Raw genomic sequence first — 55,444 nt, 5'->3', positions numbered from 1 at the left:
GGCCCGGGCCCTCGCCGGGCTGGGGCTGGCCTCCTACCGCTTCGCCTTCCGCAATGGCGGACCGGAGGCCGGGGACACCACCCGCATGTCCGTCATGACCGAGGTCGCCGATCTCGAAGCCGTTCTGACCGCCGCCCGATCCGCCGCCGACGGCTGGGACGTCGTCGATCCTCAGCGGATCGTCCTGCAGGGCGTCAGCCAGGGCGGAACGGTCAGCACCATCACCGCCGCCCGCCACCCGGAGGAGGTCGCGGGTCTGGCTCTGTGGTACCCGGCCTTCTCCATCACCGATGATCTCCATAGCATCTTCGGCTCCCTGGACAACGTCCCCGAGACCCTCACTCTCGGGGGGTACGGCCTGGGCCGCATCTACGCCGAGGACATGTGGGACTACGACGTGTACGCCGATATGCCCCGTTACTCCTCACCGGTTCTCATCGTCCACGGCACCGCCGATGCCACCGCGCCCATCAGCTACTCCGAGCGGGCCGAGGGAACCTTCCCCGACGCCGGTCTCCTGTCCATCGACGGCGCGGGCCACGGCTTCTCCGGGCAGGCCTGGGACCGGGCCATGGGGGGCACGGCCGCGTACCTGCAGCGCATCGGCGTGCTCGGCGGCTGAGTGCCGGGCCCGCCGCCCGGCCCGCCTTGCGCGACGGCGGCGAACCCGTCACTCCTCGCGCTGGAAGGACATGGTGGCGGCGTAGGTCTTCTCCGAGGGCCAGCGACTGGTGACCGCCTTGGCCCGGGTGTAGAACTTCACGCCCTCGGGGCCGTGGATGTGGGTGTCGCCCAGGAGCGACTCCTTCCAGCCGCCGAAGGAGTAGTAGGCCACCGGCGTCGGGATCGGCACGTTGATGCCGACCATGCCGGCCTCGACGTCGAGGGTGAAGCGGCGGGCCACGCCGCCATCGTTGGTGAAGATGGCCGCACCGTTGCCGAAGGGCGAGGAGTTGACCTGCTTGATGGCCTCCTCGTAGGTGTCGGCGTGGACGATCGCCAGGACCGGCCCGAAGACCTCCTCGGTGTAGAGCGAGGACTCCAGGGGGACGTTGTCCACAATGGTCGGGCCGAGGAAGTGGCCCTTCTCGTGACCGGGGATCACCAACGGGCGGCCGTCGAGGACGATCTCGGCGCCGCGGGACTCGGCGTCGTCGATGAGACCGGTGATGAACTCCTTGGACTTGGCGTCGATGACCGGGCCCATCTCGACGCCCTCGTCCATGCCGTAGCCGACCTTGATCCTCTCGGCGTGGGCCTTGACGCGGCGGGCCAGGTCCGGTCCGCAGCCGCCCACGGCCACGACGACGGGCAGGGCCATGCAGCGCTCGCCGGCGGCCCCGAAGGCGGCGGCGGAGATGTGCTGGGCGGCGAAGTCCAGGTCGGAGTCGGGCATGACGATGGCGTGGTTGTTCGCCCCGCCGAGCGCCTGGACGCGCTTGCCGTGGGTGATGCCGGTGTTCTGCACGATGTGGGCCACCGGGGTGGAGCCCACGAAGGAGATCGCGTCGATGCCGGGGTGCTCGAGGACCTTGGAGACCATGGTGCGGTTGCCGGCCACGACGTTGAAGACGCCGTCGGGCAGGCCGGCCTCCTTGTAGAGCTCGGCCGTCAGCAGCGCCGCCGAGGGCGTGGCCGAGGCCGGCTTGAGGACGAACGCGTTGCCGGTGGCGATGGCGATGGGGTGCATCCACATGGGCACCATCGCCGGGAAGTTGAAGGGGCAGATGCCGGCGACGACGCCGACCGGCTGGCGCAGGGTGTGAATGTCCACGCCGGTGGAGACGCCGGAGGAGAACTCTCCCTTGAGCGCCACGTTGATGGCGGTGGCGAAGTCGAGGGTCTCGCGGCCGCGCTGGATCTCGCCGACGGCGTCGGAGTAGTTCTTGCCGTGCTCGGCCACGATCAGCCTGGCCATCTCGTCCTGGTGGTCCAGGACCAGCTGGCGCATGCGGAACATGATCTCCGTGCGCTTGGCCAGGGAGACCTTGGCCCACTTCTTCTGGGCGCGGCGGGCGACCTCGACGGCGTGGTCGAGGTCGGCGTCGGAGGCCTGGAGAAGCTCCCCCTCGATCTCGCCCGTGCCCGGATTCTCCACCGGGAGGCGCCCGATGGGGCCGCCCTCGTAGTACCGGCCGTCGACCCAGTGCGGAATCGTCTTCATTCGCCCTCTCCTCACACCATGTGGGTGTCTCTGCGTGTCGTCATCGACCGCCGCGCGCGAGGACGCGCCCGCGGCCCATGCAGAGCATATGATGTTTCTGTCAATTTGTCATTACATAACGATCATCTTCCGGCAGACGGCCGCGTGCCGGCACGACGCCGGCTGCGGGCCCGAACGATCAGGACCGACGCCGATCCGGTGCCCGCCCCGGGCCCGACCGCATCGCATCCGAGATGCCTCAGGAGCCGGCGTCATCGTCCGGATCGAGCTCGCCGTCGTCCGGATCGAGCTCATCGGCGATGCGCGAATCGAGCTCGTCGGGCCGCAGCACCGGGTTGTCCCCGGCCGACAGGAAGATCCCCACCCAGCGCGAGCGGCTGTCGGAGTCGATGAGCACGCACTTGACGAAGAGCGTGAGCGGCACGGCGAGGATGGTGCCCAGCGCCCCGATGACCTGGCTCCAGAACAACAGGGACAGGAAGGTCGTCGTCGTGTTGAGGCCGACGGCGTCGCCGGTGAACTTCGGCTGAATGAGGCTCTGGATGACGAAGTTGAGCACCGAGTAGGCGACGACCACCCAGAGGGCCGTCCACGGCCCGGAATCCACCAGTGCCAGCAGAGCCGGCGGGATGACCCCGAGGAAGAAGCCGATGTTGGGGATGTAGTTCGTGATGAAGGACAGCACGCCCCAGGTCACCGCCATCGGCACCCCGAGGAACCCCAGGGCGATGACGTCGAAGACCGCCACGATCAGGCCGAAGACGGTCGACACCAGCCAGTAGGAGCGCACCGCACCGGCGAAGTCCGCGAGCGCCCCGGCGATCCCGGGCTTGAGAATCGTCAGCGCCTGAGCCCGCACCTCGATACGGGACATGTCGAACATGAGGAAGATGACCGTCAGGGCCATGACGCTCAGGATGGAGCCGAAGTTCGTGATCTGCGCGAGGAGCCCCTGGGCCACCATGACGATCCTGCCGGTGTCCATGGCCTGCGATATCTGGCCGAACAGGGCGGACTGGTCGACCCCGAACCGCGCCAGCATCTCCTGGATGCCGACCCAGATCGCCTGGAACTTGACCGCGTAGTCGGGCAGGGTGTCGACGAGCTGGGCGATGGCGACGCCCAGCGCCGCGAACATCATCAGCACGAAGGCGTAGATGAGGAGGATCGCCCCCACGGCGGACATGGATCGGGGCACGTGGTGGCGGCTGGCCCAGCTGACCAGCGGGCGCACGGTGATGACGAGTGTCAGGGCGAAGAACGCCGGGCCGATCAGGGCGCGCGCGAAGTAGATCCCGGCGCAGCTCACGGCCAGGCCGGCGACGATGATCACGATGGCCTCGCCTTGGAGCCGCTCGGCGGGTGCCTCCCGGCCTTCGGCGGCGGACGCAGGGGTGTCGCTCATGCGCGCATCCTCCCACGGTCGTCCCGCGCAGAACCGCAGGAGGCTGGCGAGCCGCGCGAGGACCGGGACCGGGAGCGCGGCGCTGGCCGCTCGGCCGGCGGGCGATCGGGAGGAGGTCGGGTAGCTCGGCGCCGTTGCCGAGCCGACTCGATCATAGCGGCTCCCTTCCCGGTGAATGGGACTTCCGACCCGGCGCTCCAGCCGCCCCCGGATCGCGTGGGTCTCGGCAACTTCCACGCCGCGACCGGAAGTGGCCCTCCCGCCGCCCCCGGGTTCGCGATCCGCTCCATGGCCCCCAGTCCCTCGGGCCCCGCGCGCCGCGCCAGGCACGGAGCCGACGGATCGCCCGCCCTCGCGCCCCCTCGGGCCCCGCACGCCGCGCCAAGACGATCCCGACCGATTCGGCTCCGCAGCGGGACGCCCGACGGCCGGGGAACTACTATCGGCCACGGCGGCTCGCTCTCATCGCGTGCGCCGGAAGGCGGCCGGCGCGCCGCTCGCACACCAGGAGGGGCCGATGGGCGAGGCACGGCTGACGCTGCGCGACATCGCGCGGGCGCTGGGGGTGTCGACGAGCACGGTCTCGCTCGCCCTGCGGGACAGCCCGCGGATCAGCACCCCCGTCCGCGAGCGGGTCAAGGCCGAGGCCGAGCGCATCGGCTACAGCACCGATCTGGCGGGCACGCTGCTGAGGACGTCGCGCCCCAGGATCATCGGGCTCCTGTGCCGCCTGGACCAGGATCTGCACTTCACCTACCACGAGCACATCCTCGCCACGGCCGCCGCCCGCGGCTACCGCACGGTGGTCGCGGGCATCTCCAGGAGTACCTCGGCCGCGGACGCCCTCGTCTCCCTGCGGCAGCTGCGCTGCCAGGCGCTCATCGTCATCGACCCGGGCTCCCTGGGGAGCCTCGGCCCGCAGACGGGCATGCCGACCGTCGTCATCGGCCAGGAACGCCCCTTCGCCTCCTGCGATCTGGTGACCAGCGACAATCTCGCCGGCACCGCCGAGGTCACCGATCACCTGGTCGCGGCCGGGCACCGGGCCGCGATCTACCTCGCGGGCCCCGCGGGAACCTCCGCCAGGACGAGACGGCTCACCCTGCTGGAGACGGCCCGGGGGACCCCGCTGTCGGTGCGGGTCGTACTCGGCGGGGCGACCGTCGATGCCGGCTTCGCCTCGACGCTGGCCCTCATCGAGCGCGGCGAGCTCATTCGCGCCGACGCGGCCGACGCAGCGCGAGACGGCCATCCACGGCGGGCGACGGCGCTCCTGTGCTACAACGACCAGTGCGCGCAGGGCGCGCTCGTGGCCCTGGCCCGTCGGGGCCTGTCCGTGCCCGACGACATCTCCGTGACGGGCTTCGACAACACCCGTGGGGCGGCCTCCCGGGCCTTCGACCTGACCTCAGTGGACCGCGAGCCCGCCGCGGTCGCGACGCTGGCGGTGGACATGGCGATCTCCCGGTGCGAGGGCCGGGACGGTCCTCCCCGCAGTGAGTCGGTGCGCACCCGGATGGTGGCGCGAGCCTCCTCCGGCCCCGCGCCGGGCGCACCGTGAGCGCGCGGCGGGCGGCGATCGCGACCGGGCTCCGTCGGCCTCGGACCGTTCGGGCGCCCGCGGCGGCTCCGCGGGCGCCCACGGCCGGGCGGCACCGGCATCGCGCCCTCAGCAGGGATCGGTCACCAGGCGGGCGAGCAGCTCCTTGTGAGCGAGCGGCGTGCCGACGAGGATCGAGCCCTTGTGACATGCATCGAGAGGCGTGCCGTCGAGCCTGGTGACCCTCGCACCGCACTCCCGGCAGATGACGGCGGCCGCCGCGACGTCCCAGGGAGAGACCCACAGGTGGACGAAGGCCCCCGCGCGCCCGGCGGCGATCTCCACGCACTCCAGCGCGGCGGAGCCGTAGCGGCGGTGCCCGCGCGACTCCTCCAGGCAGCGGGCCAGTCTGGGCAGGGCGAGGATCTCCTTGAGATCGGTGACGATAATGCCGTCCCGATACCCCTTGTCGGCCTCGACCACGGGAAGGGGCTCGCCGTTGAGGAAAGCCCCCCCGCCCCGGACAGCGCTGTAGAGGTCGCCGCGCGCGACATCCGCGACGACCCCCAGAACGGGCTCGCCGTCCTCGCACAGGGCCAGCGAGACCGCGTAATCGCGCCGGGTCTCGACGTAGTTCATGGTCCCGTCGATGGGATCGAGCACCCAGACCCTGCCGGAGTAGGAGTCGATCGCGTGCCCCTCCTCCCCCAGGAGAGGCAGCCCGGTCTCGTCGAGCAGACGGCGGGCCACGGCGTCCTCGATGGCGCGATCCACCTGGGTGACCAGGTCGTTGCGGTTCGCCTTGGTCCCGATCTCCAGCGCCTCGGGCCTCCGGTCGGCGGTCCGGGCGGCCTCCTCGACGACGTCGATGGCCAGCACGAGCAGCTGCTGGAGGCTCTCGTCGGCGGGTGCCGTCATGAAGCGCTCACCTCCTCCTTCACGGCGTCCTTCCGGGCGGCGCGGGCGCGCGCGTCCCAGCGCCTCCTGAGCACCAGGGCGAAGACGACGCCGAGCACGGCGTAGACGCCCAGGATCATGAAGACGATGTTATAGCCCCTCACGATATCGCCCGCGGCCTCGTTGCGGTCGATGATCGAGCCGAACCAGTACGTGCCGTACAGGGCGGGGGTGTAGCCGATCGTGGTCGCGGCCGACATGGCGGAGGCGCGCACACGGCTGGGGATCCCGGCCTCGCCGATCGGCGAGTAGTAGATGCCGCGGATCATGTAGCAGCAGAACGCGGCCGTGAAGATGACGACGAACGCGGGGACCAGCAGGCCGAAGTTGGTGGGCGTGGGCGCCTGCGGCTTCGGCAGGAGCACCTCGAGGAACAGCATGGCCGCCATGATGGCGAACAGGATCCAGAACAGGTGGGCGCTGGACCGGAAGCGGCGGTCGGCGAGCTGGCCCGCCGCGCCGGGGGCGACGATGCGGGCCGCGGAGATGATCAGTCCCATGGAGCCGGCCATGACGGCGGGCAGGCCGTAGACGTCGACGAGGTAGGTGTTCAGGAGCGTGGCGCACATGACGAACACGCCGTAGGCGCAGGAGGCCGACAGACCGGTGATCCACACATCGGGGATCCTCAGGGCACCCAGGAGGTCCTTGACGGTGAAGGCCTCCTGCTTGTCGCCGGTGGTGCGGGCCCTGATGCGGGCGGACCGGGGAAAGGCGAAGAAGACGAGCAGGGCGGACAGGAGGGTGATGCCGGCGGAGATGATCATGGTCCACCGCATGGCGGCGACCTCGTGCCCCGCGATCGCACCGCCCATCCACTGGAAGACGGCCAGGGACAGGGCGCCCTCGATGAAGGTGATGACACCGCGCCCCATTTCGAACAGTCCGAAGACGGCCGCCTGGTGGGTGTCGTCGGTGGTCATGGAGATGGCCTTGAAGTTGGTCGTCTTGTAGATCGCCTCGGTGAATACCAGCATGAGGCCGTACCCGCCGACGACGATCCAGAACCCGGACGGCGAGACCGGCACCATGAGGGCCAGGACGATGGCGACCGCCCCGGAGACCACCGAGCTGACGATCATGACGTGATGGGTCTTGAACCTGTCCCCGGCCCAGCCCAGGGGGATGGTGAGGAACAGCATGATGAAGCCCTGGAGGCCGGCGATGACGCCCAGTTGCGCCTTGTCGATGCCGAAGGCCGCCATGAGCGGCGTCGTCAGCGACGTTCGCAGGTTCCAGAACATGTAGATGAGTTCGGCGTTCGCGGTGATGAACACGAACCGCAGCAGGGAGGCACGGGTGAACCCGTACCGATTCATGAATGCGCTCATGGGTGTCCTTCGAGATGTCATGCGTCCGGCCGCGGCCGGGCGCCGCCCCGCCCGCTCCTTTGCGGGAGGGTCGTCATTGATTGAGGGAGATGGTCCTGGCCGCCAGGTCGGCGGTGACGAAGTCGTAGATGAGAACGCCCGGGATCGGCCGTTCGGCGCGCGCGGCCCGGGAGTCGAGCGCGTCGGCCACCCTCGGGTTGACGATGCGCGCCCACCGGAGCGGGTTCCCCGGCTCGCCGTTGGTCGCGCTGGCATGGTTGAGCCTGAGCCGGTGGTCGGACCCATCGACGGGCCGGATGAGCGCCGTGATCGCCGCGATCTTGTCCTCCACCGCCGGGCCGTCCCACAGGTCCTGCAGCTCGATCGCCGGGTTGTCGTGCCAGCGGTAGGCCCACCTGGTGCCGTCCACCACGCTCGCGTCGAACTCCGCCGGGTTGCACTCCAGGGCCACGATCCCGCCCCGGGCCCTCCCGAGGCTCGGCCAGCGGACGGGGCTGTCGGGAAGGCGGAAGAGGCCGAGGTGCTCGCGGACCACGCCCGCGAGCGTCTCGCTGTACTCGGGGAGGTCGTCCTTGTCCTCGTTGGCGTTCTGAATCCTCATGAGGATCGTCTCGCCGGGGTGGGCCTTCAGGAAGTCGGCGACGGCGCCCAGGACGTCGTCGATGTCGTACCCGGTCGGGGAGTAGCGGTGAGCGATGCTCCCGTCCCGCCGCAGCCGGATATCGACGAAGCGCACGCCGCAGTCCAGCTGCTCGACCAGGGACAGGCTCTGGGTCGTGGTGTACCCGTCGCAGCGGTGGGTCATGGTGTCGTGCGTTCCGGGCACTGCGAGGCGATCGAGCGCGACATCGTCGTCGATGCGGGACATCCAGTCGGCCGGCGAGCGGCCCTTCGGAACCTCGGCGGTGCGCTGCGCGCAGTCGGCGTCCTTCATCTCAAAACGACCTCCTTGTCATGAGATTGAGACGACGGAGGTGGGGAGATCTCCGCCTGTGAACAAGATATTCATTGAATTCAATCGATTGCACAAGATGGAAGGTGCGCCGTTTGATATGACGTGTACCACATGTTGTGGCCTGCGGACGCCCGGTCCTCACCGGTGCGAAGCCGGGAGGACTCGTGCGGGGCGGGCGCCCGGACCATCGGGCGGTCGCCCCGGGACGCACCCGGGACCGGGGCGCGGGCGAGCAGGACCGCCCGGCCGGCGCCCGCCCCCGAGAGCGCTCTCAGGCGCCGTCGGCGGGGCCCTGCTCCGATTCCCGCGGGCGGAGCACGCCCGCCAGCCAAGGATCGACGACGTCGTAGAAGCCCCCGGGGCGGGTGCGCCGCACGTCATGGGCGGCTCCGGGAACGAGTGCCGTCGTCACCCCCGGGTTCGCGATCCGCCTCACGACCTCCAGCCCCTCGGGCCCCACGCGCGCCGCACCGGGCCGGTCGCCGGTGACCAGGAGCGCGGGGACCGCGAGCGCCGCCATCGCCTCCGCCCACTCGACCTCCGGTGCGACGACGCCGGTGCGCAGCAGCGCCGGGTCCATGCGCTGGCTCGCCCACACCCCCGCGACCGCCTCGGAGTCGGGGATCTCGACGTCGTCCAGGGCGCGCGCCACCGCGGCGGCCGGATCGGCGAGCTCGGCGGCACGGGCCCGCTCGCGCGCGGCACCGCGGGCGAGCAGCTCGGCGGGGCCGCGGGAGCCGTAGCGGGCCGGGTCGAGCAGGACGACGCCGGAGACCAGCTCGGGGCGGCGCCCGCCCACGACCATGGCGGTGGCCGCTCCCATGGAGTGGCCGACGACGACGGGCGGGGGAGCGGCGACCAGGTCCAGCGCGCGCCGACCGCGGGCCTGGACGAGAAGGTCCTCCAGGACCGCGACGGCGTCGTCGACGAGGACCTCGCCGGCGCGCTCCAGCTCCTGCGGCGTCCAGCGCGGCGACAGGCCGTGGCCACGGGCGTCCACGGCGACCACCCGGTAGCCCAGGGCGGCCCAGTGGTCGATGGCGTCGGTCTGGGAGACCGCCGACGCCGTGATCCCGTGGAGAAGCATCAGGGTGGGGGCGTCATCGGCCCCGACGATCACGCGGGCGAGAGGGTGACTCATGCCCCCAATCCTGCCCCTCCGCCCGCTCCTACGTCCTGCGGTCGCGCCCGCTCACGGCCGTCGCAACCGGCGGGAGCCGCGGCGCCATCGGATCAGGAGTGGCCTCCGCGCCCGCACAGCTCGATGAGAAGGACGCCCGACACGACCAGGCCTATGCCGGCGACCACGGCGAACGGCATTCTCTCGGAGAACACCAACCAGCCGACGACCGCCGTGGCGGCCACCCCCAGACCCGCCCACACGGCGTACGACTCCGCCAGCGGCGCACCGTGACGCAGCGCTGCGAAGAAGAGGGCGAACGACGCCCCGTACCCGCAGACGGCGATCGCCCACCAGGTCCACGCCGCCGCGGCGTCCGTCGCAGCGCGCAGTGAGCTCGTCGCCAGCACTTCGGCGCCGATGGCGGTCAGCAAGAGCCAGATGTGCATGCCGACAGGTTACTATACCGGACGTCCGGTATCACCATGTCGCCCGCCACTCGGCGGGCGCCGCACGACCGGCGCGCAGGCCCCCGGCCCCTCGGGATCCCCGGCCCCTCGGGATCCCCGGCCCCGCAGAGGTCCCGCCCGACCCCGCAGGGCCTTGGAGAGCAGCGCTCCCGCACCCCCGTCGAAGCGGCGGAGGCCCCCGCCCGGCTCGGCGGTGCCTGTAGGCTGGGATCGGGAAGCGCGTCGCAAGAGGAAGCAGGAGGGGGCGATTCGGTGCCGGAGCCTCGGCAGACCCTCACTCGCGACAGGATCCTCGACGCCGCGCAGAGGATCCTGGTCCGCGATGGAGGGGATCGCCTGACGATCGCGTCCGTGGCCGAAGAGGCGCGCGTCAGCAAGGGCGGCCTCTTCTATCACTTCGCGTCCAAGCAGGACCTCGTCGAGGGACTGATCGAGAGGTACACCCGGGAGTTCGATCGCCTCCTCGAGGCGGCGGACGACTCTCCCGGCTCGGCCGTCGAGGCCTACATCCGGTCGGCGAGCAGGTCCGACGGCCCGGCGTCCCGAGGAGTGATAGCGATGCTCGCCGCCGTCATCGTCGACTCGGAGGCGCTGGGGCTCCTGCGACGCAGGTACGACGGCTGGAACGAGCGCCTGCACTCCGACGGGATTCCGCCTCACGTCGTCTCCACCGTGCGCTACGCCGTGGACGGGCTCTGGCTGGCCGACACGCTGCAGCTCGCCGCCCCCAGCCGGAGCTCCCGCGCCAAGACCATCGAGCTCCTCACGGAGATGGTGAGGCCCTATCGGGAGGATTGACCGCGATCGGGCGGCCCGGCGGGGCCGGACGGGCCGAGCGGCGTCGGAGCAGGCCGCATCCGTGTCCGATCGACTACCGCTGGGGATCCTCGCGGAGGAGCTTCCCGTACAGAACGCACGGAACGATCATCAGGACGATGTTCGGCGCCCACCACCCGAGGTTGACGTCCCCGTAGAGCGCCCAGAAGGACACGGCCATGAGTCCCGCGCAGAAGGTGAGGGTCAGCCCGACTATCAGGATCTCCCTTCCGAACGGCCGCCCCCTGCCGACGAGGTGCACTCCCCAGCAACCGAGCGCCGCGGCCAGGGAGTCCAGGGGGAGGAAGGACCAGTTCCAGGCCTGGATAGTGGCGTCCTCGTAGTCCTTGAAGGCCCTGTCGGCCGGAATGAGATGCATCGCGGTCGCCGCCCAGTAGGCCATCAAGCAGACGTCCACGACCACGAGCACGACCTTGGCGTTGCGCATCATCCCTCCCGATTCGCCGCGATGATCCTCACGCAGGGCCCCGCTCCCGGAACGCCCGGCGGGCCCCCTCCCGGCGCGACGACCGAAGCCGCCGGGGACCTCCGGGGCGCGTTCGACGATGACTGTACCGGTTGTCCGGTTTACTTGTGAATGTGGGGAGGCCCACAGGTCTATGCTGGGGACATGAGCGAGCGGAGCAGGCACCGGATGAACGTGGAGTCCTTCAACCTCGACCACACGCGGGTGGTCGCGCCGTTCGTGCGGATCGCGGACCGCAAGCGCCTGCCGGGCGGCGACGAGCTGGTCAAGTACGACGTGCGCTTCTGCCAGCCCAACCGCGATCACCTGGAGATGAAAGCGGTCCACTCCATCGAGCACCTGACGGCCGAGCTCATGAGGAATCACACGGACCGGCTCATCGACTGGGGCCCGATGGGCTGCCAGACCGGCTTCTACGCCCTGACCCTGGGCCTGGAGCCGGCCGAGTTCCTGCCACTGCTGGAGGCGACCCTCCGCGATGTCCTCCGGGCCCAAGAGGTCCCGGCCGCCAACGAGGTGCAGTGCGGCTGGGGCGCCAACCACTCCCTGGAGGCCGCGCAGGCGGCCGTGCGGGACTTCCTCGCGGAGCGCTCCGAGTGGGAGGTCGTCATCCCCGGCGACCTCGAGGGCCCGGCGCAGGACGTCCGCGCGTGACGCCGCTGGACTCGACCGCCCACGACGTCGTCGTCGTCCCGCAGAGCCCGGACCTTCTGCTCACCGTCCTCCTGCAGCCGGGGATGATGCTGCTGGCCTACCTCGTGGGCCGTCTCACCCGCCGCATCCTGAGGCGCTGGCGCACGAGTCTGTCCTCCTCCGCGGCGACTCTGACGGCCCTGCTCGGCCTGTGGGGCGGGCTGGCGCTGGGGGCCTGGCTCTTCGACGAGGACTACCTGTGGGCGACGCGCCTGCTGATCTGCGCCGTGGCCACCGCCATCGGGGTCATCGTCCTCACGTCCTTCGTCACCGCCTGGCTGCAGCACGAGCCCAGGCTCGACCCGATCGGGGAGGTCGCTCGCCGCGGGGAGTCCGAGCGCCTGGAGTTCAAGTCCTCCGCGCGCGTCAACCTGCGCACCGGCAAGCGCGACGACGCCATGGAGACCATCACGGCCAAGACGGTGGCGGCCTTCCTCAACTCCCGCGGCGGCACGCTGCTGCTCGGCGTGGACGACGAGGGTCGCCTCATCGGCCTGGGCCCGGACTACACGACTCTGCGCCACGAGGACGCCGACCGCTACGAGCTCTTCCTGCGCGACCTGTGGCGCGCCCGCCTGGGCGCGAACGCCGCCGCGCTGCCGAGCCTGGACTTCGCCCCGGCCGACGAGGCCGGCGACGTCTGCCGGGTCACCATTCCGCCCTCGCCGGTGCCCGTGTACCTGTCCGGCCCCAAGGGCAAGGGCGGGCGCGAGCTGTGGGTGCGGGCCGGCAACTCCACTCAGCGCCTCGAGGTCGATGACGCCGTGACCTACGTGGCCCAGCGCTGGCCGCACGCGGTGCGCCCCTCCCTGCGCAGCCGGATCGGCGCCTACCTGCTCTATCATCGCCGCCCGACCGGCGCCCCCGAACAGGCTCGGCGCCCCTCAACCGATCGGTGAGCCTCTCCCGGCGACAAAGTTGCGAGAGACTCCCACCGAAAAGCCTTCCATCCACAGCTCGTGCCATGGGCCTTGCGGCTGGGGCCTCGTCGATGAACGCACTTCTCACGACGCGACGGTCTTCCTCGCAGCGGGACAGATTCAGGGAGTCGATGATCCGAAGTGGTATGGATGCCTGTTCTGAAGTGGCTCTGGCGGTCATGCCGAGGCTCCCGCCTATGCTTGCGTCAACGCGGCCGCGAGTCGCAACCCGCTAAATTTCGCCGGAGGACCACGAATGGCAGTCGAAGCAGAGCCCTCTCCGCGATCGACCGAAGGGACTCAAGAAACGAAGTTGGCCATTGCGGTGGAGGACGAGATTTTTCGCCTCTCCCCTCATTACGTCCTGGGCCTCATCATGCTGCGGGCCCCCACGACCGGGCTGGCATGCGAGACCAGTAGATCCTCGAAGACACTGGCGGAGGCGGAGGAGCGGATACGAAAAGAGTACTCCGATGTCGCCGCATTCATCGCATCTCCGCGGATAGCGGCTTGGCGGGAGGCATATCGCAGGGCCGGAGTCAACCCCAAGCGATTCCCCTGTGCATCGGAGGCGCTGGGGTCCAGGGTGATCAAGGGGAAGGACCTGCCTCGACTTGGCGCAATCGTGGACGTCTGCAACGCGACATCCCTTGATACCGGTCTTCCGGTGGCCGCCTGCGATCTCAATGGCGTTGCGTCTGGCGCGCTATTCGTTCGGAGGGCAACGGGCGAAGAGTACTACACTCCGCTAGGAAGGCCCGAGCGTCAGGAGCAGGTGGGCCGGGGGGAGATCATATATGTCGATGGCGAATCAAAAGCTCATTCGAGACGCTGGAACTGGAAACAGAGTCACGACGTTCGAATTACGCGCCACTCATGCAATATCCTAATTACCGTCGAGTCCGTCATCCCCGGCAGTTCCGATATCGTCAGCCGCACTTGCGAAGAGATCCGCCAGGCCGAGGTACTTTCTCAGTTCCCAATCCTGCGTACGCATCTCCTATCGGCGGACTGCCCTGAGACCACGTTCGACGACATCGCAATCGTGGCTGAAGACGAATGAAGCGAACCGACTTCCTCCGAGGCCTCCGCGACTCCATGCCGATAGTTCTTGGATACATGCCCGTGTGCCTGACATTCGGCGCAGTCGGCGTCGGGATGCAGCTCGACCGCATGCTCATCATGAGTCTGTCCGTGCTGCTATACGCCGGTGCCGGCCAGTTCGCCGCGATTCAATTGTTCTCCGCCGGCGCCGGAGCCCTCATCACCATTGCGACCGTCATTCTTATAAACCTGCGGTACGCACTACTAGCAGAATCCTTCAAGAGTCGGCGGCAAGTCCAATCATTCTTCAGTAAGATCGTCGTCGGCCCACTTCTGACAGAGGAAGTGTACGCCGTCGCCATGTACGGTGAGAACAAGACGACCAGTCCGCAGTCCACGGCATACATCCTGGGCCTTCAAATCCCGCCCTATGTGGCGACCGCCGTCTTCACGGCCACGGGAATCAGCGCAGGGTCCATCATTCCCACAGATGTGCTGCCGGCAGTCACATCGGCGCTGTACGGCCTACTGATCTTCCTTGTGCTTCCGCACGTCATATCAAATCGCCTCGTCGCCATGACGAGCGCCACCGCAGCCGTGTCATCGACGATTTTGACTCCGCTCCTCGGAGCGACCTTCAGCCTGATCGCCGCGGCCGTCCTGGCCGCACTGGCTTTCGAGGTCGGCAAGCGCACGACAAGAGACCTTGAGGGACATGAAGAGGATGCAGACGATGCTCACCTGTCGCCCGAGGGGGGAGAGGTCGGATGAAGGCATTGAGTGCCGTGGTATTGTGCGCCCTGGCAACACTCGCGCTCCGAGTTCTTCCACTGGTGATCAATCATGCTGCGCCGGAGCGTGTGGACACGATGAGCCAGGACGGGCAAGGACACAAAAAAGTGCGTCTGATTGAGGTGCTGCCTCTGGCCGTCTTGAGCGCACTCATCGTCCCCAGCACCATCACCGTGGATCCCACGAACACATGGGTTGGCATTGCATCCACAACGACGGCCACCGTCATGACTCTTTTGAAGAAGTTCTCTACGGCGAGTGTTGTTGGAGCAACGGTGGTCACCGCGGTCGCCGTCCACTACATGACGCGAGGATTCATCTGATGCGCCCTGATCACGACGTGATACGCGTCCTTGGAATCTGCGGATCTGAACGTCCTCGTGGCAACACGGATCTGCTTCTGGAGTACGCCGCCGAACGTTTCGCCTCCTGCCATTCCATTGATATGAGGATCATACATCTCCGCGACGAGAACATCGTCGGCCCTTGTGGGCTCTGCGGCGACTGCAATACACGGGAATCGGTCTGCGCTATCGATGACGGAGTGAACGGGATCGTGCAGCAGAGGTAGACGCTCCAGGCGACCTCCACCGGAGTGTGGCGCTCGTCGACCTTGCCGGCCGCCAGGGCGACCACGTGGACGGGATCCATCACCGCCCAAGCCGCGAGGAACTCTTCGCCGGCAGCGTTCCCGATCCCGGGGAAACCGCCCCGTGGCCACTTTTCTGCCTCCATTCCTCTCCTCGGGCGGCCAGCCAGGTCCTGAGGACCTTCTTGGAACGGCTCGGGGCCATGCCCAACAGGCGAGCCGGACCGGCTGGTCACGTACAAGGGTCAGGTCGATGATGACGACGAGCGTATTCGTCGCCCCGCCTGGTGGGTCAGACGCGCCTGCGGCTGGGCCAGAGCCTAGGTTTCCTGCCTCCACGCCCGCGGGCAGCGCTGGCGGGCGAAGCGCCGCACGCGCCACACCAGGTCGCTGGGCCGCCACCCCACCCCCATCGGCACGTGCGCCAGACGCCGAGCCACTTCCCGCGCGCTACTTCTTGAGCCCCGCAGGACCTGCAGAACGGGTCCTCGAAGCCGACGGGCATGTGGCACTCGATCACCGCCCGCCCTGGGGTAGGCACTGGCCCACCGCAATCAGTCCCAGGGTCTCCAGGCCCAGGAAGATCGTCAGATCAGGGCAGCAGACAGAACTCAATAATTTCATTGAGATCAGGGCGCTCCAAGATGTCTACCGGATGCCCGCAGCGGTAGCGAGCCTGTCGAGACCCGCCTTCATCTCCCCGGCCGTCATGGATGCGTATCCGAGTAAAAAGGTAGCCGGTTCTGGCGGTGCGCATTCATAATAGAAATTCTCCGCAGGATGCACTCGCACACCTTTTGACAGAGCACGTCTTGCAACAGAGCGAGCTGCGTAACGAGTTTTTATGGACGCCAGCAGGTGAAGTCCCGCCTTTGCTCCGCGCACTGACACGCGATCGCCAAAGCACAGTCGGAGGTTCGCCGCCAGATGCCTCCACCTTCTGGCGTACGCGCGACCCATTGTCTGCACGTGATGCCGGTACCGTCCGGACTCCATGAATTCCGACAAAGCATACTGCTCAATGATCTGCGTGAGTCGATCGTTTTGCCATTTGACCTCAATGAATCTGCTTCTAACGACATCTGGGAGTACCGCATATCCCAAACGCAGTCCCGGGTACATGGTTTTGCTGAAGGTCCCGATGTGAGCCGTGCTCCGCGAATCGAGCTCGTGCAACATCGGAGCGCTGTCGCTGTTGCGATTCAACTCGCCGTCGTAGTCATCGTCGATGACGAGAACGTCACGGTCACGAGCCCATTTGAGGACCGACACACGACGCTCCATTGAGAGCGAGGACCCGACGGGAAACTGGCAGGTCGGGGTCAGGTAGATCAACTGCACCTCGTCGCCCGTTTTCCCATACCGAATCAGTTCGGCTTCGATTTTTTCGATCTGACACCCGTTCTCATCCACTGGCACAGGGACGATGAAGGCTCCCGCTCGTCGAAATGTTTCTCGGAGAACAGGGTGCGACGGATCCTCGACGACCACAACCCCGCCCGGTCTTATCGCAATTCGCGACAGCAAGTCAATCGCCTGAGTCGCCCCGGAGGTGATGATAATCTCATTGGCATCCATAACCATGCCGCGCTCAAGGCGAAGATGCCGGGCGAGCGCCTTCCTCAAAGACCAGGCTCCCTCAGCAGGGCCGTAACCGACATGACTGGCATCGAGGCGTCTCACCACACGAGAGATCGTTCGGGCCCACAGTTCCCGGGGAAATAGATCCCAGGCCGGCGTCCCGGGGCGGAAATCATACGGGACGCCGGACGAGTGCTCATACTCCGGGGGGAGAGGCGTCGCATATTTGGGTTGGGAGATCTGTGGAGCGGCGTCATCGATGTGCAGGGAATCCGTCATGACAGCAGAGACGGTTGTTCCCGATCCCCGTCGTGCTTCTATGAGCCCTTCCTCGTAGAGGAGATCGTAAGAGTTCAGGAGCGTGGTTCGGGAGACTCGCAGATGCTCTGCCAGTGTTCTCGATGAGGGCAAACGATCACCATCGCGGAGACGGCCGTTCAGTATTGCGGAGCGAATCTGTTGAAATATCTGCCGACTTATCGGAGCATCCTGGCGACGATCAACAGTAATCTGCAGCCAATCGACTGACGGTTTTCTAATCATACGGCATGCCACCTTCGAGATTTGGGTCGCACGAGTATAACCGCAACGCAAAGGAGTGGAACTCCACCAGGCGCGGCCTTGAGCCATCGAGCATTCCATATAAAATAGATATTTTCATCTTGAACCGCCTGTTCCCGGCCGAGGGAGCGACATTCGTTGTTGTCGACGCGCGATGTTCAGGGACTGCGCAAGCACATCTGTGATTGTACTACGACTCGACGCGCGGAGGCAATGAGCTCCTGCTTCTAATTTCTAATTCTACGACGCGGATGAGCGCGACCGATGACCCGTCGCCGCCATCGGTCCTGGCTGCTCGTCGTACGTGGGTGCGGTAGGCCGTTGCGCACCATAACGCAGTGTCCGGGACATCGAAGACCAGTGCCTCACCATTGGCTCCCTAATCCCTGCTCATCGAACCCGCCCACAGTGATCTGCAAGCGAATTGATACCGGTCGACCAACTGAAATTGCAAGTCTGTCGGCGTCGAGATCAATCCAGTCCTGATACCGGTCGTGGGTGCTCGACGTATGTTTCGATAGAGGATCGAAGCATACGCAGGCCGGAAGTCGAGCCAACACTCTCCGGATGGAACTGGACCGATTCGATCGGAAAGTGACGGTGGCGAAGGCCCGTGACGCACCCGTCGTCGAGCGAACGTGCCGTCACAATAATCTGGTCGGGAGGGGATGCTTGATCCACTATGAGCGAGTAATATCGAACAACCTCGATGCGCTGTTCTGCATTCGAAAACAAACCACGTCCATCGTGAGGGACTCTACCGGTCTTTCCGTGCATGATATGTGCCGCGGTCTTCACGCGCGCACCGTAGGCCGCACCGATGGCTTGATGACCGAGACATACACCGAGTATTGGCAGACGGCCCTCGAACTCCAGAGGATCGGGCCTTGGAATTCAGCTCGATCAGGCGGGCGGCGACCATCTGCTCAAACGCCCGAACACATCAATAGGCCTCGCCCGGTCCCAGGCGGGTGCAGGACGCCCCACAACAAGGCCGAGCGCTCGGTCTCCACCGTGGCGCCGGCCAGGCCGGTGCGCCCAGGTGACGGTTCCAGGGACTCCAGGTCCAGCGGCCCCTGGCCCTGCTCGGCAGCGATCTTCTGCCGCCCAGCCCCCGGCAGGGCCGCTGGCCCAGCCTCGTCATGGGCCGGGCCCAGGTGCTCCACAATCCGGCGCACACCGTCGTCCTTGACCGCGACCTGCACCGCCGTAGCCCCCTAAGCGGTCCTGACCTTGCGCAGAAACGGGCTCGCACCAGCACGCCATACGGACTCCTAGTGCCCCGCCACCAGACCCCCAACACTGCAATACCAACGAAAACTCACGCCGACCTCCCCACAACCCACTAAGGCGTCATGAGTCAGGTCGGACGCCACCCGCAGCGCCGACGCTAACCGAGCCCGGAAGCGAGCCGCACCATTGCATGCCTATCGCATGCGTGATATGCACTTTGCATGTCAACCATTCAGATCAGGAACGTTCCCGAGGAGACCAGCCGGGAGCTCAAGGCTCGTGCGGCGCGCGAGGGCCGCTCACTCAGCGACTACCTTCTGCGAGAGCTCATTCGGACGGCATCCCGCCCCAGTCGCGCCGAGGTCTACGCCCGCATCCGGAACCGGGGGCGCAACGAGCTGCCTCCGGCGGCCGAGGTCCTGGCGCAGGAGCGCGAGAGCCGGTCCTGATGTGGGTCCTCGACGCCTCGGCCGCCGCCGAGCTCCTGCTGGGCACCGACCGCGGGCTCGACGTGGAGGCAGCGCTGGGGGCGGACGACATCTACGCCCCTCAACTGCTCGCCGTCGAGGTCCTGTCCGTGCTGCGGGGCATGGTGCGCGGAGGCCATCTCGCAGTCCGGCGCGCCGAGGCCGCTCTGGATGACCTGGAGGACCTCGGCCTCGCCTGGACGGATCTGCCGCCCCTGCTCGGAGCGGCCTGGACGTGGCATCACAACATCTCCGCCTACGACGCCGTGTACGTCGCTCTGGCCGCCTCACTGGACTGCCGAGTGCTGACCTGGGACCGGCGTCTGAGTGCGGCCTGCGACATCTGCGTCCTGCCCGGACCACGGTGACGGGCGGCAGCCGAGGCATCATGCCCGACGAGGCCGGACGTGCCCGACTCGACGAGCGCGACCCGCCGGTGCCCGTCGGGGACGGGACCGCATAGGCCCGGACGCACGGGCACGAGTCCCGTCGCGTCCCTCCAATCCTGCCGGCGGGCCCGTCCGTCCGCCCTCGACGGGCCCGGGGCGTAGGCTCGCCGTCATGAGCGCCGCAAGCCCCGCCCGCCATGTCGCCGCCGTCGTCGTGGTCGCCATGGCCGAGGAGGCCGAGCCCTTCCTGAACGCCCTGCTTGAGCGCGGGGCTGCTGAGCCGGAGCCGCCGACCCCGCTCGGGGAGGCCCGCGCCCGGTCGCTGCGACTGCCCGGCGAGCAGGCCGAACACGAGCTGATCCTGGTGCGCAGCGGCATCGGGCTGGTGGCGGCCGCGAGCGCGCTGGCCACGATCCTGACCCGGGTGAGGCCCGACGCCATCGTCTCCGCGGGCACGACCGGCGGTCTGGGTCGCGAGGTCGAGGTCGGGGACGTGTGCGCCTCGACCGCCCTGGCCTACACCGACGCCGACGCCACCGCCTTCGGCTACGCGTACGGCCAGACGCCCGGCCAGCCCGCCGTCTTCGAGGGGGACCCCGCGCTGCTCTCCCGCCTGGCCGCGGTGGGGCCCGCCGCCCTGGCCGGGGCGACGCCGTCGTCGGGCTCGGCGCGGATCCGCACCGGCCAGATGCTCTCCGGGAACTCCTTCGTGACCGCGGCGAATGCGGGCCGTGCGCGCGAGCTCTTCCCCGAGGCCGTGAGCACGGACATGGAATCGACGGCGCTCGCGCAGGTGGCCGCGGGCGCGGGGATCCCCTTCCTCTCGGTGCGCGGGGTCTCGGACCTGTGCGGGCCCGAGGCCGGGCAGGACTTCCACATCGGCGCCGAGGAGGCCGCCGCCCGCAGCGCCGCCGTGGTGCTGGCGCTTCTGAACCGAGGGCCGCGCCGTTAGGCTGACGGCATGACTGCCGGACTGGAGCACCTCCTCGTCGAGGGGCTCGGATCGATCAGGCACCTGGAGCTGGAGCTGACGTCGGACGTCACCGTGCTCATCGGCGCCAACGGCTCGGGCAAGTCGAACCTGGTGAGCGCCCTGGAGCTCGTCTCGCGCATCTGGGACGACTCCTTCCAGGAGTACCTGCGCCGGCGCGGTGGGATCAGCAACCTGCTGTTCGAGGATGAGGAGGACCGGGCGGAGCGGATTCGCATCGAGCTCATGTCCGGGTTGGACGAGGATGACAGGCGGAACGGCTACCGGGTGGCGCTCCAGACCGATGACGTGAGCGGTTCGGGACGGGCGGAGTTGCACGAGTGGTTGCTCTTCCAAGCGGGCCGTCATCGCCGGCGCCCCTATGACGAGTACTTGGGCTTCGGCACGCAGAGCCGGGTCCGCCGCATCGCCGAGTCGGAGATCTCCGGAAAACTCCGGAACTTCGCCGCGTACGTGCGTCCCGTCCTGGAGGGCTGTCGCGTCTTCCACTTCGACGATGTCTCCCATAACGCCCCCGTCAAGGGCTGGTCGACCGTGGGCGACGACCTGAGCCTGCGGTCGGACGCGGAGAACATCGCCGCCTATCTCCACAGGGTCCAGCGCGAGCACCCCGAGCACTACCGGCGGATCGTCTCCGCGGTCCGGCGCGTCACGCCCTTCTTCGACGACTTCGTCCTGCGCGCCGATCCCTCGGAACGGATCCGGCTGCGCTGGAGGCAGCGGGGACTGGACCGCACCTTCCTGGCGCGCGAGGCCAGCGACGGCACCCTGCGGTTCATCTGCCTGGCGACCCTGCTGCTGGGACCCGATCTCCCGGGAACCGTGGTCCTGGACGAGCCCGAGCTCGGACTCCACCCCGCGGCCATCGGCGTTCTGGCCGAGATGGCCCGCATCGCGGGACGCAGCGGGCACAGGGTCATCCTGGCCACCCAGTCGGTGCCGCTGGTCTCCCACTTCAACCTGCGCGAGATCATCATCCTGGACAGGACCGAGGGCGCCACCCAGGCCTCCCGCCCCGATGAGGAGTTTCTCGGAGCCTTCCTCGAGGACTACTCGACCGGCAGCCTGTGGGAGATGAACCTGCTGGGCGGGCGCCCGACGCACGAGGGGCCGACCACATGAAGCGGGTCGTCGTCCTCGTCGAGGGGCAGACCGAGGAGGCTCTCGTCGACGAGGTCCTCGCGCCGGCCGCCCTGGCGCGAGGGGTTCACCTCGCACCAGTCATCGTCATCACGTCGGCCACCCCCGCCGGCGCGCGCCGCGGAGAGGGCTGATCCCGGCCCGGGGGCTGACTCGACTGCGCCGCGAGATCGCTCGCGCCGGAGGTCCCGAGCGGATCGACCACGGGCCCTCCACCGCCCCGTCCAAGCGCCTTCTGCGAGCCGATCCCGGCTACCTCAAGACCGTGACCGGCCCTCTGCTCGTCGCCGAGGCCGGGCTGTCGGCCGTTCTGGCGCGCTGCCCCACCTTCGCCGCCTGGTGGGAGGACCTCCTGTCCTGAGACCCTGGGCTCGACGATTCTCAGAGGTCCTCCCGGCTCTCGGAACCTCTCCGTCGGCCCCGGCTCATGCGGTGATCGGTCTGGTCCCCATGCTCGTGCTGCCGACCTCTCCCTCGGCCCCCGGCTCATGCGCGTCCCAGCGGTGCCGGAGCGCCGTCGGAGCCGCCCCGCCTCCCGACGGCGGATGCGCGCGTCCCGGGGACTCGTCTCCGGGACGGGGGTGGGGCCACCCCCACCCCGTTGTCCGGCCAGCAGGATCGATATGACCACGCGACTGCGGAATGGTGGGGGAAGCGGGGCGGGTGACCCAATAGCCGCACGGGCGGCGAGACAACGCGACGAGCCGCCTCGCATCCCCCGCGACGGTCGACCGAACCAGAAGGAGCACGCCTCATGACAGCACAGCCGATGGCCCGCACGGGATCGGTTCCCCCCCAACGCAGGGATCCCGGTGGCCCCGCGATCTCGGTGAGGGGGCTGACCCGCGTCTACGAGGTCCCCGGACGCCGGGATGCCCGGGTGGTCGCCCTGGACGGGGTGAGCGCCGACCTGCCCGCAGGCAGTTTCACCGCGGTGGTGGGGGCCTCGGGATCGGGAAAGTCGACCCTGCTGCACATCATGGCGGGTCTGGATGAGCCCACCGATGGACGGGTCAGCCTCCTGGGCACGACCATCACGTCCCTGACGCCGGCGAAGCGAGCCGACTTCCGCTCCCGCAACGTGGGATTCGTCTTCCAGGACTACAACCTCATCGCCTCCCTGACCGCCGTCGAGAACGTCTCCATGCCGTCCCGCCTGGCGGGCCGCCCCTCGGAGCGGAGGCGGGCGACGGCGGCGCTGGAGGCGGTGGGACTGGCCGACCGCGCCGGGCTCAAGCCCCATCAGCTCTCCGGCGGCGAGCGTCAGAGGATCGCGATCGCCAGGGTCATGGCTTCTCAGCCCAGGATCGTCTTCGCCGATGAGCCCACCGGGGCTCTGGATCTGAGCTCCGGGCGGACGGTCCTGGAATGGTTGCGCCGCCTGGTCGAGCACGGAGCGACCGTCGTCATGGTCACCCACGACGTCGAGGCCGCCTCCATGGCCGACGCCGTTGCGGTCATGAGCGGGGGCCGCCTGATCACGTGGTCCGACAGCCGCGACGCCGCCCGCATCGCCGAGCTGGTCCGCTCCGCCCATACCCCCGCCGCCAGGGCCGACTGCCGGTGAGGAGATCGATCCCCATGACCGCATTCGTCTGGAAGGATATGCGCCACCACGCCCGGCAGTGGCTGTGGTCGCTGCTGGTGACCACCACCGGCGGCGCCTTCATCGGCGTCATCATCGTCTCCTGGTGGAGCGCCCTGCAGTGGTCCACGGCCCAGAGCAGCTCCTCGGAGTACATCGGACTGACTCATATCCTGGGGTCGAACCTGATCACCTACTCGGGCTTGTCCGTCGCCGTCGTCATCTCCACAACACTGGCGCTGACGGTCGCGGCGCAGGCGCGGTCCCACGCCCTGTGGAAGATCATCGGGATCCCGAGTCGGCGCATCCGGAGGATCATCCTGGCTCAGATCGGCGTTGTCGGGCTGCTCGGCGGCCTCATCGGTGCTCTCCTGTCCGCGCCGGTCACCAGGTGGTACCTGCTCACCTGGCGCGAGCTCGAGCTGTACCCCGCCGATATGCCCGTGATCATGCCCGTCTTCGCCCCACCCCTGACCATCGGGCTCACCACCGCCTTCAGCCTCCTGGGCGGGCTGGGCGCCGCCCGACGCGCCGCGTCCACACCCGAGATGCAGGCCCTGCGCGAGGCGGTCGCCCCGGCCGCCCGCACCCGCGTCTGGCAGTGGGTCGTCGCGGGAGTCCTCCTCCTCGGCGTGGTCGCGGTCGCGGTCATCACACTGGTCGATCCCAACGTACTGGCCGCCACCGGAGCGCTGGATCCGGAGACGGCCACCGAGATGGCCGCGCACAGGGCGGAGGACCCGGGGACTCTGGGAGGCAGCATGGTCCTGCTCGGGATGATCGCCGTCCTGTGCATCCCCAACTGGACCATCCGCCCTCTCCTGACCGGCTGGACCTCGCTGATCCCCGGGCGCAGCCCGGCCTGGTTCGCAGCACGTGCCAACGCGCGCCACCGCTCCACCATGAGCCTGACGACGATCGTCCCCTTCGGTATCGCCGTCGGGATGACCGGGGTGGTCTACTCCATCGTGGGGACGGCCCGGGCCACCGGCACCACCGATGCCGTCAACGGATTCCTGGCCATCGCCGTCCCCATCTTCATCATCTCGGGTGCGGGCGGCGTCGCCAACATCGCCATGGTCGGCTCCACGAGACGGCAGGAGAACGCCCTGCTGGGCGTCATCGGCGCCAGGCGCTCCACGCTCATGGCGACCACGATCCTCGAGGGCGCCATCTACGCCACGACCGGCATTCTCTTCGGATCGGCCGTCACCGTCCTGAGCGCCGCCAGTGCCGCCCTGTTCTCCAGCGGTGGGATGCGCGTCCTCATCGCGGGCCTACCGCTGGGGATCCTGGCGCCAGTGGTCGTGGTGGTCCTGGTCCTCGCCGTGGCCACGACCTGGCTTCCCGCTCTGCTCGACCGCCGCCCCATGATGGACAGGCTCCGTCAGCCCGCGTGAGCCGGGGCGCCCGCCCCTGCCCGCTCGCCGCGCCTCATTCCCGAGCGGCCTGTCGGAGCCCGGGGCCGAGGATTCTCCACGGCGCTCCCGGTCCCCGGCCCCGGGACGCGGGGAGGCGAATGACGGGCGTCAACTTCATCGGCCGGGAGATGCCCCGGGATGCGGGGAGGCGAAGGCCGAGACCGGAGCGCTCGCACCCCACTCGTTCATCGCATCGAGCACCGGTCGCAGGCCCCTCCCCAGATCGGTGAGCTCGTAGACGACGCGGGGCGGCACCTCGGGGTAGGCCCTTCGAGTGACGATGCCGCGGGACTCGAACATCCGCAACCGGCTGGTCAGCGTGTGCGCGCTGATCCCCGGCAGGGAGGCGCGCAGCTCCCCGAAGCGCCGGGGTCCGTGCAGGAGCTCGCGCACGATGAGCGTGGCCCACGGTCCATCGAACAGCAGCAGGAACCGGGCGACCCCGCATTCCGGGAGATCCGCATCATTCACGACAGAGCACTCTATCCCCTTAGTGCAGTTGACGTAACTGGTGCATCGTATGCACTAATGACATCATGGTTGACATCATTCACGGCGCCACGGGCGCTCAAGGCTCTCCCGTCCTGTCCGCTCTCACCGCTGCCGGGCGCACTGCCATCGCGGCGGTCCGCCATCCTGAGGCGGTCCCCGACGGCATCGCCGCTCGGCAGGTCGACCTGGCCTCGGCGGACTCCCTCGCCTCCGCCTACGAGGGCGCCGACGGCGTCTTCGTCCACCTGCCCATGGGCGCACCTGAAGCTACTGCCGCCCAGGCCCGGGCCGTCGTCGAGGCGGTCGACCGGACCCGCCCCGGTCGTGTCGTCATCTCCACCAGCGGGCAGATCGTCGACCGGCCGGACTCACCGCTGCAGGCGACCGCGGGCAGCCCCATCATGACGCTCATCGACGGCGTGACCGGCAGCGGCATCCCCACGGCCGTCGTCGCCCCGCGCCTCTACCTGGAGAACCTGCTCCTGCCGGTCGTCCTGGCCCCCGCGCATCAGGAGGGCGTCCTGCGCTACCCGCTTCCGGCGTCGTTCCCGGTCTCCTGGAGCTCCCACCTGGACGTGGCCGACGTCGTTGCCCGCCTGCTGATGGATACCTCCGTCAGCGGGACGGTCGCCGTCGGCCACCGGCCCGGTCTGACGGGAGCGGACCTGGCCGCGGCCTTCTCCAACCACCTGGGCCGCGAGGTCCACTTCGAGGCCATCACGCCGGAGGCCTTCGGCGGGCTCATCACGCCGCTCTTCGGGCCGGCCGCGGCGCCGGTCGTCGAGCTCTACCGGGCCCTCAACGCGCAGGACGGCTGCATCATCGCCGAGGACAGCAGCGCCCAGGAACTCCTGGGGCTCCGACCGCGTCCCATCGAGCAGTGGCTGAAGGACCTGGCGGTCTCATAACCGGAGTCACCGACGTTTTCTTCATAGATGACCCACAGCCGCGTCGTCTACGAAGAAGACGTCGGCTCGCCAGCCAGCGCGGCTCCGAGTCCGTCAACGCACCATGACCTAGGCGGAAAAGGACAACCGTCTCAACGACGGCGGCGTCTCGCTGAGCGCACTGCTGGACGGGGCCCGCCCGCCGTCGTCCATGTCCACGGCTCCACTTGAGAAAATCATCCATAGCATCCTGCGCCCCGGATTCCTTGGTCTGCTGCACGCGCCGTCGAATATCGCGGCGCGCAGCATGGAGAGCCGCATCAAGGACATCGCGACCACCGACCTCAACCGACTCGCGAACCTGCGCTCCGAGCCAGCGGTCATCGAACAGCTCATCACCTCACTCGCCCGCGCCACCGCGAGCGAGGTCCCCAGTCAACACTGCGCAAGGACATATCACGGACGCTACCCGCACCGTCGGAGGCCACCGTCGCCAAGCTGCTCGAGCTGCCGGAGCGAGTCTTCATCCTTGAGGCGATCCCGCCCTGGGCGGTCTCCCTGCGCTCCAAGGCCCGTCTGCGCCGTTCACCCAAGTACCACTTGGCGGACCCGGCACTGGCTGCCGCCGCGCTGCACGCTGACACCAGCCGCCTCAGCACAGACCCGGAGACACTCGGTTTCCTGTTCGAGTCCGCTGTCATCCACGATCTACTGGCCCACACCGAGGCCCTGGGAGGGCATCTTTACCACTATCGCGACTCCAACGGGCACGAGATCGACGCAGTGATCACCATGCCCAACGGCAGCTGGGCCGCCATTGAGGTGAAGGTCGGTGGCGGCCAGGTGCAGCGCGGAGCCCGGAGGCTGGCCTCCGCCATCGCTCAGATCGACATGGCGCCGCCCGCATTCAAGGCGGTCACCACCGGAACCGGTTTCAGGGCAACACTGCCCGACGGCACGATCACGTTCCCGCTGCACGAACTGCGGCCCTGAATCGTGGCCGACGAGCCGCATGAGGAATCGATCTGACCGAGGACCCCGCTCAGCCGTCCTGGCGCAGGCGGGCCTCGACGCGCTCGACCTTCGCGGTCATCTGGCCGGTCCAGCCGGGGCGGATGTCGGCCTTGAGGACGAGCGCCACGCGCGGGCTCACCTCGGCGACCGCCTCGCAGGCCCGCTTGACCACGTCCATGCACTCGTCCCACTCGCCCTCGATCGTGGTGAACATCGACGTCGTCTCATGGGGCAGGCCCGAGTCGCGCACTACGCGCACGGCTCGGGCCACCGCCTCGGAGACCGAGCCGTCGGGCGCGTCAGTGGTGGTCGGGGACACGGAGAAGGCGAGAAGCATGCGGCCAGACTAGCTCCGCTGCGCCGCCCGGACCGAAGCGGCGGCCGCTCTTGCCTTCGAGCGCGCTCGAAGCCCTACGGTCTGCGTCATGACCAACGCGACTGCGCCCGGCAACGGACCCGACGACGCCCGGCTCCGCGAGGCGCTGCGGCTCGCCGCCGTCCCGCCCAGCGACGACGTCGAACCAGAGAGGTGGCCCGACGCGGCCGGGTGGGACATCGCGACCACCGCCGACCGTCTGGGCATCAGCGCCCACACCCTGCGCTACTACGAGCGGATCGGGCTCGTGCGGGTGGGGCGCGACGCCTCCGGACGCCGCCGTTACGACGCCGCGGCCGTGCGGCGTCTGGTGTTCCTCACCCGGATGCGGACCTCGGGCATGACGATCCGCGACCTGCGTCGCTACGTCGACATGGTCGAGGCCGGCCGGGACACGGTGCCCAAGCGCCTGGCCATGCTCACCGAGCACCGTGACGGGCTGCGCGCCCGGATCGACGAGCTCCGGCTCTCGCTGGCCGCCACCGAGTACAAGATCGCCGCCTACACGCGGGAGCTGGGTGAGCAGGCCGCCGCGGACGACATCGACATCAACACCTTCGACACTGACAAGGAGAACCCCTCATGACCGCTGAGACCACTCACCCCCAGCACGACGTCAACAGCCCCGAGAACCTGGCCCGGCGCGAGCGCGGCCTGGAGGTCGCCCGCTCGGTCGACGGTGAGGCCGCCCAGGCCGTCATCGACTCCCTGGCGGACATCAGCCCGGCGCTCGGCCACCACATCGCGGCCTTCGGCTTCGGGGACGTCTACGCCCGCCCCGGGCTCGACCCGCGCAGCCGCCAGCTGGTGACGATCGGCGTGCTCACGGCCCTGGGCGGCTGCGAGCCGCAGCTGAGGATCCACATCGGGGCCGCTCTCAACGTGGGCCTGAACCGCGAGGAGATCATCGAGGCGATCCTGCACGCCTCGGTCTACGCCGGCTTCCCGCGGGCGCTCAACGCCACCCTCGCGGCCCGAGAGGTCTTCGCCGAGCGCGACGCCGCCGACTGACCGCTGCGGCGTCGGTGTCCACCGCGGAATCTACAGGGCGACCAGGACCTGGACCATGATGATCTTGACGACGATGGCCAGAGCGAACAGGGTCGCGTAGCCGGCCTCGATGCGCTCGTCGTCGCGCTTGGACAGGGCGAAGGCGAGGATCGCGGGCTGCCCGACGAGCCCGGCCAGGCCGCCGGCGGCGCGCTGCGCGGACACCCCGGCCCAGTGCGCCCCGGCCAGCAGCACGATCGCGTTGACCACCACGATGAGCGCGGCGAGCACCCCCACCTTGAGCCCCGTCGCCGAGAAGGCCGAGGCCGCGAAGTCCGGCCCCGAGGCCAGCCCGATCGCAGCCAGGAAGAACAGCAACCCCAGCTGGCGGATGGTGGCGTTGGCGGCGTGCGGCAGCCCCCACACGAAGGGACCAGTACGCCCCACCCGGCCCAGGACCATGCCGACGACGAGTGGCCCGGCCGCCACCCCGAGCCGCAGGGTGATGCCGCCGGGCAGTGGGATCGCCACCAGCCCCAGCAGCACGCCGAGCGCCATGCCCGCCCCCACGGAGAAGGCGTCGATCTGGGCGATGGAGCGCTCGGAGTCGCCGAACCAGTCGGCGGCCCGCTCGAGCTCATCGCTGGGCACGACCGCCAGCACCCGGTCGCCGAGCTCCAGGACGAGATCCTCGCGGGCCAGCAGGTCCAGGTCTCCACGCTTGACGCGGGTGATGACGCCCTGGAAGCGCCCGGGCATGTCCACCTCGGCGATGGTGCGGCCGGCCACGCGCGTCGAGGAGACGGTCAGGCGCCGGAAGTCGACGACGCTACGGTCCTTGGCCAGGCACTTGTGAAGCCCGGTGCCCAGGTCGTGCATGGCGGACTCGACGGCGGCCGGCGCCCCGACGATGACGACCTTGTCCCCGGGCAGCAGCTCCTCGCCGGGGGTCACGACGCGGGTGTGCCCGTCGCGCTCCAGGTAGGAGATGCGGATACGCCCCTCCTTGAAGGCCTCCATCTCGCCGAGGGCCACCCGCTGGAGCAGGTAGACGCTGGTGGCGGTGATGCCATCGGCACTGGCGGGCCGCGAGTCGCGCCGCCCGGGCCAGGAGCGGCCCACGATCCCGGCCACGATGAGGATGGCGACGGCCACACCCACGGGATAGGCCAGGGCGTAGCCGACGGCGGGCTCCTGAGTACCGGCGGCCTCGATGGCGGCGTCGAGCACCGGTGAGGTGAGGGCGCCCGCGTAGGCGCCGGAGTCCATCGCCGGGCTCACGCCGCTCAGGCGGGAGTAGAGGCCGCCCGCCCCGCCGGCGATCACGAGCGCGACGACGCACAGGGCCATGAGCGGCAGCTGCCTGCGCAGGTCGCGGAAGAAGGTGTTGCCGGCGGCCAGGCCGACGGTGTAGCAGAACAGGGCCAGCCCGAGGCTGCGCAGCAGAGTGAGGTCCGCACCGAGCCGGGGGTCGAGGGCCCCGACCGCCAACCCTACGAAGAGCGCCCCGGCGGCGCCGAAGCGGATCGGTCCGAATGGGATCTGCCCGACGGCGGTCCCCAGGCCGATGACGAGGAAGACGGTGAGGATCGGCGCCTGCGCGAGAACGTCGAGGACGGGGTGGAGCACGGACACGACGCCAGGGTATCCGGAGACGCTCCCCGACCTTTATTGGAGTTTTCGCTCTGAGAGCCTGCTCGCCTTCCGCATCGGCTTCCCCGAGCGCATCGCGCGGCCCGGCCCGCGACGAGCCCCGGACGACGTCGTGCAGACCGGCGAGTAACCGCTGACGACAATCCCCAATGAGTGGGATGAATGGGATGGACGACGGAGTGCCCGGCCGCCCTTTCGTCGTCGGGCTCATCGGCTGCTTCCCTTCGGCCACTAGAAGGAATACCCTGGAAACCGTCACCGGAGACAATGACGCCACACCTCCTCTCGACGACGAGAACGGATCCCCGATGCCCCAGAAAGAAGCCTCCCTTCCCACCTACACGGAGCAGGAGGAGAAGCGGATTATCCGTAACGCCGACGGCGTCCCCGTCGGCCTACGCCCCGACAACCGATGGACACCTGCGCGGATCGCCACGTGGGCGGTCGTCACGGCCCTGGGCGTCCTGGGCTGGTGGATGCTGGCCATCGTCCGCGGCGAGAACGTCAACACCATCTGGTTCGTCGTCACCGCGATCTGCACCTACGCCATCGGCTACCGCTTCTACGGACTCTACATCCAGCGCACCATCATGCGGCCCGACGACTCCAACGCCACCCCGGCGGAGCGCATCAACAACGGCCGCGACTTCGATCCCACTCACCGCGTCGTCCTCTACGGCCACCACTTCGCGGCCATCGCCGGGGCCGGTCCGCTCGTGGGTCCCGTGCTCGCGGCCCAGATGGGCTATCTTCCGGGCACCCTGTGGATCATCCTGGGCGTCGTGGTGGCCGGAGCCGTTCAGGACATGCTCGTCCTGTTCTTCTCCATGCGCCGCGGCGGCCGATCACTCGGTCAGATGGCCACCGACGAGATCGGCAGGATCGGCGGCATCGTGGCGACCGTCGTCGTCTTCGTCATGCTCATGATCGTCCTGGCCGTCCTGGCCATGGTCTGCGTCAATGCGCTGGCCTCCTCCCCCTGGGGCGTCTTCTCCGTGGGATGCACGATTCCGATCGCCGTGATCATGGGCCTGTGGCTGCGCTTCGTCCAGCCCGGTCGGATCACCCAGGTCTCCATCGTCGGTTTCGCCGTTCTTATCGGCGTCATCATCGGCGGACGCTGGGTGGCCGAGTCCTCCTTCGGCCAGTACCTCCATCTGTCGCCCACCACCCTGGTGTGGGCCATGATCATCTACGGCTTCCTCGCCGCCGTCCTGCCCGTATGGGTGCTGCTGACCCCGCGCGACTACCTGTCCACCTTCATGAAGGTCGGCACCATCGTCGTCCTGGCAGCCGGTATCATCATCGTGCGCCCCGTCGTCGAGATGGCCGCCGTCTCCGAGTTCGCCACGAACACGGACGGCCCGGTCTTCGCCGGCAAGCTCTTCCCCTTCCTGTTCATCACCATCGCCTGCGGCGCGCTGTCCGGCATGCACGCCATGGTCTCCTCCGGCACGAGCCCCAAGATGATCCAGAAGGAGTCCCAGACCCGCATGATCGGCTACGCGGGCATGCTCATGGAGTCCTTCGTCGCCATCATGGCGCTGGCGGCCGCCGTCTCCCTGAGCCCGGGGATCTACTTCTCCATGAACACCCCGACCGCCACTATGGAGAAGCTCGCCGGCCCCGAGGTCGTCGAAGCCCAGCCCTGCGACACCAACAACGACCCAGATCACCACTGCGAGGAGCTGGCCGCGACGGCCGTGGAGCATCTCGGCGTGACCGACGCCCACGGCAACACGATGAACCCCGAGTGGGACTCCTGGGACGAGGCCGGAAATCCGACGACCTACACCGGCGCCGAGGCCCTGACGAGGCTCGCCGGCGATGTCGGCGAGCCCAACGTCGTCTCCCGCACCGGTGGCGCGCCGACGCTCTCCGTGGGCATGGCGCACATCCTCCATCAGATCGGCGGAGGCCGTACGATGATGGGTTTCTGGTACCACTTCGCCATCATGTTCGAGGCGCTGTTCATTCTCTCGGCGGTCGACGCCGTGACCCGCGTGGCCCGCTTCCAGCTCTCCGACGCCCTGGGCAACCTCTTTCCCAAGTTCAGGGACCCGTCGTGGCACGTCGGCGCCTGGGCGACCACCGGCGTCGTCGTCGCCGCCTGGGGATCGCTGCTGCTCATGGGCGTGACCGATCCGCGCGGCGGCATCCAGACGCTCTACCCGCTCTTCGGCATCGCCAACCAGCTCATCGCGGCGGTGGCGCTGCTGGTGGTCACCGTCATGGTCGTGCGCAAGGGATACGCGAAGTGGGCATGGATCCCGGCCATCCCACTGGTCTTCGACACGGCGGTCACCTTCGTGGCGTCCTGGCAGAAGATCTTCTCCCGCGACCCGCTCGTGGGCTACTTCCAGCAGCATCGCAACGCCCTGGCCAAGTTGGAGACGCTCACCGACCCGGCGGCCATCGACGTCCAGCGGGCGATCGTTCGCAACACGATGATCCAGGGGACGCTGTCGATCGTCTTCCTGGTCATGGTCGCCTTCGTCATGGTCTGCGCGGTCATCACCACGGCCAGGGCCGTCCGCTCCGGCGACACGACGACCTCCGAGGATCCGTACCAGGAGTCGAACTTCTACGCCCCGGAGACCATGGTCGCCACCAAGCTCCAGAAGAAGCTCGTCGAGGAGTACGAGAAGGTCGGCGACCCCGACCTCATCCCGGGCCGCTCGCACGCCCATGCGGATCGCTGAGCATGAGAGGGGGCGGTGCCCGTTGAGTCGATCGGTGCCGCCCCCGAGCCGGCGGCAGGAGGAGCGGCGGTCGGGTGATCAGTCCCGGAGTCGGCGCACGACGGCGGGCCCGGCACGCGCGACGGGCGCGACGACGGCGAGCCCGAGTGGCCCGGCGAGCACGGCGGGCGCAGCGCGCATGATCCGCACCGTCTCGGGCCGCGTGCCCACCGGGCTCGCGCGCCTGCGCGCCGGCCTGGCCCGCGCCCGCCGCCTGTGGCGGGACTTCACCGGCGAGTCGGCCTACGACCGCTACGTCGAGCGCCACCGGCGCGAGCACCCCGACCACGAACCGATGAGCGAGCGCCAATGGTGGCGGGCCCGGGCGGACTTCGACGATCGCAACGTCTCCACCGGCTGCTGCTGAGACGGGAGGCGGCGGGGCGGGGACCAACTCCGCCCGCGGACGGTGGCCTCGCGCGTCATCGGGACCGGACGGCCGTCACCGCCCGTCCCCGGCCAGCAGCACCTCGAGCGCCCTGTCCACGTGGTCGGAGACCATCTGCCAATCGTGGTCCGCGGACTCATCGGGCTCGTAGACGACGTCGGCTCCGCGCCCCGCCACCAGATCGGCGAGCAGCGGGGTGTCATCGACGTCCGTGTCCAGCGACATCCCGCCGACCGTGAGGTAGAAGCGCAGCCCCTCCCTCACCTCGAAGTCGGGATCCGCGAGGTAGTCGATGGGCGACTGCCCGGCGTACTCGGAGTCGTCGGCGAGCAGGGGCGCGGCATCGGGACCCGGCTCGCCGTAATCGGCCATGCCCGCTGCGGAGGAGAACATGTCCTGGTGGTGGAAGAGGAGGTTGGTCGCGCAGAACGCCCCCATCGAGAAGCCCATGAGGACACGATGATCGGCATCGGCGTAAGTGCGATACGTCTCATCAACCCAGGGAACGACCCGCTGTGTGAGATAGGTGTCGATGAGTGGACCACCGGTCGTCGAGTCCATGCAGCGCGTATCCGACACCTCGGGGGTCGAGATCTCCGGGGAGACGGCGATGACGGGTGGAATCGCGCCGTCGTCGATGAGGTGATCGAGTCGAGCGGCCAGGGAGGTCCCGGAGAACCAGTCCGAGGACCGCCCGGGGGTGCCGTGAAGCAGGTAGACGACGGCGTAGCGGTTGGAGGATCCGGCGTCGTAGCCGGGCGGCGTGTAGACGTAGGTCGTCGAGTCCGCCGTGCCCAGCGCGGCGTCGCCATCGACATCGACGGCCGTCACGGAGCCGGTGTCCACGCCATTGCCGGTCACCAGCAGATTCTGCGGGCCCACCTCCTGCGACTCCGCCATCGCGTCAGCGAGGGGAGGGGCCCCCCCGAGCAGGACGGGGGACGAATCCGCGGCGCGCGAGTCCCCGTCGGCTTCGCGCGCGGGCTGGGCGCCCAGGCCCCACGCGCACAGCGCCACGAGGGCGACAACCAGGCTCGCCGCGGCGTAGACGCGGCAGCGGCGCAAAGATCGCTTCTGACTCACTCATCAATTGTCCGCCCATCGAGCCCATGAGTGCTGTGTGTGTCGTGCCACGTCCGTCCACCGGCCCACGCCGATAGCCTCCCGCCCATGACCCGTTCTCGCATCACCTGCCGCGTCGCCGCGGGGCTCTACCTCGTGGTCGTCCTGCTCGCCGTGCTGTGGGACTCGGGCTCCCAGATCGGTCTCATCAAGGACGCGCTGGGCCCGTGGTTCTTGGACGCCGAGGGCAAGGACGTCGTTCTCAACCTGGTCATGCTGGCTCCCCTGACCCTCCTCGCCCACCTGGGATGGCCGCGCATCGCCTGGTGGCGGTGGGCCCTGGCCGGCTGCGCCCTCGGAGCGGGCGCCGAGCTCGCCCAGTGGACCCTGCCCTTCCTGACCAGGCGCGCGGCATGGGCCAATGTCGCCGAGAACGCCGTCGGCGCCTGGGTCGGCGCCCTCGCGGCGCACATCGTCCGGCGCACCGCCGGTCGGACATCATCCGGCGACCCGGGGGCGCGGAATCGACACCCCGGGCCCGGAGGCGGTGACACGGTCGCATCCACCGCCGAGCCCGCCGGCCCGGTCACGACCGGGCGCGACGAAGGCCCGGGTCGCTGATGTCCGCGAACTCCGGGCCTGCACCTCCGCCGTGCGCGAGGGGGGACTCGAACCCCCATGATCGCGAGATCACACGGACCTGAACCGTGCGCGTCTACCAATTCCGCCACTCGCGCGAGAAGCGAGCCTGACGATAGCCGTCGGACGGACTCGGCGTCCACTTCGCACCCTTCCCCACCGGGTGAAACCGCTCACCCCCGTCTGTCGCCGGACTCGATCCACCGTTCGCTGTGGGACATCTCCCACGGCCGCAACACCGGGGAGCCCTGCACTACCCGCCCTAGGGGCCACAACCGTTACGATGGGCATGGCTTGCCTGGCGCCACCGCAACGTCCGGCACCACGGCCACCGCGGCCGCAGTACTGTCATCCGGAGACCGCGCCGAGCACAGGGGGAGGTAGTCCATGGGCATCCTGGACAAGTTCGAGAAGGGCGTCGAGAACGTCACCAGTCGCGCCATGTCTCGTTTCTCGGACGACGTCGAGCCCATCGAAATCGCCTCGAAGCTGCGCGAGACGATGGACAAACGCGCCGCTTCGTTCGCCCGCGATCGATCTGTGGTACCCAACGTCTTCCGCATCCACCTGGCGCCCAGCGACATCTCCCGCATCGAGAACTGGGGGCTGGACGAGATGATCCGTCAGATGGAGGAGGTGGCCACCACCCACGCCTCCGAGCAGGGCTACTCCTTCGTGGGCCCGGTCAAGGTCTCCTTCACCCCCGACAGCACCCTGACGGCCCCCGCCATAGAGATCGAGTCCTCGACGAGACGCGGCGGCGCCGCACCGGCGGCCTCGGCCAGCGCGACGCCGAGTCACCCGATCCTCGACATCGACGGGCAGCGGTATCTGCTGACGGGCCCCGTCACCGTCATCGGCCGCGGTTCGGAGGCCGACATCATCGTCGACGACTCCGGTGTTTCCCGCCGGCATCTTGAGATTCGCCTCACACAGGGCCACGCGATCGCCACAGATCTGGGCTCGACCAACGGCACCTTCGTCGAGGGACACCGTGTGGACGCCGCTACGCTTCTGGACGGCAACACTCTCACGGTCGGTCGCACCCGGATCATGTTCTGGGACGGATCGCAAAGCACTGAGGAAGGCATGTGAGCGACCTCACTTTCACCATTGCACGGTTCGGCTTCCTGGCCCTGCTGTGGTTCTTCATCTTCCTCATCGTCCGCGCACTGCGCCGTGACACCGTCGAGGCCTCCGCGTCCGCGCCGCAGCGTCGGCGGGACCGCGAGCCCTCCCCGGCCGCCCCCCAGGGCCGACGCCGCGGCGCCACCCGCCTCATCATCACCGAGGGCCCGCTCGCAGGCTCCATGGTCCCGTTGACGCCGACGTCGATCACGATCGGCCGCGACCAGAACTGCACGCTCGTCCTCAACGACTCCTACGCCTCCTCGCACCACGCGCGCGTCTTCCCCAAGGACGGCGCCTGGTGGCTCGAGGACCTCAACTCCACCAACGGGACGACGCTGGCCGGCCGTGCCGTCCATGGCGCCGTCGAGCTGCCGGTCGGCGTACCCGTTCGGATCGGCCAGACCACTTTGGAGCTGCGCCCATGACAATCTCACTGCGCTATGCGGCACGTAGCGACGTCGGCCTGGTACGAGCCTCCAACCAGGACTCCGGGTACGCCGGCCCCCACCTCGTCGTCCTGTGCGACGGCATGGGCGGGCCGGCCGGCGGCGACATCGCCTCCGCCGTCGCCATCGAGCACCTCGTGCCGCTGGACGCCGACTCCCATCAGGCCGGTGAGCTCCTCGGGCTGCTGCGCGAGGCCGTGCAGCAGGCGCACACCGAGCTGGTCACCCTGTCGGCGAGCAACCCCGACCTCTCCGGCCTGGGCACCACCTGCATCGCCATCATGCGCAGCGGCAACAAGCTCGCCATGATCCACGTGGGCGACTCCCGCGCCTACCTCCTGCGCGACGGCGAGCTGACGCAGGTGACGACCGACCACACCTTCGTGGAGTACCTGGTTGAAACGGGGCGGCTGACCCGCGAGCAGGCCCGACGCCATCCTCAGCGCTCCGTTCTGCTGCGCGTGCTCGGCGATGCCGAGGGCGACGTCCAACTCGACGAATCCATTCGCGAAGCGGTCCCGGGCGACCGGTGGCTGCTGTGCTCGGACGGTCTGAGCGGTCCGGTCACCGGCGAGACCATCGCCGAGGTCCTCTCCGGCGTGGAGGACCCGGGTCAGGCCGCCGACCAGCTCATCGACCTGGCGCTGCGGGCGGGCGGCCCCGACAACGTCACCGCCGTCATCGTCGACGTCGTCGAGGACGAGCACCAGCCGCAGACGGACCCGCAAATGGTCGGCTCCGCCGCCAACCGCCGTGCGCGTCTGGAGCACGCCGCCTCCGGCGACTCCCCCGCAACGCCCGCGACCGAGGCCGACGCCTTGGCCGCCTCGACGCCGGCGGCCAAGGCCGCGGCCCTCGTGGCCAGCCTCGAGGAGTCCGACGACGACCAGTCGGCACCCGAGCAGGCGGACGCCATCGCCGAGGAGGTGCGCACCCAGAAGGTCAAACGCAAGCGGAGGCGGCGCCAGTCGCTCGTCGCCACCGCCCTGCTGGTGCTGGCACTGGCCGGATCGGTCCTCCTGGGGTACCGATGGACGCAGACCCAGTACTACGTCACGATCACCGACGGCAAGATCGCCATCTACCAGGGCGTCCCCCAGCAGATCGGGCCGATCACCTTCAGCCACCTCGTCGAGACGTACGACGAGCCCGCCCTCGACGACCTCGACGACCTCATGCGCGAACGCCTCACCGGAACGGTCACCCAGCCCTCGCTGGGGGCGGCCCGCGAGTACGTGAACGGGACCGTCGCCACGCACGTCGCCACCCCCGCCCCGACCTCGACCGCCGCACCGTCGGCATCCGCCCCCGCCGCAGTACCGGAGCAGCCCCCGGTCGAGCCGGACAAGTGATGGGCGGACTCATGAGCAGCACGCGTCCGGCCACGCACCCGGCCCCGGCCTCCTCGATCTCGCCCGGTCCCGCGCACAGCACCGGTCGCTGGGCCGAGGCGGGCCTTCTCATCGTCGCTCTGGCGCTCGGACTGAGCGGCTTCATCCTGACCGCGCTGAACCGCACCGGTTCCCTCCCGGCCTCCTCCCCGGCGCAGATCCTTCAGCTCAGCGCCGAGCTCGTGGGCGCGGCGATCGTCGTCCACCTGTGGGTGCGGCGCACCGCGCCCTGGGCGGACCCGGTGCTCCTACCCGCGGCCGTGGCCCTCAATGGGCTCGGACTGGCCATGATCCAGCGACTCGACCGGTCCTACGAGCGCCTGGGCCAGCCCCACGACTACGCCCCCAAGCAGGCCATGTGGACCGGAATCGGCGTCGTGCTGTTCTGCGCCGTGCTCTTCGTGCGCGACTACCGCCTGCTGCGCCGCTGGGACCGCTGGGCCATGTGGGGCGGCCTGGGATTCCTCGTCCTGCCGTTCATCCCCGGCCTCGGGCAGAACGTCAACGGCGCCCAGATCTGGATCCACCTGGGCCCCATGTCCTTCCAGCCCGCCGAGCTGACCAAGGTGCTTCTGGCGATCTTCTTCGCCTCCTATCTGGTCTCCAACCGCGACAACCTGGCCCTGGCCGGACGACGCGTCCTCTTCCTCAACCTGCCGCGCGCACGCCATCTCGGCCCCCTCATGATCGTGTGGGGCGTCAGCATCCTGGTGCTGGTGGCCCAGCGCGACCTGGGCTCCTCGGTGCTGCTGTTCGGCCTGTTCGTCGTCACGCTCTACGTCGCCACCGACCGGCCGAGCTGGCTGCTCATCGGGGCCGCCCTGTTCGTACCGGCCGCCTGGTTCGCCGCCACCCACCTGACGCACGTCCAGCAGCGCATCACGGCATGGGCGGACGCCATGGACATCTCGGTCTACGACGCCCCCGGCGGCTCGTGGCAGTTGGTGATGGGGCTGTTCGGCATGGCCTCCGGAGGAGTACTCGGCTCGGGCTGGGGCGCGGGCTTCCCGCACCTCGTCACCTTCGCGAACTCCGACTTCATCATCGCCTCCATCGGCGAGGAGCTGGGGCTGACGGGAACGCTCGCCGTCCTCATGCTCTACCTGCTGCTCATCGAGCGCGGGCTGCGCACGGCGATGCGTCTGCGCGACGGCTTCGGCAAACTGCTCGCGGTCGGTCTCTCCTTCACGATCGCCATACAGGTCTTCGTGGTCGTCGGCGGCGTCACGCGCCTCATCCCGCTCACGGGGCTGACGATGCCCTTCATCGCCTACGGTGGATCCTCCCTGGTGGCCAACTGGATGATCCTGGCCCTGCTGATACGGCTGTCGGACGCCGCCAGACGCCCATCGACGACGGCACCGCGCTTCGTCGACACCGCGGAGCTGCCAACCGGTATCCGTAAGCACGTGCTCGACGCCGGCACCGAGAGCACCAACGGCGCCGATTCGAACCCGACGGTCGCGACCACGCCGGTGACCGGTTCCGCGGCGCCTCCCGCACCCGGGGGCGCTCCGGCCCCGACCGCGCCTCCCGCACCGGGATCCGGTCCCACCTCTGGAATTCCGGATGCGGCACCCGGTCGCGTCATGCTCCCCGAGCATCCTGCGCCCTCCGGGTACCCTGACCCCCCTGGTCCCCCACCCGGCGACCCCTTCGCAACCACCGTCATCGATGCCGAGGAGGAACAGGCGTGAACAGGCAGATCCACCAGGTCACGGCCCTGGTCGTCGTGATGTTCCTGGCACTGGCCGCCTCCTTGACGAGCGTGCAGGGACTGGCGCGTCCGGCCCTGTGGCAGGCCTCCAGCGACCAGGGCACGCTGATCACCGACTCACGCAACTCGCGCACGGTCTACTCCGAGTTCGGCACCGATCGCGGCCAGATCATGGTCAAGGGGACCGCCGTGGCCGACTCGGTGAAGACCGACGACGCCTTCTCCTACCAGCGCACCTACCCCGGCGGGCAGCTCTACGCTCCTGCGACCGGCTACTTCTCCACCGCCTTCGCCTCGATGACGGGGCTCGAGCGCGCCGAGAACTCGGTGCTCAACGGCCAGGACCCCGCTCTGTTCTCCAGTCGCGTCAAGGCGCTCATCACCGGTGAGACCCAGCACGGCGGCGCCATCGAGCTGACCATCGACTCCAGCGTGCAGCAGGCCGCGTGGGACGCCCTGGACGGCCGGCGGGGAAGCGTCGTCGCCCTCGATCCCTCCACCGGCGCCATCCTCGCCATGGTCTCCTCGCCCTCCTACGACCCCACTCAGATCGCCTCCCATGACAGCGCCACCGCCCAGGCCGCATGGGACTCCTTGAGCGCGGACGAGGGCAAGCCGCTGGTCAACCGCGCCATCGGCGGCGATCGCTACCCGCCGGGCTCGACCTTCAAGATCCTGACCGTGGCGGCCGCTCTGCGCAACGGGGAGGCCGACGCGAACACCGAGATGAACGCCCCCGACACCCTCACCCTGCCCGGGACCACCCACTCCCTGTCGAACTACGCCAACGAGTCCTGCGGCAATGGAAGGGTCACCCTCGCCTACGCCTTCGCGGAGTCCTGCAACACGCCCTTCGCCCAGCTGGCCATGGATGTGGGCGACAAGTCCCTGTCCGAGGAGGCCGAGGCCTGGGGCTTCGACGAGTCCGAGTCCATCCCCCTGGAGGTGACGCCCTCGACCTACCCGGACAACGACACCCAGGCCGAGACGGCCATGGCCGGGATCGGCCAGGCCTCCGTGCGCGCCACGCCGCTCATGATGGCCCAGGTCGCGGAGACCATCGCCAACAACGGCAAGCAGATGAAGCCGTACCTCGTGTCGCAGACGCTCGACTCCGACCTCAACGTGGTCAGCACCACCACCCCGAAGGAGGCCCGCACCCCGATCTCCTCAAAGACGGCGCAGACCCTGTCCTCCCTCATGCAGCAGGCCGTCAGCGAAGGCACGGGCTCCAGCGCCCAGGTCGCCGGCGTATCGGTCGCCGGCAAGACCGGCACGGCCGAGACCGGCTCGGACGAGGGCGGTCCCGTGACCTGGTTCGTGGGCTTCGCCGGGACGGATCTGAGCAAGCCATCAATCGCGCTGGCCATCGTCCTCGACGGCGGCGAGCAGACGGCGGCCAACGGAACCGGCGGCTCGGTCGCCGGGCCGATCGCGGCCAGCGTCATCGACGCGGCGGTGGACCAATGAAGCCTGCTGTCGGCCTGGAGCTGCAAGGACGCTATCAGCTGGTCGAGCGGATGGCCCTCGGCGGCATGGGGGAGGTCTGGCGCGCCACCGACCTGCGCAGCGGACGGGCCGTCGCCGCCAAGATCCTGCGCCCCGAGCTGGCGGGCGACGAGATCTTCCTGTCGCGTCTGCGGGCCGAGGCGACGAACTCCCGCGGGCTGCGCCACCCCAACCTGGCGATCGTGCTGGACGCGGGCGAGCGCGACGGTTCGGGCTGGATCATCATGGAGCTCGTTCAGGGGAAGGCACTGTCCGACATCATCGCCGAGAAGGGCACCATGGCGCCTGCGGAGATCCTGCCGATCCTCGCTCAAGTCGCCCGGGCCCTCCAGGTCGTGCACGACTCCGGCGTCATTCACCGCGACGTCAAGCCCTCCAACATCCTCATCAACCGGGAGGGCCTGGCCAAGCTCACCGACTTCGGCATCTCCACCGGGGTCAATCAGCGCCCGATGACGGCCACGGGCATGGTCATGGGCACGGCCCAGTACCTCGCCCCCGAGCAGGCGATGGGCAATATGGCCACCGCCGCCGGGGACCTGTACGCGCTGGGGATCATCGCCTACGAGGCCCTCGTCGGCCACCGGCCCTTCACGGGCACGACCCAGGTGGACATCGCCTTCGCCCACGTCAACGAGCCGGTCCCGCCCCTGCCCGACTCGATTCCGGCCGAGGTCAGCGACGTCGTCATGGCTCTGCTCGCCAAGAAGCCCGCGGACCGGCCCCGCTCGGCCCGTGAGGTCGCGCGGCGCCTGGATCGGATCGTTGTCAACCTGCCCGCGGACTCGTGGGATCCGCGGCAGGTCCCGACCTGGACATCCACGGGGCGCCGCGTCGACCGCTCCCGCTCCGACGATGGTCCGCACGACTCGGCTCCCCGGTTCCGCTCCCGATCGGAGTCCGTTCCCAGGCGCGGACGCCGGGCGCGCGCCAGGCGCGGCGAGCCCAGTCACCGTGCTGATGAGCAGGATGCCCCGAGTATGTCGACCCGTGCGATGCCCGCCGCCGAGCGCACGCGGACGACGGCCGGCTGGTTCGACGCGGATCCCCGTCCAACGCGTCATGCCTCCGGGCGGGGCCCGTTCGGCCTTCCCCAGGCCCGCGTCCGGCTGGCCGTCATCGTCGCCTTCACCGTCCTGGCGCTCCTCGCCATTGTCGTCACCGCGGGTACCCTTACGTCAACACAGTCGGGCATGCCGCGCGAGCAGACCGTCATGTCCGTCATCCCACCACAGGAGGCACTGTGACTGGTCAGTTCCCCCAGATCCTCGCAGGCCGTTACGAGATCCGAGACCTCATCGGAAGCGGCGGCATGGCCGAGGTGCACCTCGGTTACGACAAGCGCCTGTCGCGCATCATCGCGATCAAGCTGCTGCGTTCGGATATCGCTGGTGACCCCACTTTCCAGGCGCGCTTCCGCCGCGAGGCCCAGTCGGCCGCGGCCCTGAACCACCCGACCATCGTCGCCGTCTACGACTCCGGCGAGGAGGAGTTCACCGCACCCAACGGCTCAACCCGCTCAGTGCCCTACATCGTGATGGAGTACGTCGAGGGGCACACGGTGCGCGAGCTCCTCGGCGACGGCGAGGCCGTCCCGATCCCGGAGGCGGTCGAGATCACGACGGGCGTGCTGGACGCCCTGGAGTACTCCCACCGCGCCGGCATCGTGCACCGTGACATCAAGCCCGGGAACATCATGCTGACCTCCACCGGTGCGGTGAAGGTCATGGACTTCGGCATTGCGCGCGCCATCGAGGACTCCGCCGCGACGGTCACCCAGACGCACGCCGTCGTCGGCACCGCCCAGTACCTCTCCCCGGAGCAGGCGCGCGGCGAGCTCGTCGACGCCCGCAGCGACCTGTACTCCACCGGCTGCCTGCTCTACGAGCTGCTCACCGGCCAGCCGCCCTTCACCGGGGACTCCGCGGTCGCGATCGCCTACCAGCACGTGCGCGAGATTCCCAAGCCGCCCTCGGCCCTCGCGGCGGACGTGCCCGAGTCCCTCGACCGAGTCGTTCTGAAGGCCCTGGCCAAGGCCCGCGACGATCGCTATCAGGACGCCGCTCATATGCGCACCGAGCTCCTGGCGGCGGCGCGGGGCATGGCCGTATCGGCACCGGCCACCGAGACCTGGCAGAGCACGACGGCCATGCCCTCGGCGACGGCGCCCTCGCCCGCCCCGCCGGCGCCGCCCATCTCCACCCAGCCATCGGCCCCCGAGCAAACGGCCGAGGACAAGCGGCCCCGTCGCCGCTGGTGGGTGTGGATGCTCATCATCCTTCTCCTCATTTTGGCGGGCATAGTCATCGGCATGCTCGCCTCCGGCCTCCCCGGATCCAAGCGTCCCAGCGAGACGCCCTCGCCGACGGCGACCGCGGCAATCGTGCCGAATGTGTCGAACATGTCGGAGGATGATGCGAAGAGCGCCATCGAGGACGTCGGTCTGACCTTCGTCAGGGGTGATGACGTCAGCTCGGACACGGTCGACGAGGGTCTGGCCATCTCCTCCGATCCGGGGGCCGGCACCTCCGCCGTTCTCGGCACCGAGGTCACGGTGAGCTTCTCGTCGGGCTCGGCCACGGTCAAGGTGCCCGATGTCAGCGGCATGACGCAGTCCGAGGCGCGCAAGGAGATCGAGAACGCGAACCTGACATGGGGCGACGTCACCACCGAGGACTCCCCGGGCACCCAGGCCGGACAGGTCATCCGCTCGAATCCGGCTGCTGGCAATCCGGTGTCACGCGGCGCGACCGTCTCCGTGGTCGTCTCCTCGGGACGCACGACTGTGCCCGATGTCGTCGGCAAGAGTCAGGAAGAGGCTCAGCAGGCCCTCAAGAACGCGGGCCTGGGCTACAACGTGAGGACGAGCGACGCGAAGACCACCGATCCGTCGAAGAACGACACCTACGAGGTCACCTCGGTCGACCCCGGGGCGAACCAGAGCGTCAATGTGGGGGATTCCGTCTCACTCGAAGTGACGCATCATATCTACGAGGCGCCCGTCGCCACGGCGACTCCGACCCCCGGCGCGTCGTCATCGCCGACCTCCCAGCCCATTCCCAAGCCGACCGTCAACAACCCCAAGCCGCCGAAGGACGACGACTAGGAGCCGGGGGACCACCCCCGTCCTCATCGGGTCTTCCGGCTCGCGAGCTCGTGCGGGGCCGCACCCTGATCAGAGTGCGGCCCCGCATGTCCTTCTCGACGACCACCGTCGTGATGTCAACCGCCCCGCCCGAGAGCGCAGTCAGCGTCGCACGCCGAGCGGCGCGCCGGTCCCGCCTGCATCACGAACGCGACGTCGCGATCTGGCTGCGGGCAGAACGCGGAGTCGGACCGCGGCCGTGGGTCAGACCGTGGCCTCCCCCGAGAGGTTCCACGTCGCGTTGGCCCAGGGGAAGACGACTTCGAAGAGGAAGAGCACCGTCAGCACCATCAGGGCCAGGGCCTCAATGGCCTTGAACCAGGCCGGGCCGGGCAGGTGCCGCCAGATCCATCCGTACATCAGTTGACCTCCGGGTCGCCCAGGACCGAGGCGGGGCGCCCCTCGGACCGCGGCATCCAGTAGGAGAACTTCCCGTGGACGACCCACCGGTGGTCATTGCCCCATTCACCGGTGGTCAGGGAGTGGCACGTCGTCAGGGTGATATAGCGATCCACGGGCTGGGCCTCCTGGTCGCCCGGCACCGGGGCGATGACGTCGACCTGCGTCGGCTCGACGATATCGTGGGACGAGACCGTGTAGACGTACCAGGTGTCCCTCGTCGCGACGACGATCTCATCGCCCTCCTCAAGCGTGTCGATGCGCAGGAAGGAATTGCCATTGGTGCGCCGATGACCGGCGATCGCGAAGTTTCCGATCTCACCGACCTGCTGCGTCTCGGGGTAGTGACCGGCCGCCGCCTGGTCCAGCACATCGCTTCCCGTGCCCTCGAGGATCGGCATATTGTTGTTCGTCACGCCATACCACTTGGGGACGACGAGCATGCCGATGGTGCCCCCGTAATCGACGGGCTCGAACTCCGGCGGGTCTTCGGTGTGCTTGGTGCCCTCGATCTTGGGCGACTCCACCTGGGTCTCATGGAAGGCCGTGGTGTGGGCCTCGGCCTTCTGGGTCGCGGCGATCCCCGTCCACCACAGCTGCCAGGCCAGGAAGAGCGCCACGACGATCCCGACGGTGATGAGGAGCTCCCCGAATCCCGACAGGACCCGGTCGAGCGCCGAACGACGACGCGGCCTCGCCCTGTGACGATTGGATGCCATCAGCCCTCCTGGGTGGCTGGACGTTGAGTGCCATGACCAGTCTATGAGTCGTTCTACGAACCTGCGCGCCTCGTCCACGACTCGAGGCCGACGGATCCTGCTCCGCAATGCCCTAGGCTAGGCGTTGGCCGTACCCGGCAACAAGTCCGGATTCCCAGTCGTCCCGCCAGTGAGGAGGCCCACGTGGCCCAGTCGAAGAAGTCCGCTCCCAAGCGCTCGGGCAACCCCGCCAAGGCGGCCGCAGCGGAGAAGGAGAAGCAGGAGTCGCGATCCGCGGCGAACCGTGTATCCCGTGTACCGGTCAAGGTCAAGCGCACCGGCAGCCCCAATTGGTACGCCCCCACCATGGTGACCCTCATGGTCATCGGGCTGCTGTGGGTCGTGACGACCTATCTCTTCAAGGGCACCTATCCGCTGCCGTACTTCCAGTCCCACCACGCCAACGACTGGCTGGCCAATGGGAACCTCTACGTGGGGTTCCTCATCATGATGATCGGCTTCCTGGGGCTCCTCCGCTGGAAGTGAGCACGACGCGCCTCGCCGGCGCTCACTCCTGAATCCTGTCGGGATGCGATCCGGTGCGCAGCCCCCGATCGAGGGCGTCGAGGGCCGCCATCTGCTCGTCCGTCAACGCGAACGACGACACGTCGGCATTGGTGCGCATGCGCTCGAGATGCGTCGTCTTCGGAATGACGACCAGGTCGTGCTGCAGGTGCCAGCGGATGACGACCTGGGCGGGGGTGACGCCGAGCGCGGCCGCCGCGTCGATGACGACCGGATCCTGCAGCAGTCGCCCGCGCCCCAAGGGAGACCAGGACTCGGTGACGATACCGAGACTGTCGTGCAGCGCGCGCAGCGGCTTCTGCAGGAGGTAGGGGTGAAGCTCGATCTGGTTGACGGCCGGGGTCACGCCGGTGGCCTCGATGATCGTGCGCAGGTGCTCGGCCTGAAAATTGGACACCCCGATGGCTCGTACGCGGCCCGACTCCAGGATCCGGATCATGGTGCGCCACGTATCGACCAGGTCGATGCCGGGGGAGTGGGCCATCGGCCAGTGCACGAGGAAGAGATCGAGGACGTCCAGACGCAGATCGCGCATGGTGGCCTCGAAACTGCGCAGGGCGTCATCGCGCCGGTGGTTGGGGTTGTCGAGCTTGGAGGTCACCCACAACTCGTCGCGAGGGATTCCCGAGTCCGCGATAGCGGTGCCGACTCCGGACTCATTGCCGTACATCTGAGCGGTGTCGATGTGCCGGTAGCCGACGCCGAGAGCATCACGAACCACATGCTCGACCCGCTCGGCATCGATCTTGTAGGTACCCGCTCCCAACCGCGGCATCCGCAGGGGAGCGGGCTCATTGGTCCCTCGAATCAGGAATGCCGGGGATGCGGGAACGACGGTGTTCATGCTCCCAGCCTATCCGTCCGCGTACTTCTCCGGGAGGCTTGGAGCCGCAGCGGCGTCCCCCGCACGAGCCGCACGGGGGACGCCGCGATCAGGTCCGATTGATCTGAGACTGGAGCGCGTGGGCCTCTTCACGCCTCACTCGGTCGTGGAGGCGCCCTCCACCCCGACGGTCTCATCCTCGGCGGAGTCGGCCCAGTACTCCTCGGCCCACGGATCCTCCACGGGCTGACTGCGCCGCCACACGACGTAGGCGGCGCCCGCTGCGGCACCGGCCAGCGCGAGCCAGCCGAGCGTCTTAAGGACGGGGTGCTTCTTCTTCACGGGAACCTCCGGAATATCAAGTGCCGCGTTCTTCGCGGCGACGGCGATGCGCTGAGCGCGCTCGGTGAGCGTACCCTCCGTGCCGGCCGCGGCCTGAGCGGCAACGGCGGCTCTGTGAGCGGCCGGGACGTAGTCCTCGGCCACCCGGCTACGAGCCTCCTCGACGACGGGCTGTGCGCGCAACTGGGCCTCCTTGGCGGCCTTGGCGACCTCGGTGCGGGCCCTGCTCACGCGGGGAGCCGCCCACACGGCGGCGCGCTCGGCCCGAGCCGCGATGTTCTCGGCAAGGGAGGCCGCCTCGTGACGAAGCTGGTCGGTGTCGATCTTCTTCTCGAAGGTCTTGCAAGCCATGATGGTCTCCCTGCTCGGAACGATGAGGTCGCTTGGGGTCCATCGTCGCACCCGCGGACCGATCGCACCCGTAATCCAAGCACGCGTTTTGCCTGGGGTGAACAGGCGTGTCCGCAGCCGAGCGTCTCAGCGCCGTGCGTGATGCGCGTGCAACGATTGCGGTCATGGAAGCGACACTGCACACCAACCTCGGCGACATCCGCCTCGAGCTCTTCGCGGAGCAGGCTCCTGAAACCGTTTCGAACTTCGTGGGCCTGGCGACGGGTGAGAAGACCTGGACCGACCCTCGTACCAAGGAGCAGTCCAACGCGCCCCTGTACTCGGGCGTGATCTTCCATCGCGTCATCCCGGGCTTCATGATCCAGGGGGGCGATCCCCTGGGCACCGGCACCGGCGGCCCCGGATACACCTTCGACGACGAGATCGACCCCTCCCTGACCTTCACGCAGCCCTACATCCTGGCCATGGCCAACGCCGGTCGTCGCCTCGGCAAGGGCACCAACGGTTCCCAGTTCTTCATCACCACGGCGCCCACCGAGTGGCTGCAGGGCAAGCACACGATCTTCGGAGAGGTGGCCGACGACGCATCCCGCCAGGTCGTGGACGCGATCTCGGCGGTGTCGACCGACCCGCGCGATCGCCCTCTGGAGGACGTCGTCATCACCTCGGTCACCGTCACGAAGTGAGCCGCGCTCGAACCCTCGACGCCGCCGGCCCTCCGCGGACCGGCGGCGTCGCCGTACTCGATGCCCTCCCCGCTCGACAGGACCCAGCCATGACCCAGTTCACCACCGATCCGTCCAACGAACTCCCAGTATGCCCACGGCACCCCGACCGGGTCACATACGTGCGCTGCCAGCGCTGCAATCGTCCCACCTGCCCCCAGTGCCAGGTGCCGAGCGCCGTCGGCGTGCACTGCGTGGACTGCGCTCGCAGAGCAGCGGCGTCCCGTCGGGACGTGCGCTCCGTGCTCGGCGGACGAGCGGTGGCCGGTGCTCTGGTCTCCAAGGGGCTCATCGCCGCCTGTATGGTGATCTATCTGGTGCAGATGGCCGTCCCCTCCCTCGACTCCCAGTTCGCCTTCCTGCCGGCACTGGCCGCCGGCGAGCCCTGGCGGTTCCTGACGACCGCCTTCCTCCACGCGAACTACATGCACCTCGGCTTCAACATGTGGGCCCTGTGGGTACTGGGCGGCTCCCTCGAGCCGGTGCTCGGGCGCTGGCGGTTCACCGCCGTCTACCTGCTCAGCGCCTTGGGCGGCTCGACGGCGATCTACTGGCTCTCCCGGCCGGATACCGATGCCTGGATCACGATGACGGTGGGCGCCTCCGGAGCAGTCTTCGGCCTGTTCTCGACCATATTCGTGGTGCAACGGCGCTTCGGGCGGGACACCTCGGGAATCGTGGCACTCCTGGCGATCAATGCCGTCATCTCCTTCCTGGGGGCCAACATCTCCTGGCAGGGCCACCTGGGCGGACTGGTGACCGGTGCGCTCGTGGCGTCGCTGTACGCCTGGGCACCACGGACCAAGCGCACCGTCTACGGGGTCTGGGGCACGGTGGGCATCGCAGTCGCGCTGGTTGGGCTGATCTGCCTGCGAGCGGCACTGGTCTGACCGCACATCCTTCGAACGGTTATCCACAGGTTTGTTCAGAGCTGTGAATCTGGGGAAGCACAGTGCTGTGATTCATCCACAGCTGTGCGCACACATGTGGAAACACAGCGATGTCGTTTTCCACAGCCCAGCCCACAGGTGGGGAAAACCGAACGCTGAAGCCACACGCCCATCCACCGCTGTGGACACGACCCCGTGCGTTGGGTTGTCCACCGCTGTGCGTCGACGCCGGCACCCCCTGTGGTTTCGCACCGCCCGGACCACCAGCAGCCCGAGTGGGTCCTCCGTCCCTTCGTCGAGATGGGTCCGGTTCCTCACCGTCGTCAAGATCCGCCCCGGGTTGTCGGGCACGCGGCGGTGAATGATGCAGCGGACGAGACCTTGGAAGACCTGTCGGCGGCGGGCGGGCGATATCTCCGGCGCAACGTCGGTTCGATGCGGGTGCGCCGTCATGACGCTCGACGGCGATCCACGAAGCGCCCCGGGAACCGTCCGCCGGCGAACAGCCCCGATCCGCCCGGCGCGCTCGACATCGGCTCGGAAGCGCCCCGTCATGCCGGAGCCTCGTCGAACCGGACCATCTTCCATTCCGGCGTCTCGCTCTCAGGGACCGCCGGGCCCTTCCCCGTGGTCCTCTGGGCTGCGGCGAACCGGAAGTGACATCCGATCGGCGGCGGTCCTTCCACCGTCCCTGCAGTCTTTGGACCGACCCCTCTGCGCGACGCAGACGACGCAGACGCCTCAACGATGTCACGAACCGCTGGTCCTCGGTCTTCGCCGGCCCCACTCGGAAAGGACCGATCTCGGCACGGAAGCGGACCGATCTCGACGTGTTCCGCACCGTCGGTTACACGCGGACCGCTACTGTCCGACCACGGCGGAGGTGGAGCTAACGGGACTCGAACCCGTAACCCCCTGCTTGCAAAGCAGGTGCGCTACCAATTGCGCCATAGCCCCGACTAATCGACCGGGTCGGTGACCTCGGCCCACGCGGCGCGCTCGGCGCGCGCCGCCTCGATCCTCAGCCACACCGCATAGAATGCGACCCCGAGAAACGAGAAAACCGCGGCTGAAACGAGCATCCGGTTCCTCATGAACCCTCCCTCTTCATTCCACCGCGGAACGTGGGCCTAGCTGGACTCGAACCAGCGACCTCATCCTTATCAGGGATGCGCTCTAACCAACTGAGCTATAGGCCCGGCGACGCGGATGAGGCTATCCCACCACGTCGATCGCCTTCAAATCGATCAGTCATCCGCCAGTGTGAGATGAACCCCACCGACGAGCGTCGCAGTCAGGTTGTAGAGCAGTGCTGTCACCGTGGCCAGGGCGGTTGTCAGAACCACGTTCACCACGCCGATGATGATGGCCATCGATACCGCTCGCTTGAAGGCCAGGTACTCCACGAGTGCCGAGTAAGCGTTGTTGTCCGACTGCATGATCGTGCTCGCCAACTCCTTGATGGTGGAGAACACGTGCATGGCGTCGAGCATGAGCCATACGAAGATGGCCGCGACCACGAACATAACGCCCGCCGCCACGCTCAGCATGAAGGTGACCTTCATGATCGACCACGGATCGACACGTGTCAGGGACAGCCGTACACGCCGGGGACCAGCGATCGTCTTGGACTGACTACCGGACTTCCCACTGCCCTGGGACGCACTGTCTCCCCCCATGGGTGGGAAGGACTCCGACTGACTCATGCCTGAACCTCACTCTCGTCGTCGCTCGAGCCTACCGTCTCAGCATCACCCGGCGCAGCGGTGTTCACAACTACGTCAATCGAATCCGTCGAATCCACCTCGTCGGGCCCCGCGGCATCGTGCTCCGACCCATCGGCGAGCTCGCCGACGTCGGGCCCGTCCGACTCGTCGACGAGCTCACGCTCGGCGCTGCGGGCCACGGCGATGATGCGGTCGCCGTCGTCAGGCTTGGCGAACGTCACGCCCTGCGTGGCGCGGCCGGTACGGGAGACCTCGGTCACCGCGGAGCGCACCACCTTGCCCGAGGCCATGATGCACAGGACCTCGTCGCGAGGTGCGGTCACCAGTGCACCGACCAGGTCGCCGCGAGCCTCGACGAGGTTGGCGACCTTGACTCCGAGGCCACCGCGACCCTTGGTCGGGTAGTCGGTGGCGAGCGTGCGCTTGGCGTAGCCGCCCTCGGTGACGACGAACAGGTCGGCGTCGGTCCACTGCGGATCGACGACGCCCATGGCCAGCAGGCTGTCTCCGGGCCGGAAGCGCATGCCGGTGACACCGGAGGTCGCCCTGCCGGTGGGCCGCAGGGTCTCGTCGTCGGCGCGAAAGCGCAGCGACTGGCCGTGACGGGAGACGAGGAGCAGATCCTGCCCGGCGGACAGCAGGGACGCCGAGACGAGCTCGTCGCTGATCCCGTCCCCGTTCTCGCGCAGGTTGATGGCGATGACACCGCCGGAGCGATTGGAGTCGTACTCGCTCAGTCGAGTCTTCTTCACCAGGCCGCGACGAGTGGCCAGGACGAGGAAGTCGGCCTGGCCATAGCTCCCCAGCTCCATGACCTGAGCGATCTCCTCACCGGGCTGAAAGGCCAGCAGGTTGGCCACGTGCTGGCCCTTGGCGTCACGCCCGCCCTCGGGCAACTCATAGGCCTTGGCCCGGTAGACGCGACCCAGGTTCGTGAAGAAGAGCAGCCAGCGGTGGGTGGTGGTGACGAAGAAATGACTGACGACGTCGTCCTGCCGCAGTGCAGCGCCCTTGATCCCCTTGCCGCCACGATGCTGCGAGCGGTAGGCATCGGTTCGGGTGCGCTTGGCATAACCGGAGCGGGTGATGGTGACGACGACGTCCTCCTCGGGGATGAGATCCTCCATGCTCATCTCGCCGTCGAAAGGCACGATACGAGTGCGTCGCTCGTCGCCGTACTTGCTCACGATATCGGCCAGCTCGTCCGAGACGATGCTGCGCTGACGCTGCCGGGAGGCGATGATGTCGCGCAGGTCCGCGACCCGGGCTCGCAGATCCTCGCTCTCCTGCTGGATCTTGAGGCGCTCCAGTGCGGCGAGTCGGCGCAGCTGGAGGGAGAGAATCGCCTCGGCCTGGGCCTCATCGACGCCGAGCAGGCCCATGAGCCCGCTGCGGGCCTCATCAGTAGTGGGCGAACGGCGAATGAGAGCGATGACGGCGTCCAGGGCGTCGATCGCCTTGAGCAGTCCCTCGAGGATGTGGAGGCGCTCCTCGGCCTTGCGCAGACGATAGCGCGATCGACGCACGATGACGTCGATCTGGTGGTCCACCCAGTGGCGCACGAACCCGTCCAGGCTCAGGGTGCGGGGCACGCCGTCGACCAGGGCCAGCATATTGGCCGGGAAGTTGTCCTGAAGCTGGGTGCGCTTGTAGAGGTTGTTGAGAACGACCTTGGCGACGGCGTCGCGCTTGAGCACGATGACCAGCCTCTGGCCGGTGCGGCCGGAGGTCTCATCGCGGATGTCGGCGATACCGCCGACCTGCCCGTCGCGCACCAGTTGGGCGATCTTATCGGCGAGGTTGTCGGGGTTGACCTGATAGGGCAGCTCGGTGACCACCAGGCACTGGCGGCCCTGGATCTCCTCGACGTTGACCACGGCCCGCTGGGTGATCGATCCGCGACCGGTGCGGTAGGCGTCCTCGATGCCGCGCCGCCCCAGGATGGTGGCACCGGTGGGGAAGTCGGGGCCGGGGACGCGCTCGATGAGACTCTCCAGCAGTTCCTCGCGACTCGCGTCGGGATGCTCGAGGAACCACTGGACCCCGGAGGCGACCTCGCGCAGGTTGTGCGGAGGAATGCGCGTGGCCATGCCCACCGCGATGCCCTCGCTCCCGTTGACCAGGAGATTCGGGAATCGGGACGGCAGGATGACCGGCTCCTGGTTCCGCCCGTCGTAGTTGTCCTGGAAATCGACGCTCTCCTCGTCGATGTCGCGAACCATCTCCATGGCCAGCGGCGCCATCTTGCACTCGGTGTACCTGGGAGCGGCCGGACCGAGATTGCCGGGAGTACCGAAGTTGCCCTGTCCGGCCACGAGCGGGTAGCGCAGCGACCACCACTGGACCAGGCGGGCCAGGGCGTCGTAGATGGCGGCATCGCCATGCGGGTGATAATTGCCCATGACCTCGCCCACGACGCGGGAGGACTTGGAGAAGGAGGCGTTCGGGCGGTAGCCGCCGTCGTACATGGCGTACAGGACGCGACGGTGGACGGGTTTGAGGCCGTCGCGCACGTCCGGCAGGGCGCGCCCGACGATGACGCTCATGGCGTAGTCGAGGTAGGAGCGCTGCATCTCCATCTGAAGGTCGACCGGCTGGACGCGCTGGGGAACGACCGCATCCGTCAGGCCCTCGTCGCCGATGATCTCGTCAACTTCGTCGCTCACAGAATTCCTTACGTGCTCGTGGGATCTCCCGTCGGAGTGCGTCAGCGGACTCAGATGTCCAGGAAGCGCACATCCGCGGCGTTGCGCTGGATGAAGGAACGGCGTTGCTCGACATCATCGCCCATGAGGATCGAGAAGGTCTCGTCGGCATCGGCCGCCTCATCGAGAGTGACCTGTTTGAGGATTCGGGTGGTCGGGTCCATGGTCGTCTCCCACAGCTCGTGGTCGTTCATCTCGCCCAGTCCCTTGTAGCGCTGAATGCCGCCGTCCTTGGGCAGACGACGACCGGCCTCGGTCCCGGCCTCGAGCATCCGATCGCGCTCGGCGTCGGAGTAGGCGAACTCGTGCTCGACGCCCACCCACTTGAGGCGGTACAGCGGCGGCATGGCGATGTAGGTGTGGCCCTGCTCGATGAGCGGGCGCATGTAGCGGAAGAGGAGGGTCAGCAGAAGGGTGGCGATGTGCTGGCCATCGACGTCGGCATCGGCCATGATGACGATCTTGCCGTAGCGCAGCTTGGCCAGATCGAAGTCCTCGCCGATGCCGGTGCCGAAGGCGGTGATGAGGGATCGGATCGTGTCGGAGGACAGCGCCCGGTCCAGGCGCGCCTTCTCCACGTTGAGGATCTTGCCGCGGATCGGCATGATCGCCTGGTGCTCGGGGTCGCGCCCGCCGACGGCGGAACCGCCGGCGGAGTCGCCCTCGACGATGAAGATCTCGCACTCGGCGGCGTCCCGGGAGGAGCAGTCGCGCAGCTTGCCGGGCATGGAGGCGGACTCCAGGACTCCCTTGCGGCGCGTGGCCTCACGGGCCTTGCGCGCGGCCAGGCGCGCCGCCGCCGCCTGAGTCGCCTTGGCGATGACGGCCCTGGCGTCGGCGGGGTGGGAGTCGAGCCAGTCGCCGAGCCGGGAGTAAACGGTCTGCTGAACGAAGGTGCGGGCCTCGGTGTTGCCGAGCTTGGTCTTGGTCTGCCCCTCGAACTGGGGCTCGGTGAGCTTGACGGAGATGACCGCGGTCAGTCCCTCACGGATGTCGTCGCCGACGAGGTTGCCGTCCTTGTCCTTGAGCAGACCCTTCTCCCGGGCGTACTTGTTGATCAGCGTGGTCAACGCCGTGCGGAAGCCCTCCTCGTGAGTGCCGCCCTCGGTGGTGTTGATCGTGTTGGCGTAGGTGTGCACCGACTCCGAATAGGCGCTCGTCCACTGCATCGCGATCTCGAGACTGATGCCGTGGACGCCGTCGATGGCCTGCTCGGCCTCGAAGTCGATGATCTCGGGATGGACGACCTCGACCTTCTTGGAGTGATTGAGGAAGGCCACGTAGTCACGCAGACCGTGCTCGTAGCAGTAGGTGTCCGACCGGAATCCCACCACCGGCTCATCGCCCGGCCCGGTCTCGTCACCGGTGATCTCATCACCGGCATCGGTCACGCCCTCGCGCTCGTCGGTGAGTGTGATGCGCAGGCCCTTGTTGAGGAAGGCCATCTGCTGGAAGCGACGCCGCAGGGTCTCGTAGTCGAAGACGACCGTCTCGAAGATCGCCGGATCGGGGTAGAAGGTCTGCGTGGTACCGGTCTCCGAGGTCTCCTCGCCCTTGATCAGGGGCGTCGTGGGCTTCCCGCCGTCGCCGAAACTCATGCGCCACACATGTCCCTGACGACGCACCTCCGTATCGACGCGGGTGGACAGGGCGTTGACCACGGAGACGCCGACGCCGTGGAGCCCGCCGGAGACAGCGTAGCCGCCACCGCCGAACTTGCCGCCGGCGTGAAGGATCGTCATGACGACCTCGACGGTGGGCCTGTGCTCCGTGGGGTGCTCGTCAACGGGGATGCCGCGTCCATTATCGACGACCCGGAGCCCGCCGTCGGCCTGAATGGTGACCTCGATGTGATCGCAGCAACCGGCGAGGGCCTCGTCCACGGCGTTGTCGACGACCTCGTACACCAAGTGGTGCAATCCGCGCTCACCAGTGGAGCCGATGTACATGCCCGGCCGCTTGCGCAC

General features: G+C 68.5%; 56 protein-coding genes, 3 tRNA genes and 1 pseudogene (2 of these 60 running past the window's edge). 34 read left to right on the top strand and 26 right to left on the bottom strand.

Translation table 11 applies throughout. The features are described 5' to 3' along the window. Positions 1–622: the 3' portion of an alpha/beta hydrolase family protein gene (locus G448_RS0112665; RefSeq protein WP_026408279.1), read on the top strand. Its footprint begins 341 nt before the window's first position; 622 of the gene's 963 nt are visible here — the last part of the coding sequence; its start codon lies beyond the left edge, outside the window; its stop codon occupies positions 620–622. Between the two features lie 48 nt (positions 623–670). On the opposite strand, the gene G448_RS0112660 is transcribed toward G448_RS0112665, so the two are convergent. Continuing rightward, positions 671–2,164, bottom strand: coding sequence for a CoA-acylating methylmalonate-semialdehyde dehydrogenase (locus G448_RS0112660; RefSeq protein WP_026408278.1), 1,494 nt, complete (start codon positions 2,162–2,164; stop codon positions 671–673). Between the two features lie 238 nt (positions 2,165–2,402). After that, positions 2,403–3,569 carry an AI-2E family transporter gene (locus G448_RS0112655; RefSeq protein WP_026408277.1) on the bottom strand — a complete coding sequence of 389 codons (1,167 nt, stop codon included), beginning with the start codon at positions 3,567–3,569 and terminating at the stop codon, positions 2,403–2,405. Positions 3,570–4,086: 517 nt separating this feature from the next. Between G448_RS0112655 and G448_RS0112650 the strand changes: the two genes are divergently transcribed. After that, the gene (locus G448_RS0112650) at positions 4,087–5,130 is read left to right on the top strand and encodes a LacI family DNA-binding transcriptional regulator (RefSeq protein ID WP_026408276.1); all 1,044 of its coding nucleotides are present in this window, start codon (positions 4,087–4,089) and stop codon (positions 5,128–5,130) included. Between the two features lie 108 nt (positions 5,131–5,238). On the opposite strand, the gene G448_RS0112645 is transcribed toward G448_RS0112650, so the two are convergent. The 5 genes from G448_RS0112645 to G448_RS0112625 form a co-directional block, all read right to left on the bottom strand. After that, positions 5,239–6,027: an inositol monophosphatase family protein gene (locus G448_RS0112645; RefSeq protein WP_026408275.1), complete on the bottom strand. Its 789-nt coding sequence runs from the start codon at positions 6,025–6,027 to the stop codon at positions 5,239–5,241. Continuing rightward, on the bottom strand, positions 6,024–7,397 hold the full coding sequence (locus G448_RS0112640) for an MFS transporter (protein ID WP_026408274.1): 1,374 nt from the start codon (positions 7,395–7,397) through the stop codon (positions 6,024–6,026). The genes G448_RS0112645 and G448_RS0112640 overlap by 4 nt, the downstream gene beginning before the upstream one ends. A gap of 73 nt (positions 7,398–7,470) precedes the next feature. Continuing rightward, positions 7,471–8,331, bottom strand: a complete 861-nt coding sequence (locus G448_RS18280; RefSeq protein ID WP_051269050.1) for a PI-PLC domain-containing protein — start codon at positions 8,329–8,331, stop codon at positions 7,471–7,473. Between the two features lie 292 nt (positions 8,332–8,623). Beyond that, on the bottom strand, positions 8,624–9,493 hold the full coding sequence (locus G448_RS16595; RefSeq protein ID WP_051269049.1) for an alpha/beta fold hydrolase: 870 nt from the start codon (positions 9,491–9,493) through the stop codon (positions 8,624–8,626). 92 nt (positions 9,494–9,585) lie between these two features. Next, entirely contained in the window at positions 9,586–9,921 is a 336-nt protein-coding gene (locus tag G448_RS0112625) for a DMT family transporter (RefSeq protein WP_026408273.1), read from the bottom strand. Between the two features lie 273 nt (positions 9,922–10,194). Between G448_RS0112625 and G448_RS0112620 the strand changes: the two genes are divergently transcribed. Continuing rightward, on the top strand, positions 10,195–10,740 hold the full coding sequence (locus G448_RS0112620) for a TetR/AcrR family transcriptional regulator (protein WP_026408272.1): 546 nt from the start codon (positions 10,195–10,197) through the stop codon (positions 10,738–10,740). A 73-nt stretch (positions 10,741–10,813) separates the two neighbouring features. Here G448_RS0112620 and G448_RS0112615 read toward each other — a convergent pair whose 3' ends face one another. Further along, on the bottom strand, positions 10,814–11,206 hold the full coding sequence (locus tag G448_RS0112615; protein ID WP_245572331.1) for a YvaD family protein: 393 nt from the start codon (positions 11,204–11,206) through the stop codon (positions 10,814–10,816). 183 nt (positions 11,207–11,389) lie between these two features. Between G448_RS0112615 and G448_RS16590 the strand changes: the two genes are divergently transcribed. From G448_RS16590 to G448_RS19305, 6 genes are all read left to right on the top strand, one after another. After that, entirely contained in the window at positions 11,390–11,899 is a 510-nt protein-coding gene (locus G448_RS16590; RefSeq protein ID WP_156911038.1) for an S-ribosylhomocysteine lyase, read from the top strand. Positions 11,900–11,982: 83 nt separating this feature from the next. Next, positions 11,983–12,837: an AlbA family DNA-binding domain-containing protein gene (locus G448_RS16585; protein ID WP_211228022.1), complete on the top strand. Its 855-nt coding sequence runs from the start codon at positions 11,983–11,985 to the stop codon at positions 12,835–12,837. A gap of 277 nt (positions 12,838–13,114) precedes the next feature. Beyond that, a complete protein-coding gene (locus G448_RS17835; protein WP_084436748.1) occupies positions 13,115–13,921 on the top strand; it encodes a B3/B4 domain-containing protein in 807 nt (268 codons plus the stop codon). Next, a complete protein-coding gene (locus tag G448_RS17180; RefSeq protein WP_026408270.1) occupies positions 13,918–14,673 on the top strand; it encodes an AzlC family ABC transporter permease in 756 nt (251 codons plus the stop codon). The genes G448_RS17835 and G448_RS17180 overlap by 4 nt, the downstream gene beginning before the upstream one ends. Next, positions 14,670–15,017, top strand: a complete 348-nt coding sequence (locus G448_RS17830; protein WP_084436747.1) for an AzlD domain-containing protein — start codon at positions 14,670–14,672, stop codon at positions 15,015–15,017. The genes G448_RS17180 and G448_RS17830 overlap by 4 nt, the downstream gene beginning before the upstream one ends. Then, positions 15,017–15,265: an NAD(P)H-dependent oxidoreductase gene (locus G448_RS19305; RefSeq protein WP_169720855.1), complete on the top strand. Its 249-nt coding sequence runs from the start codon at positions 15,017–15,019 to the stop codon at positions 15,263–15,265. Before G448_RS17830 ends, G448_RS19305 begins: the two co-directional genes overlap by 1 nt. 666 nt (positions 15,266–15,931) lie before the next feature. On the opposite strand, the gene pdxR is transcribed toward G448_RS19305, so the two are convergent. The 3 genes and pseudogenes from pdxR to G448_RS19295 form a co-directional block, all read right to left on the bottom strand. Then, on the bottom strand, positions 15,932–17,407 hold the full coding sequence (pdxR, locus tag G448_RS17820) for a MocR-like pyridoxine biosynthesis transcription factor PdxR (RefSeq protein ID WP_169720854.1): 1,476 nt from the start codon (positions 17,405–17,407) through the stop codon (positions 15,932–15,934). Between the two features lie 489 nt (positions 17,408–17,896). Continuing rightward, complete coding sequence (locus G448_RS19300) at positions 17,897–18,247, bottom strand: glutamine amidotransferase-related protein (protein WP_425393665.1); 351 nt, start codon at positions 18,245–18,247, stop codon at positions 17,897–17,899. 58 nt (positions 18,248–18,305) lie between these two features. Continuing rightward, positions 18,306–18,630, bottom strand: a pseudogene (locus G448_RS19295) (IS1634 family transposase); the annotation flags it as partial. A 249-nt stretch (positions 18,631–18,879) separates the two neighbouring features. Here G448_RS19295 and G448_RS18455 point away from each other — a divergent pair. The 8 genes from G448_RS18455 (at position 18,880) to G448_RS0112540 (ending at position 24,630) form a co-directional block, all read left to right on the top strand. After that, complete coding sequence (locus tag G448_RS18455; protein ID WP_026408268.1) at positions 18,880–19,107, top strand: FitA-like ribbon-helix-helix domain-containing protein; 228 nt, start codon at positions 18,880–18,882, stop codon at positions 19,105–19,107. Next, positions 19,107–19,493, top strand: a complete 387-nt coding sequence (locus G448_RS18450) for a type II toxin-antitoxin system VapC family toxin (RefSeq protein WP_026408267.1) — start codon at positions 19,107–19,109, stop codon at positions 19,491–19,493. The genes G448_RS18455 and G448_RS18450 overlap by 1 nt, the downstream gene beginning before the upstream one ends. A 193-nt stretch (positions 19,494–19,686) precedes the next feature. Then, positions 19,687–20,466, top strand: a complete 780-nt coding sequence (gene mtnN / locus G448_RS0112565; RefSeq protein WP_026408266.1) for a 5'-methylthioadenosine/S-adenosylhomocysteine nucleosidase — start codon at positions 19,687–19,689, stop codon at positions 20,464–20,466. Positions 20,467–20,475: 9 nt separating this feature from the next. Continuing rightward, complete coding sequence (locus tag G448_RS0112560; protein ID WP_026408265.1) at positions 20,476–21,627, top strand: AAA family ATPase; 1,152 nt, start codon at positions 20,476–20,478, stop codon at positions 21,625–21,627. Continuing rightward, positions 21,624–21,779, top strand: a complete 156-nt coding sequence (locus G448_RS18920) for a DUF4276 family protein (protein ID WP_245572329.1) — start codon at positions 21,624–21,626, stop codon at positions 21,777–21,779. Before G448_RS0112560 ends, G448_RS18920 begins: the two co-directional genes overlap by 4 nt. Then, positions 21,776–22,006 carry a DUF4276 family protein gene (locus G448_RS18915; protein ID WP_315559307.1) on the top strand — a complete coding sequence of 77 codons (231 nt, stop codon included), beginning with the start codon at positions 21,776–21,778 and terminating at the stop codon, positions 22,004–22,006. Before G448_RS18920 ends, G448_RS18915 begins: the two co-directional genes overlap by 4 nt. A 393-nt stretch (positions 22,007–22,399) precedes the next feature. Then, positions 22,400–23,212, top strand: a complete 813-nt coding sequence (locus G448_RS16570; RefSeq protein ID WP_051269043.1) for an ABC transporter ATP-binding protein — start codon at positions 22,400–22,402, stop codon at positions 23,210–23,212. Between the two features lie 14 nt (positions 23,213–23,226). Then, positions 23,227–24,630 carry an FtsX-like permease family protein gene (locus tag G448_RS0112540; protein WP_026408264.1) on the top strand — a complete coding sequence of 468 codons (1,404 nt, stop codon included), beginning with the start codon at positions 23,227–23,229 and terminating at the stop codon, positions 24,628–24,630. 135 nt (positions 24,631–24,765) lie between these two features. Here the strand turns inward: G448_RS0112540 and G448_RS16565 are convergent, their stop codons facing one another. Then, a complete protein-coding gene (locus G448_RS16565) occupies positions 24,766–25,122 on the bottom strand; it encodes a winged helix-turn-helix transcriptional regulator (protein WP_034495258.1) in 357 nt (118 codons plus the stop codon). Between the two features lie 65 nt (positions 25,123–25,187). On the opposite strand from G448_RS16565, the gene G448_RS0112530 reads away from it, so the two are divergent. Then, positions 25,188–26,051 (top strand): SDR family oxidoreductase, encoded by an 864-nt coding sequence (locus tag G448_RS0112530; RefSeq protein ID WP_026408263.1) that lies wholly within the window; start codon positions 25,188–25,190, stop codon positions 26,049–26,051. Positions 26,052–26,291: 240 nt separating this feature from the next. Then, positions 26,292–27,023, top strand: a complete 732-nt coding sequence (locus G448_RS18910; RefSeq protein WP_342663553.1) for a DUF4143 domain-containing protein — start codon at positions 26,292–26,294, stop codon at positions 27,021–27,023. 49 nt (positions 27,024–27,072) lie between these two features. Here the strand turns inward: G448_RS18910 and G448_RS0112515 are convergent, their stop codons facing one another. Then, positions 27,073–27,381, bottom strand: a complete 309-nt coding sequence (locus tag G448_RS0112515; RefSeq protein WP_026408260.1) for a thiamine-binding protein — start codon at positions 27,379–27,381, stop codon at positions 27,073–27,075. Between the two features lie 88 nt (positions 27,382–27,469). Here G448_RS0112515 and G448_RS0112510 point away from each other — a divergent pair, with 88 nt between their 5' ends. Then, the gene (locus G448_RS0112510) at positions 27,470–28,006 is read left to right on the top strand and encodes a MerR family transcriptional regulator (RefSeq protein ID WP_026408259.1); all 537 of its coding nucleotides are present in this window, start codon (positions 27,470–27,472) and stop codon (positions 28,004–28,006) included. Further along, positions 28,003–28,431 (top strand): carboxymuconolactone decarboxylase family protein, encoded by a 429-nt coding sequence (locus G448_RS0112505; protein WP_026408258.1) that lies wholly within the window; start codon positions 28,003–28,005, stop codon positions 28,429–28,431. The genes G448_RS0112510 and G448_RS0112505 overlap by 4 nt, the downstream gene beginning before the upstream one ends. A gap of 30 nt (positions 28,432–28,461) precedes the next feature. On the opposite strand, the gene G448_RS0112500 is transcribed toward G448_RS0112505, so the two are convergent. Next, positions 28,462–30,045, bottom strand: a complete 1,584-nt coding sequence (locus tag G448_RS0112500) for an aspartate:alanine exchanger family transporter (RefSeq protein WP_026408257.1) — start codon at positions 30,043–30,045, stop codon at positions 28,462–28,464. A 326-nt stretch (positions 30,046–30,371) separates the two neighbouring features. Here G448_RS0112500 and G448_RS0112495 point away from each other — a divergent pair, with 326 nt between their 5' ends. After that, a complete protein-coding gene (locus tag G448_RS0112495) occupies positions 30,372–32,765 on the top strand; it encodes a carbon starvation CstA family protein (protein WP_026408256.1) in 2,394 nt (797 codons plus the stop codon). A 178-nt stretch (positions 32,766–32,943) separates the two neighbouring features. Further along, positions 32,944–33,171 (top strand): YbdD/YjiX family protein, encoded by a 228-nt coding sequence (locus tag G448_RS0112485; RefSeq protein ID WP_051269041.1) that lies wholly within the window; start codon positions 32,944–32,946, stop codon positions 33,169–33,171. A gap of 75 nt (positions 33,172–33,246) precedes the next feature. Here G448_RS0112485 and G448_RS0112480 read toward each other — a convergent pair whose 3' ends face one another. Beyond that, entirely contained in the window at positions 33,247–34,275 is a 1,029-nt protein-coding gene (locus G448_RS0112480; protein WP_026408254.1) for an alpha/beta hydrolase, read from the bottom strand. Between the two features lie 87 nt (positions 34,276–34,362). On the opposite strand from G448_RS0112480, the gene G448_RS16555 reads away from it, so the two are divergent. Next, on the top strand, positions 34,363–34,875 hold the full coding sequence (locus tag G448_RS16555) for a VanZ family protein (protein ID WP_245572328.1): 513 nt from the start codon (positions 34,363–34,365) through the stop codon (positions 34,873–34,875). A gap of 32 nt (positions 34,876–34,907) precedes the next feature. Here G448_RS16555 and G448_RS0112470 read toward each other — a convergent pair. Beyond that, positions 34,908–34,991, bottom strand: a tRNA-Leu gene (locus tag G448_RS0112470). Positions 34,992–35,280: 289 nt separating this feature from the next. Between G448_RS0112470 and G448_RS0112465 the strand changes: the two genes are divergently transcribed. Genes G448_RS0112465 through pknB form a run of 7 tightly spaced genes read left to right on the top strand, consistent with a single transcriptional unit; the run spans position 35,281 to position 44,193 of the window. Next, positions 35,281–35,988 (top strand): FHA domain-containing protein, encoded by a 708-nt coding sequence (locus tag G448_RS0112465; RefSeq protein ID WP_026408253.1) that lies wholly within the window; start codon positions 35,281–35,283, stop codon positions 35,986–35,988. Continuing rightward, positions 35,985–36,449 carry an FHA domain-containing protein FhaB/FipA gene (locus tag G448_RS0112460; RefSeq protein ID WP_026408252.1) on the top strand — a complete coding sequence of 155 codons (465 nt, stop codon included), beginning with the start codon at positions 35,985–35,987 and terminating at the stop codon, positions 36,447–36,449. Before G448_RS0112465 ends, G448_RS0112460 begins: the two co-directional genes overlap by 4 nt. Beyond that, on the top strand, positions 36,446–37,822 hold the full coding sequence (locus G448_RS0112455) for a PP2C family protein-serine/threonine phosphatase (protein ID WP_026408251.1): 1,377 nt from the start codon (positions 36,446–36,448) through the stop codon (positions 37,820–37,822). Before G448_RS0112460 ends, G448_RS0112455 begins: the two co-directional genes overlap by 4 nt. 11 nt (positions 37,823–37,833) lie before the next feature. Further along, on the top strand, positions 37,834–39,558 hold the full coding sequence (locus G448_RS0112450; RefSeq protein ID WP_026408250.1) for an FtsW/RodA/SpoVE family cell cycle protein: 1,725 nt from the start codon (positions 37,834–37,836) through the stop codon (positions 39,556–39,558). Continuing rightward, positions 39,555–41,048 (top strand): peptidoglycan D,D-transpeptidase FtsI family protein, encoded by a 1,494-nt coding sequence (locus G448_RS0112445; RefSeq protein ID WP_026408249.1) that lies wholly within the window; start codon positions 39,555–39,557, stop codon positions 41,046–41,048. The genes G448_RS0112450 and G448_RS0112445 overlap by 4 nt, the downstream gene beginning before the upstream one ends. Further along, entirely contained in the window at positions 41,045–42,334 is a 1,290-nt protein-coding gene (locus G448_RS0112440) for a serine/threonine-protein kinase (protein WP_026408248.1), read from the top strand. Before G448_RS0112445 ends, G448_RS0112440 begins: the two co-directional genes overlap by 4 nt. After that, positions 42,331–44,193, top strand: a complete 1,863-nt coding sequence (gene pknB / locus G448_RS16550; protein WP_034495255.1) for a Stk1 family PASTA domain-containing Ser/Thr kinase — start codon at positions 42,331–42,333, stop codon at positions 44,191–44,193. The genes G448_RS0112440 and pknB overlap by 4 nt, the downstream gene beginning before the upstream one ends. A 243-nt stretch (positions 44,194–44,436) precedes the next feature. On the opposite strand, the gene G448_RS18445 is transcribed toward pknB, so the two are convergent. Both G448_RS18445 and G448_RS0112425 read right to left on the bottom strand, forming a co-directional pair. Then, on the bottom strand, positions 44,437–44,592 hold the full coding sequence (locus G448_RS18445; RefSeq protein ID WP_026408247.1) for a hypothetical protein: 156 nt from the start codon (positions 44,590–44,592) through the stop codon (positions 44,437–44,439). Continuing rightward, complete coding sequence (locus tag G448_RS0112425; RefSeq protein ID WP_026408246.1) at positions 44,592–45,350, bottom strand: class E sortase; 759 nt, start codon at positions 45,348–45,350, stop codon at positions 44,592–44,594. Before G448_RS0112425 ends, G448_RS18445 begins: the two co-directional genes overlap by 1 nt. A gap of 183 nt (positions 45,351–45,533) precedes the next feature. Between G448_RS0112425 and G448_RS0112420 the strand changes: the two genes are divergently transcribed. After that, the gene (locus G448_RS0112420) at positions 45,534–45,875 is read left to right on the top strand and encodes a cell division protein CrgA (protein WP_026408245.1); all 342 of its coding nucleotides are present in this window, start codon (positions 45,534–45,536) and stop codon (positions 45,873–45,875) included. 22 nt (positions 45,876–45,897) lie between these two features. Here the strand turns inward: G448_RS0112420 and G448_RS0112415 are convergent, their stop codons facing one another. Together G448_RS0112415 and G448_RS0112410 are read right to left on the bottom strand one after the other, a co-directional pair. Then, complete coding sequence (locus G448_RS0112415; RefSeq protein WP_026408244.1) at positions 45,898–46,758, bottom strand: aldo/keto reductase; 861 nt, start codon at positions 46,756–46,758, stop codon at positions 45,898–45,900. A gap of 135 nt (positions 46,759–46,893) precedes the next feature. Continuing rightward, positions 46,894–47,430, bottom strand: a complete 537-nt coding sequence (locus G448_RS0112410; protein ID WP_051269039.1) for a hypothetical protein — start codon at positions 47,428–47,430, stop codon at positions 46,894–46,896. A 164-nt stretch (positions 47,431–47,594) separates the two neighbouring features. Here G448_RS0112410 and G448_RS0112405 point away from each other — a divergent pair, with 164 nt between their 5' ends. Further along, positions 47,595–48,116 (top strand): peptidylprolyl isomerase, encoded by a 522-nt coding sequence (locus tag G448_RS0112405; protein WP_008730804.1) that lies wholly within the window; start codon positions 47,595–47,597, stop codon positions 48,114–48,116. A gap of 89 nt (positions 48,117–48,205) precedes the next feature. Beyond that, positions 48,206–49,045: a rhomboid family intramembrane serine protease gene (locus G448_RS0112400; protein ID WP_026408242.1), complete on the top strand. Its 840-nt coding sequence runs from the start codon at positions 48,206–48,208 to the stop codon at positions 49,043–49,045. A gap of 884 nt (positions 49,046–49,929) precedes the next feature. Here G448_RS0112400 and G448_RS0112395 read toward each other — a convergent pair. The 6 genes from G448_RS0112395 to gyrB form a co-directional block, all read right to left on the bottom strand. Beyond that, positions 49,930–50,002: transfer RNA gene (locus G448_RS0112395), tRNA-Ala, on the bottom strand. 2 nt (positions 50,003–50,004) lie between these two features. Next, entirely contained in the window at positions 50,005–50,139 is a 135-nt protein-coding gene (locus G448_RS18590) for a DLW-39 family protein (RefSeq protein WP_211228017.1), read from the bottom strand. Positions 50,140–50,170: 31 nt separating this feature from the next. Then, positions 50,171–50,244: transfer RNA gene (locus tag G448_RS0112385), tRNA-Ile, on the bottom strand. Positions 50,245–50,292: 48 nt separating this feature from the next. Then, positions 50,293–50,751 (bottom strand): DUF3566 domain-containing protein, encoded by a 459-nt coding sequence (locus G448_RS0112380; protein ID WP_026408241.1) that lies wholly within the window; start codon positions 50,749–50,751, stop codon positions 50,293–50,295. Further along, entirely contained in the window at positions 50,748–53,438 is a 2,691-nt protein-coding gene (gene gyrA / locus G448_RS0112375; protein ID WP_026408240.1) for a DNA gyrase subunit A, read from the bottom strand. The genes G448_RS0112380 and gyrA overlap by 4 nt, the downstream gene beginning before the upstream one ends. Positions 53,439–53,488: 50 nt before the next feature. Continuing rightward, positions 53,489–55,444, bottom strand: partial view of a DNA topoisomerase (ATP-hydrolyzing) subunit B gene (gyrB, locus tag G448_RS0112370; protein ID WP_390882931.1) — the 3' portion only. Its footprint extends 105 nt past the window's final position; 1,956 of the gene's 2,061 nt are visible here — the last part of the coding sequence; its start codon lies beyond the right edge, outside the window; its stop codon occupies positions 53,489–53,491.

The organism is Actinomyces gerencseriae DSM 6844 (genome assembly GCF_000429265.1).
In the GTDB taxonomy this organism is placed as follows: domain Bacteria; phylum Actinomycetota; class Actinomycetes; order Actinomycetales; family Actinomycetaceae; genus Actinomyces; species Actinomyces gerencseriae.
The sequence above is the reverse complement of the archived record's forward strand: the minus strand, read 5'-3'. Positions and strand labels throughout refer to the sequence as shown.

Coding starts and splice junctions, on each gene's coding strand:
- G448_RS0112660 (WP_026408278.1), bottom strand. CDS start 2,164: ATGAAGACGATTCCGCACTGGGTCGACGGCCGGTACTACGAGGGCGGC.
- G448_RS0112655 (WP_026408277.1), bottom strand. CDS start 3,569: ATGAGCGACACCCCTGCGTCCGCCGCCGAAGGCCGGGAGGCACCCGCC.
- G448_RS0112650 (WP_026408276.1), top strand. CDS start 4,087: ATGGGCGAGGCACGGCTGACGCTGCGCGACATCGCGCGGGCGCTGGGG.
- G448_RS0112645 (WP_026408275.1), bottom strand. CDS start 6,027: ATGACGGCACCCGCCGACGAGAGCCTCCAGCAGCTGCTCGTGCTGGCC.
- G448_RS0112640 (WP_026408274.1), bottom strand. CDS start 7,397: ATGAGCGCATTCATGAATCGGTACGGGTTCACCCGTGCCTCCCTGCTG.
- G448_RS18280 (WP_051269050.1), bottom strand. CDS start 8,331: ATGAAGGACGCCGACTGCGCGCAGCGCACCGCCGAGGTTCCGAAGGGC.
- G448_RS16595 (WP_051269049.1), bottom strand. CDS start 9,493: ATGAGTCACCCTCTCGCCCGCGTGATCGTCGGGGCCGATGACGCCCCC.
- G448_RS0112625 (WP_026408273.1), bottom strand. CDS start 9,921: ATGCACATCTGGCTCTTGCTGACCGCCATCGGCGCCGAAGTGCTGGCG.
- G448_RS0112615 (WP_245572331.1), bottom strand. CDS start 11,206: ATGCGCAACGCCAAGGTCGTGCTCGTGGTCGTGGACGTCTGCTTGATG.
- G448_RS16590 (WP_156911038.1), top strand. CDS start 11,390: ATGAGCGAGCGGAGCAGGCACCGGATGAACGTGGAGTCCTTCAACCTC.
- G448_RS16585 (WP_211228022.1), top strand. CDS start 11,983: ATGATGCTGCTGGCCTACCTCGTGGGCCGTCTCACCCGCCGCATCCTG.
- G448_RS17835 (WP_084436748.1), top strand. CDS start 13,115: ATGGCAGTCGAAGCAGAGCCCTCTCCGCGATCGACCGAAGGGACTCAA.
- G448_RS17180 (WP_026408270.1), top strand. CDS start 13,918: ATGAAGCGAACCGACTTCCTCCGAGGCCTCCGCGACTCCATGCCGATA.
- G448_RS17830 (WP_084436747.1), top strand. CDS start 14,670: ATGAAGGCATTGAGTGCCGTGGTATTGTGCGCCCTGGCAACACTCGCG.
- G448_RS19305 (WP_169720855.1), top strand. CDS start 15,017: ATGCGCCCTGATCACGACGTGATACGCGTCCTTGGAATCTGCGGATCT.
- pdxR (WP_169720854.1), bottom strand. CDS start 17,407: ATGATTAGAAAACCGTCAGTCGATTGGCTGCAGATTACTGTTGATCGT.
- G448_RS18455 (WP_026408268.1), top strand. CDS start 18,880: ATGTCAACCATTCAGATCAGGAACGTTCCCGAGGAGACCAGCCGGGAG.
- G448_RS18450 (WP_026408267.1), top strand. CDS start 19,107: ATGTGGGTCCTCGACGCCTCGGCCGCCGCCGAGCTCCTGCTGGGCACC.
- mtnN (WP_026408266.1), top strand. CDS start 19,687: ATGAGCGCCGCAAGCCCCGCCCGCCATGTCGCCGCCGTCGTCGTGGTC.
- G448_RS0112560 (WP_026408265.1), top strand. CDS start 20,476: ATGACTGCCGGACTGGAGCACCTCCTCGTCGAGGGGCTCGGATCGATC.
- G448_RS18920 (WP_245572329.1), top strand. CDS start 21,624: ATGAAGCGGGTCGTCGTCCTCGTCGAGGGGCAGACCGAGGAGGCTCTC.
- G448_RS16570 (WP_051269043.1), top strand. CDS start 22,400: ATGACAGCACAGCCGATGGCCCGCACGGGATCGGTTCCCCCCCAACGC.
- G448_RS0112540 (WP_026408264.1), top strand. CDS start 23,227: ATGACCGCATTCGTCTGGAAGGATATGCGCCACCACGCCCGGCAGTGG.
- G448_RS0112530 (WP_026408263.1), top strand. CDS start 25,188: ATGGTTGACATCATTCACGGCGCCACGGGCGCTCAAGGCTCTCCCGTC.
- G448_RS0112515 (WP_026408260.1), bottom strand. CDS start 27,381: ATGCTTCTCGCCTTCTCCGTGTCCCCGACCACCACTGACGCGCCCGAC.
- G448_RS0112510 (WP_026408259.1), top strand. CDS start 27,470: ATGACCAACGCGACTGCGCCCGGCAACGGACCCGACGACGCCCGGCTC.
- G448_RS0112505 (WP_026408258.1), top strand. CDS start 28,003: ATGACCGCTGAGACCACTCACCCCCAGCACGACGTCAACAGCCCCGAG.
- G448_RS0112495 (WP_026408256.1), top strand. CDS start 30,372: ATGCCCCAGAAAGAAGCCTCCCTTCCCACCTACACGGAGCAGGAGGAG.
- G448_RS0112485 (WP_051269041.1), top strand. CDS start 32,944: ATGATCCGCACCGTCTCGGGCCGCGTGCCCACCGGGCTCGCGCGCCTG.
- G448_RS16555 (WP_245572328.1), top strand. CDS start 34,363: ATGACCCGTTCTCGCATCACCTGCCGCGTCGCCGCGGGGCTCTACCTC.
- G448_RS0112465 (WP_026408253.1), top strand. CDS start 35,281: ATGGGCATCCTGGACAAGTTCGAGAAGGGCGTCGAGAACGTCACCAGT.
- G448_RS0112455 (WP_026408251.1), top strand. CDS start 36,446: ATGACAATCTCACTGCGCTATGCGGCACGTAGCGACGTCGGCCTGGTA.
- G448_RS0112450 (WP_026408250.1), top strand. CDS start 37,834: ATGAGCAGCACGCGTCCGGCCACGCACCCGGCCCCGGCCTCCTCGATC.
- G448_RS0112440 (WP_026408248.1), top strand. CDS start 41,045: ATGAAGCCTGCTGTCGGCCTGGAGCTGCAAGGACGCTATCAGCTGGTC.
- G448_RS18445 (WP_026408247.1), bottom strand. CDS start 44,592: ATGTACGGATGGATCTGGCGGCACCTGCCCGGCCCGGCCTGGTTCAAG.
- G448_RS0112425 (WP_026408246.1), bottom strand. CDS start 45,350: ATGGCATCCAATCGTCACAGGGCGAGGCCGCGTCGTCGTTCGGCGCTC.
- G448_RS0112415 (WP_026408244.1), bottom strand. CDS start 46,758: ATGAACACCGTCGTTCCCGCATCCCCGGCATTCCTGATTCGAGGGACC.
- G448_RS0112410 (WP_051269039.1), bottom strand. CDS start 47,430: ATGGCTTGCAAGACCTTCGAGAAGAAGATCGACACCGACCAGCTTCGT.
- G448_RS0112405 (WP_008730804.1), top strand. CDS start 47,595: ATGGAAGCGACACTGCACACCAACCTCGGCGACATCCGCCTCGAGCTC.
- G448_RS0112400 (WP_026408242.1), top strand. CDS start 48,206: ATGACCCAGTTCACCACCGATCCGTCCAACGAACTCCCAGTATGCCCA.
- G448_RS18590 (WP_211228017.1), bottom strand. CDS start 50,139: ATGAGGAACCGGATGCTCGTTTCAGCCGCGGTTTTCTCGTTTCTCGGG.
- G448_RS0112380 (WP_026408241.1), bottom strand. CDS start 50,751: ATGAGTCAGTCGGAGTCCTTCCCACCCATGGGGGGAGACAGTGCGTCC.